Below are 57671 nucleotides of genomic sequence, written 5' to 3'. Positions count from 1 at the left end.
CCAATGTCTGGATCGATGCCCGCGACCTGACGCTGGTGCCGGCCGGCACCGGCGGCTACGCCACCGATCGCTACTATACGGCGGGCGGCCTCTTGGAAGTCTCGGGTTATCTCAACAACACCGGGCACCGGATCGGCGAATGGACCGCGGTCGGCGGCAGCATCACGCTGGCGGCGCCGGAGGTGATCGCGCAGCGGGGCTCGACCTTCAATATCTCCGGCGGCTCGGTGAGCTATGCGCCGGGCTATGTCATGACCAGCAATCTGCTTGGCGCCGATGGCCGCGTCTACAGCATCGGCAATGCGCCGGCGGACGTCCAGTTCGTGGCGCTCGCCGGCAGCTTTAGGCGCCCGCATCGTATCCAGGGCCAGGTCGATGATCGGCTGACCGAGATCTGGACCTCGCCATTCGGCAAGGGCGCCGTCAATCTGCGATGGGAGGACGGCTACACCGCGGGCCGTGACGCCGGCAGTCTGATTCTGTCGACGCCGACCTCGATCTTCGAAGGCGACATCGTCGCCGGCGTGATCGACGGCGAGCGCCAGCGCAACGCGCGCCCGGCCGGCGTCACCGACGGCTACAAATTGACCCAGAACGTGGCGCCGCTCGCCGGGACATTGGCGCTCGGTCAGTACACCGCCCGCGGCCTGGCCGGCGCCTACGGCACCAATGTGGTGTTCGGCAACGTGGCCACCGATCTGACCAGTTCGATGTCGGCGACCAGCTCGGTGCCGACCGAACGCACCAACACCGCCTGGTTCGATGCGCCGACACTCAACGGCGTCGGCCTCGGCGGCCTCAACGTCGCATCGGCGGATGCAATCAAGGTCGACGCGCCGCTGACCTTCGCGCCTGGCGCGCAGGTCAAGCTGGTCGCGCCGACCGTCGACCTCGCCGCCGACATCACCGCCCATTCCGGCGCCGTCACCGTCAGCAACATTCTCACCAGCGCTGCTGTGGGTACCAAGACGCTGACGACTCCAAGCGGAGGCGCCGACCTCACGCTGAGGGGCGGCGTCACGATCGATGCTCGCGGAATGTGGGTCAACGAGACGACCGATCCGGACAGCGCCGCCAATCTCGCCTTCCTCAACGGCGGCAGCGTCACCTTCGATTCGACGCAGAACGTGACGCTGGCGGCGGGCAGCACCATCGATGTGTCGTCGGGCGGCGCCGTCCTTGCCACTGGCAAGACCCAGGGCGGCAAGGGCGGCAATGTCACGATCATGGCCGGCCACGCACAGCAGGACGCCGGAACGCCCGGTGACGGCACTCTCGTCCTGGATGGCACCATCCGCGCCTATGGCGTGACCGGCGGCGGCGCGCTGACGATCTCTTCGCCCGGCAACCTCCTGATCGGCGATAACGCTGGGCTGGCCGGCGGCGTGCTACCAGCCGGCACGCCGGCACCCGTCGCGCTGAAGCTCAAACAGGCGCTGACGATTCCGGCAGGTCAGCCGTTGCCGACGGCGCTGGTGCTGACCTTTACATCAATCGTTTACGACGCGCCGATCCCGGTCGACGTCCGGTCGGCGGGTGTGCCGAGCACGCCGACAGGCGCGGACTGGACTATTCCGAAAGGGATATTGGTGCAGACACGGGTGAACGGCAACATAGAGTATTGGGAAGCGGGTAAGGTGTTGCCGGCGGGGTCGGTCATCTTTAACTTTAACCTGGGCGGAGACGCCGGTGATGTCTTTCCGGCCAGCACCGTCTTCCCTTCGAGCGTTTTTCCCAACGGCATTCCGATCAAGCCCTATCAAATTACCTACGCCGCTGGATCGGTCCAATCCACGCCGATGACCTATCCGGTCGGCGCGATCATCCCGGCCGGCACGCTGTTGCCGCAAACGGTTGCAATCACCCCCGCGCCCGCGCTCAATCCCTCGTTCTTCACCGCAGGATTCTCCAGCTACGACATCAATGGCGGGCAAGGCATTCTCGTTGCGAACAACACTGTCCTTGCGCCCACGATGCCGGTCTACCGGTTTACCGCCGACAGCTATGCGGCGCGCACCGGCAGTGATCCGTCGTCGGCGATGTCGCTATGGCTGCCGCCGCTGTTCACCGAGAACCCGACGGGCGCGACGCTCACGCAGCGCGGCGGCGCCAGCGTGATCTTGCGCTCACTGACCAAATCCAGCGCTGGGGGGCTCGTCGATGGCGGCGCGATTGTCGTGAGCGACGGCGCGTCGATCGCCGTCGATCCCGGGCAGAGCATCAAGCTCGATGCCTTTGGCCAGATCACGGTGCTCGGCAATCTCATCGCGCGCGGCGGCAGCATCAACCTCGTCAACGACGCTGACGGCAGTTCACTCGACAAGGGGCGCAACTTCGATGCGGCGGGTAACGGCCGCGGAGTTTCGATATGGATCGATGCCAATGCCAAGCTTGACGTGTCCGGGCTGGCTTACGGCGCGTCCGATTCCGCCGGGCACCGTTACGGGCAAGCAACTGACGGCGGCGCGATCACCATCAATGGCGGCGGCGCCTTCGTGATCATCCGTCCGGGCGCCGAACTCAATGCCGACGGGACGAAGCTCGCGATCGATCTCGCGGCGGGCGGCAATGCGCAGACAGCCAGCCAGCCGCTGACGCTTGCCAGTGGCGGCGGCTCGATTACGCTGTCCTCGCAGAGCGGGCTTTACCTCGATGGCGACATGCATGCGTTCGCCGGTGGCGCGGGCGCCTCGGGCGGCGGCCTGTCGATCGCGCTCACCACGCCGATCTTCGACCCGCGGTCGTTCCCCTTTGACCTGAGTGCTGGGTCCCACCTTGTTCCAGCGAATGCAGTCCTTCCCAGCGTGATGACCGTGGTGCAGGAGCGCCAGCCGTCGTTGTTGCCGTCCGACATCGCGCCCGGCACCAAGGCCGCCTCGCTCATGTTCGGACGGACCACGGTGAGCGCCGATATGGTCAAGGCCGGCGGGTTCGACAGCCTGACCCTGACCTCCGGCGACTACATGCAGTTCTCCGGCAATGTGTCGCTGGCGCTGGGCCGCAGCCTGACGCTCACCGCAGCGGCCTTCACGTCGGGGACGCCGGTGTCTGGACCCATCGATTCCTCGATGCAGCCGACGACCGGCAATGTAAAGCTATCTGCGCCCTACATCCTCTTCAGTGAACCTGCGTCCGAGGTCAAGGACGGGTTCACCAGCGGCAGCATTCGCAATCCCGGCGGCGCGGCGGTGCCGACCATCGCGACCTTCGAAGCTGACGCAAACCAGATCGACATCCAGGGCCTCGTCCAGTTCTCGGCGCGCGCGCCGAACAACATGTTTGCGCCAGGGTTCCTGACGACGAAGCTGGTCAGCCAGGGCGACATCCGCTTCCTGTCGATGGCTGGGGTCATCACGACGCAGCTTGCCACCAGCGGCAATCTCGATCTCCTCGCCGCACAGCTTTATCCGGCGACCAACACCCTTGCCGCCGTGATCGCGGGCAGCGGCAATTCCGATCCCACCGTGACGCTGACCATCGGGCGCACCACCGATACCATTCCGGACGCGCCGTTGTCCGTGTTCGGCAGCCTCGCATTCCAGGCGCCGATAGTCGAACAGGGCGGCATCGTCCGCGCACCGTTCGGCACCCTGACGTTCGGCATGGGTTACCCGGTCTTCACGCCGCGCGTCGATCTGGTGCCGGGCAGCCTGACCTCGGTCTCGATGGCGGGCCTGACGATTCCGTACGGCGGCACTATCGACGGAGTCAGCTATAGCTATAACGGCGCCACCGTGAACAGCATCACGCTGCCCCTGACCAACTTCCCTAGCAACGGACTTGGGTCCGGCATCATCCTGGACGGGCAGTCGGTCAATGTCGCCAGCGGGGCAGTCCTGGACATGTCCGGCGGCGGCACGCTCAGCGGCGCGGGCTTCGTCTCCGGACGCGGCGGCTCGGTCAACGTGCTCAACACGCCGCTCGTCAACGCCAATCCCGCGGCCCCGCTCAGCAAGGCCGGCGACAAGGTCTACGCCATCGTGCCCGGCTATGCATCCAGCTATGCGCCGGTCGCGCCCGAGAATGGCGCGGGTGATCCGGCGATCGGCCAGCGGGTCACCATTCCGGCGGGCGTTCCGGGGCTGCCGGCCGGCACCTACACCTTGTTGCCGTCCAACTATGCGCTGCTGCCCGGCGCGTATCGCGTCGAACTCGGCGGCAGCAGCACCAACCCGATCACCAGCCCCACGTCGGTCGGCAACGGCACCTACGTCGCCTCGGTGTCGACCGGCGTCGCCAACACCGCGATCCGCAGCAGCCTGCCGGTGACGGCGCTGATCACCGCTGGCACGTCGGTCCGCAAATACTCGCAATACAACGAGCAGAGCTTCAGCGATTTCTTCACTGCGAATGCCGCGCAATTCGGCGGTCTGCGCCCGCTGCTGCCGGCCGACGGCAAGGCGCTGGTGCTGCAGTTCGAGGCGCCGTCATCCCCCGCGACGGGATCGGCGCTGACATTCAACGGCACCGCCTTGTTCCAGGGCGCGCAGGGCGGCTTCCCCGGTCAGGTGTTGTTGAGGAACGTCGGCGAAATCTATGCCGATGAGCCCACGCCGGGGTTCACCGGCGCCTCAGTGCGCGCAGCCGATCTCAATGCCCTCGGTGCGCCACGCCTGATGGTCAATGGCTACGAAGGGATCGTCGACGGCGTGATCCTGTTCCAGGGGGGAAGCGACATCGTCATCCGTGACGGGGTCACGCTCAGAGCAGGTGAGATATTCCTGGTCGGCGGCAACATCAGCCTCGGCAACGATGTGACGTTGAGCACGATCGGGCGGGGCGCCGCGCCGTTCGATTCGGTCTCGACCGGCATGGGTTACAACACCGCCTACGGCGTCTCGGTGCTGGCGCTGTCCAACGGCGACCTCAATTTCCTCGGCTCGCAGGGCAACGGCGCCATTACGATCGGAGCAGGAGCACAGCTTTATTCCGAAGGCACGTTGGCATTCGCGACCAACGGCGCGTCCACAATCGATTCCACGGCCCATTTCGGGTCGCGCAACATCGCGCTCGCGGTCGGCACCATCAATATCGGCGACGCCGCGACCGTCATCGCGTCCGGCGCGCCGGCCGGGTTGCTGTTCGACCAGACGCTGTTCAATACGCTTGTCAACGGCGATCCGCTCCATGGTGCGCCGGCACTCGAGACCTTTACGCTCAGCGCGGCCAATGCCGTCAATCTGTTCGGCAGCGCCGGGCTCGATGCCACCGGCAGCGGCGTCGATCTCGTGCTGAACGCGTCAGCGATCTACGGATATGGTGCGGCAGGCGACCGTAACGTGATCGCCGCCAACAAGATCACCTGGAATGGGATCGCCGGCGCCACGCCGCCGGCCATCGCCGCGGGCGGGCCGGGCACCGGCACGGGCTCGCTCAATCTCGTTGCCGATGAGATCGATTTCGGCCGCTTCGCCTCGCTCGATACCAGCTCGGTGAGCCGCGTCGTCTATGGCTTCGGCAATGTCAACATCACCGGTCGATCGAAGATCGTCTCGGCCGGCAACGGCAAGCTGTACGTCTATCAGTCCCCGAGTTCCGATCCCGCGGCCGTGTTCGGACAGAGTGGAACAGGCGGCAACCTGACGCTGACGACCCCGCTCCTGACCGGGCTGCAGAAATCGATCATGGCCTATGCCGCAGGCGGGGCGCTCAATGTCGTCGCGCCCGCAGGTATCGCGCCGAGCGCGGCGAAGAGCACGGTGTCGGGTGCCGAGATCGATCTGACCGGCGACAGCGTCGCCATCGGCAGCACCATCCTGCTGCCGAGCGGCAAGCTCGTGGTCAACGCGACCAACAACATCGCTCTCAATGACGGTAGCCGCATCGATCTCGGCGGCCAGCCGTCTCAGATCCAGAAGGCGACGGTCTACGGCTTCGGCGGTACGGCGATCTTCAACAGCACGCAGGGCGGCGTCACGCAGACCGCGGGCTCGACAATTGACGTCTCCGCTACCAACGCCAATGCCGGATCGATCAGCATCAACGCGGGTAATGGACCGGTCGCGCTTCGCGGCACGCTGAACGGTACGGCGACGGAGGGAGCCACCAGCGGCGACTTCAGCGTTACTACCGCCACGCTCTCCAACGCCGACTTCGCCGCGCTCAACGCGCTCTTGACCCAGGGCGGCTTCTTCGATGCGCGCAGCTTCGACATCCGGACCGGCGATCTCGTCATCGGTGACGGCGTGAAAGCCCGCAACGTCACGGTTGCCGTCGATGGCGGCAGCCTCACCATCGCCGGCACCATCGATGCCTCCGGCGCGGCGCCGGGCACCATCCGGCTCTCCGCCGGCAACGGTCTGACGCTGGCCTCGAGCGCGGTGCTCGATGCCCATGGCACGGTGCTGCAGACAGATAGCTACGGGCACGCCATCGAGGCCAAGAACCGCGGCCATATCGAGCTGACCGCCGCGGGTGGCACGCTGACGCTGTCTCCTGGCGCCACGCTCGATCTCACCACGCCGAATGGAGTGGCCTATGGCGATGTCCAGCTGAACGCGCAGCGCACCGGCGAGACCTCGGGCGACGTCGCCATCGACGCCACCGGTCCGCTCAACATCAAGGGCGCGTACAGCATCGCGCTCAACGCGTTCTGGACCTATGACCTGCCGGCGGGCAGCGCCATCAGCCAGGCGACGTTGGATGGCTATGACACCGCGAGCACGACCTTCATGAACGCCGCGCTGGGGAACGGCGCGCTGCAGGGCAGGATCGCGGGCCTGTCGTCCTACGGCCGCGCCTTCCACCTGCGCCCGGGCGTTCAGATCACCTCGAGCGGTGATCTCTCGACCTCGGGCGATATCGACCTCGCGAAATATCGTTACGGCGCGACCGCCGATCGCGACCCGAACTCGGCGACTTACGGCGCGGGCGAACCGATGGCGCTGGTAGTGCGCGCGGCAGGTGGCCTGACCGTCAAGGGAAGCATCTCGGACGGATTCAAGTCGTCGGCCGGAATACCGGCGACTGTTACGATCATCGACGTCACGAACATCTCGTTCTTCTCCCAGAGAACATTCAACGGTTACACCTTCTGGCAGGATAACAACACCGACGTTGTTGTCATGAGTGACTGGACCATCCCGAACGACGCTTTTTATAATTGGTGGACCTTTGAGTACTGGGGCAATCTGGTCGATAGCAACAATAACGCTTACAACCCCGGAGACACTATCCCGGCGGGCACGATAATTAGTGCCAGCAACAGTTATGGGTTTGCATTCGAGCCGTCCAACATGCCTATCGTCGGAGTTGTGACGAGCCCTGCAGTCCCAGGCGCGGCTGCTACAGCCCCGGCGGCGTCAATGCTCGCGCCAGGTTCGCTGTCGGCATCGGTTCGCCTCGTGGCGGGCGCAGATCTCGCAGCCGCCGACCAGCGCGCGCTGCAGACGAGACAGGCGCTCAACGGTCGCGGCAATCTCACGCTGAACGACCCTGTTTACAATTCATCGCTGAACGGCACGTTCTTCAGCGTGGTCCGCACCGGCACCGGCAGCCTCGATCTGCTGGCCGGTGGAAGCTTCAGCGAGGCCACGCCTTACGGCGTCTACACCGCCGGCACACAATCCGCGCCGGTCCTCGCGGCTGACGGCAGCAACCCTTACGACGTCGTTGGAGCCGCGAGCAGCGGCACCTCGCATGCGTGGTATCCGGAGCATGGCGGCGACCTCCTGCTCACGGCTCAGCAGGATGTCACCGGCAACATCCAGATCTTCGACAACAATACGCGCTATGTGGACTCTGATCTCACCGGCAATTGGTTCGGTCGGCAGGGAGGCGGAGGGTTGTCCGCCGATCCGGCCGCCTGGTGGGTCAACTTCGGCTCCTATGCAAAGACCTCTCAGTTTAGCGATAGGTCGCAGCTTGTCGGCTTCCAGGGCATCGGCACTCTCGGCGGTGGCAACCTGACCGTGATTGCGGGCGGCAACGCAGGCGTGACGGGCAACGGCTCGACCGGTCTCGATCTCGCGGTGGCTTCGACTGGACGGGTGCTGGCGGACGGCACGCTGCTGCAAACCGGCGGCGGCGACCTCACACTGAAAGTCGGCGGCAAGCTTAACTTCGTAATGCCGATCTTATCTTCGCAAGTGCCCGACTATTACGGCTCTATCACCGATCTGCGCGGCGACATTGTCGTGAAAGCTGGTTCTATCGGTGCGTTCGCGGTGAACAACGGCGGTGCCGCCTTCACCTCGGTCGATCCGCGCGCAACCGATCCCAATATCTTCAAGCGCTCGCTGAAGACGCCCGGCCCGATCTTCACGCCGGGTGACGGCACGGTCAGCATCATGACGCGCGGCGACCTGGTGTTCGGCGGCGCCGGTGATGCCGGCATGGGAGCCTTGGTCGATCTCAAAGGCATTCCCTATACGCTGCCCAATGCGGATGGCACGACCACGCTCGTCGCCGGCGGGCAATCGAGCTTCACGCTATGGAGGCCGGCGACCGCGATCAACCTGTATTCAGCCGGCGGCGACGTCGCGCCGTTGACGGGGACCGCCTTCAACGCCGTTGAAAACAGCAACGGCTTCTATCCAGGAACGTTGATCGTTGCGGCGGCCAACGGCGATATCCGCTTTGCGGAGCCCGTGTCTCGCGATCAGACCTTCACGGTTCTCGAACTGATCCCATCGCCGTCAGGCCAGCTTGAACTCCTCGCCGCAGGCTCGATCTACGGCTCGACCCAGGTGGTCGCAATGTCAGGGGCCGATATGAGCACGCTGGCAACGCCGTTCCGTCCCGTGTTCAATACGTCGGTGGGCGGCGGCGGCAACACCAACGCCAGCCCGACGTCGGCGTACATGCTCAATCAGTTCAATCCGATCGCCTTTGGTGAGGATACGCCCATCTCCAATCTGCATGCGGGCGATGCGCAGCCCGCGCTGGTCTATGCAGGCTTGGACATCGACGACCTGATCCTCGGGCAGCAGCTGAACGCCAGCACCAACTTCCGAACCGCTCCGAACCACGACACCTGGTATCTTGCGGCCAAGCCGTTCGAGGTGATCGCCGGGCGCGATATCGTCGGCACCGGCACGACGCCAAGCGTGTTCCTGAACACGAGCGACAACGATATCTCGCTCATGCGGGCCGGCCGCGACATCATCTACCAATCGGTCACCGTCGCAGGTCTCGGCCTGCTTCAGGTGCAGGCCGGCCGCAACCTGAACCAGGGCTATTACGGATCGCTGCTTAGCGTGGGCGATATCGTCAACCCGTTAAACAAAGCGGGTGGCGCCGGCATCACGGCGCTGGCGGGAGTCGGCGCGAGCGGTCCCGACTATGCCGCTTTCGCCAAGCTGTATTTCGATGCGGCCAACCAGTTGCCAGGCGACGGCACGCCGCTCGCCGGCAGCGGCAAGGTGGTCCACAGCTATGACCAGGAATTGCTGGCGTGGCTGCAGCAGCGCTTTAACTACACCGGCACCGCGGCGGATGCGCTCGCCTTCTTCCTGGCTCTGCCCACGGCGCAGCAGGGCGTCTTCGTCCGTGACGTCTATTACAAGGAGCTCACCCTGAGCGGCCGCGAATACAGCGGTGCGATCACGGGCCCGCGCCCTCGCAGCTATCTGCGCGGCCGCGAGGCGATTGCGACGCTGTTCCCGGATCAGGATGCCGACGGCAAGCCGATCACCTATTCAGGCGCGATCACGATGTTCAGCGGTCTGGTGAAGGACACCTTCAACAATATTAAGGTCGTCGACGCCGGCATCCAGACCCAGTTCGGCGGTGGCATCCAGATCCTCAATCCGGGCGGAAGGACCCTCATCGGCGTGGAAGGCGTGTCGCCGGGCGCCGGCGCGGGTTTGATCACGCAGGGCTCGGGCGACATCGACGTCTATTCGCTCGGCAGCGTGCTGCTCGGCCAGAGCCGCATCATGACCACTTTCGGCGGCAACATCCTGGTGTGGTCGGCCACCGGCGACATCAACGCCGGCCGCGGCTCAAAGACGACGACGATCTTCACGCCGCCCAAACGCACCTACGATGCCTATGGCAACGTCTCGCTGTCGCCGGTCGTGCCGTCGGCCGGCGCCGGCATCGCAACGCTCAACCCGATCCCGCAGGTGCCGGCGGGCGATATCGATCTGATCGCGCCGCTCGGCACCATCGACGCCGGCGAGGCCGGCATCCGCCATTCCGGCAACGTCAACCTTGCCGCGCTGCAGATCGTCAATGCCGCCAACATCTCCGGGCAGGGCACGGTGACGGGCGTGCCGACCGTGCAGGCGCCAAACATCAATGCTGCGCTTGCGGCGAACAGCACCGCCGGGGCGGCGCAAAAGACCACGGCGCCGACGCAGTCCACCAACAGCGACCAGCCATCGATCATCATGGTCGAATTCTTGGGCTTCGGCGGCGGCAATGGCGACCAGGATGAAACCTCACGCAAGGATCGCCGCAGCGACGCTTCCGGTGGACTCCGCTACGATCAAAATAGTTCGGTTCAGTTCGTGGGCCTCGGCAATCTCACCAGCGAGGAAAAGGTCCAGCTAACCGAGAGAGAAAGACATAACCTGAAAGGGCAATCTCGGTAACGCGCCGGAGGTTCTGCCCGCGCAAGCCCGATGACCCGGTTTTCGCCGAAATGCGGGATACGATAAACTCGGCGACCCCCGTCGTCCCGGGCTTGACCCGGGCCCCATAACCACAGGCCTCTGTGGTGCGCTCCGCTGCAACCAATTGCTCCCGCCACAACACCTCTCTGTGGCTATGGGTCTCTGCATTCGCAGGGACGACAGCGGTGCGAGGTTCGACGATAATCGTAGGATGGGTAGAGCGCAGCGAAACCCATCATTCGCGTGGAGAGGTCTGCGCGGATGATCTTCGAGCTATGCTGGCATTGCACTGCGACCTGACGATGAGACATCGCCTTTCGAAAACGCACGAATGAAAGCGGTAGAGGGGCTGACGCAGTCGAGGATTGTTGATCTATGCTGGGTTGACCGCCCTGTTTTCTCTTGTGAGAACGCGGCCCCAACTTACTATTATTATGGGTGTAAGGTTTGTGGCGCGGGTTCGGAGGATGACAATGAATTTGAGTCGTCGCGGATTCATCAAACTCACCGGCACCAGCCTTGCAGCCTCCAGCGTCGGTGCACTCGGCTTTGGCTATACCGGCGAGGCGCTCGCCGCCGCGGTTCGGCCGTACAAATTGGCGGCCGCGACCGAGACCCGCAACACCTGCACCTATTGCTCTGTCGCCTGCGGCATACTGATCTACAGCATGGGCGACCGTGCCAAGAATGCGCGATCCAACATCATCCATATCGAGGGCGATCCGGATCATCCGGTGAACCGCGGGACGCTTTGTCCGAAAGGCGCGGGCCTCTTGGACGTCGTTCATGCGCCGACGCGGCTGAGAGCGCCGCGCTATCGCGCTCCCGGTAGCAACGCGTTCAAGGAAGTCAGCTGGGACTTCGCGCTCGACCGTATCGCGCGGCTGATGAAGGACGACCGCGACAAGAATTTCATCGCCAAGAACGCCGCCGGCACGACCGTGAATCGATGGACCAGCACCGGCATGCTGGCTGCGTCTGCGTCGTCGACCGAGACCTCCTACGCGACATGGAAGGTCGTGCGCGCGCTCGGCATGGTGGTTTTCGACAACCAGGCGCGTGTCTGACACGGACCGACGGTGGCCAGTTTGGCCCCATCATTCGGTCGCGGTGCGATGACCAACACCTGGCAGGACATCAAGAATGCCAATGTGGTGATCGTGATGGGCGGTAACGCCGCTGAAGCGCATCCGTGCGGCTTCAAATGGGTGATCGAAGCCAAGATCGAGAACGGCGCCAAACTGGTGGTTGTCGATCCCCGCTTCACGCGCACCGCTTCGGTCGCTGACATGTATGCGCCGATCCGTCCGGGCACCGACATTGCGTTCCTGAACGGGCTGATCCGTTACTTGCTGGAAAAGAATGCGATCCAGCATGAATATGTGAAGCACTACACCAACGCCGGCCTGATCGTGAAGGAGAGTTTCGGATTCGCGGATGGGCTCTTCAGCGGCTATGACGAGGAGAAGAAGACCTACGATAGATCGAGCTGGGATTTCGAGCTCGACGAACAGGGCTTCGCCAAGGTTGACGACACCTGGCAGAATCCGCGCTGCGTCATCAACTTGATGCGCCAGCATGTCGATCGCTATACGCCGGAGATGGTGTCGCGTATCAGCGGCACGCCGCAGGACAAGCTTCTGCAGGTCTATGAGCTGATCGCCACCACGGCGGCGCCCGATAAGGCACTGACATGCCTGTTCGCGCTCGGCTGGACGCAGCATTCCGTCGGCTCGCAGAATATCCGCACCATGGCGATGGTCCAATTGCTGCTCGGCAATATCGGCGTCGCCGGCGGCGGCATGAACGCGCTGCGCGGCCATTCCAACATTCAGGGCCTGACGGATGTCGGTCTGCTGTCGAACCAGATTCCCGGCTATCTGTATCTGCCGACGGATCAGGAGACGACCTTCGAGGACTACATGAAGACGCGGCAGTACAAGCCGCTGCGTCCCGGTCAGGTCAGTTATTGGCAGAACTACCGAAAATTCATTGTCAGCTTCCAGAAAGCGATGTTCGGCGAGTCCGCGACATCGGACAATGACTGGGCCTATGACTGGTTGCCCAAGCTCGACGTTCCCCTCTACGACATCATCCGCGCGTTCGAAATGATGAACCAGGGCGAGATGAACGGTTACATCTGCCAGGGCTTCAATCCGTTGCAGGCATTCCCGGATCGCGGCAAGATTCGCCGCGGCCTCAGCAAGCTGAAATTCCTGGTGACGATGGATCCGCTGGACACGGAGACCTCGCGGTTCTGGGAAAATTTCGGGCCCCAGAATCCCGTTGATCCGTCCCAGATCCAGACCGAAGTCTTCCAGTTGCCGACGACCTGCTTTGCCGAAGAGAACGGCTCACTGGTCAATTCCGCGCGCTGGCTGCAATGGCACTGGAAGGCTGCCGAGCCGCCGGGCGACGCGAAGTCGGATATCTGGATCATGAGCGGCATCTATCATCGTATGCGCGAGCTGTACCGCAAGGAGGGCGGCGCATTCCCGGATCCGATCCTCAACATGACCTGGAATTATACCGACCCGACCAGCCCCGATCCGGAGGAATTGGCGAAGGACATGAACGGCCGGGCGCTGGTCGATCTCAAGGACGCGACCGGCGCGGTGACGGTGGCTGCGGGCAAGCTGCTCGACGGCTTCGCGCAACTGCGCGACGACGGCACTACGGCAAGCGGCTGCTGGATCTTCACGGGTTGCTACACCGAGAAGGGCAACCAGATGGCGCGGCGCGACGCCAGCGATCCACGGGAGCAGGGTATCGCTCCGAACTGGGCCTGGGCGTGGCCGGCCAATCGGCGAATTCTCTACAATCGCGCCAGCGCCGATCTCAATGGCAAGGCGTGGAATCCGGAGAAGCCCATCATCGAATGGAATGGCAAGCAGTGGGTCGGCATTGATGTTCCCGACTACACGCCGACGACGAAGCCGTCCGATGGCGTCGGTCCGTTCATCATGAATGCCGAAGGCACCGGACGATTGTTCGCGCGCGACCAGATGGTGGATGGTCCGTTCCCTGAGCACTATGAGCTGCTGGAGTCGCCATCTCAAAATGTCCTCCATCCGAAGGTGAGGTCCAATCCGGTGGCGCGCGTGTTTGCCGATGATCGCGCAGATTTCGGCACCTCGTCCGAATTTCCGTATGTCGGCACCACCTATCGGCTCACCGAGCATTTCCATTTCTGGACCAAGCACGCGCTCATCAACGCAATCCTCCAGCCGGAGGAGTTCGTCGAGATTGGCGAAGCGCTGGCCAAGGAAAAGGGCATCGACCAGGGCGGCTGGGTGCGAGTGTCCTCGAAGCGCGGCTTCATCGTCTGCAAGGCTTACGTCACCAAGCGCATCAAGCCTTTAACGGTCGACGGGAAACCGACACATGTGATCGGCGTGCCCCTGCACTGGGGTTTCACGGGGCAGGCGCGAAAGGGATTCGGCGCCAATACGCTGACTCCTTCAGTGGGCGATGCGAACACGCAGACGCCGGAATTCAAGGCGTTCCTGGTGAACGTCGAAAAAGCAACCGGTCCGGCGGCCTGAAGGAGCGATCAATGGCAGACCTACAGTCCCAGGACTACATTCGGCGCTCAGCGACGACCTTGACGCCTCCCGCAGCGCGCAACTACGAGCAACAGGTTGCAAAACTCATCGATGTGACGCGTTGCATTGGCTGCAAGGCCTGCCAGTCGGCATGCATGGAATGGAACAACCTTCGTCCCGAAGTCGGATATTTCGAAGGCTCTTACGAAAATCCGATGGATCTAGGCCCAGAAGTCTGGACGCTGATGCGTTTCAACGAATGGGAGAATGAAAAAGGCGATCTGGAGTGGCTGATCCGCAAGGATGGCTGCATGCACTGCGAAGATCCCGGTTGTCTCAAAGCCTGCCCGGCGCCCGGCGCTATCGTGCAATATGCGAATGGGATCGTGGATTTTGTCAGCGACGCCTGCATCGGCTGCGGCTATTGCGTGAAAGGGTGTCCGTTCAATATTCCGCGCATCAGCCAGACCGATCACAAGTCCTACAAATGCACGCTGTGCTCGGATCGGGTGTCGGTGGGGCTGGAGCCGGCTTGCGTCAAGACCTGCCCGACAGGCGCGATCATGTTCGGGACGAAGAGCGACATGACGGATTGGGCTCAAGAGCGGATCAAGGATCTGAAATCGCGCGGCTTCGAGAATGCCGGGCTTTACGATCCTCCGGGCGTCAGCGGCACGCACGTGATGTATGTTCTGCATCACGCCGATAAGCCATCGATTTATTCGGACTTGCCGGAACAGCCGCATATCAGTGATTTCGTCAGCTTCTGGAAGGGGCTGATCAAGCCCGTCGCGCTCGCCGGTCTTGCGTTCACCGCGCTGGCCGGATTCTTCCACTGGATCACGGTCGGGCCGAATGACGTGCAGCCTGAAGATGAAGCCGAAGCAGAGCGGCTGTTGCGTTCAGCGGAGAAGCCGCGATGACATATCCCAGCGGCACCATCATCCGCTATTCGGCGGCCAGCCGGATCAACCACTGGATCACCGGTGGCTGTTTCGTGCTTCTGGTGTTGTCGGGCCTGGCGATGTTTCATCCAATGCTGTTCTTCTTGTCGAACCTGTTCGGCGGCGGCCAATGGACGCGCGCCGCGCATCCATGGATCGGCGTTGTTCTGTTCATCAGTTACACCGGGTTGATCATTCAGTTCTGGCGCGATGAAATGTGGACGCGCGACGATCTCGCCTGGACTGGGGCCATCACCCGCGTTCTCGTCAATGAGGAAGACGGCGTCCCGGAAGTCGCGCGATTCAATGCCGGCCAGAAGTTCGTGTTCTGGGCCATGGCTCTGCTGGTGCCGGTTCTGTTCTTTAGCGGCCTTGTAATCTGGGAAGTCTATTTTTCGTCGTACACGACGATCGAGCAGCAGCGGATCGCCGTGCTGATCCATAGCCTGGCGGCCATCGGGGCGATCATCGTATGGATCATCCACGTCTATGCCGGCCTCTGGATCAGAGGCTCGATGCGGGCCATGACCCAAGGCTATGTCACGCCAGGCTGGGCATATCGGCACCATCGCAAGTGGTTCACACGTTTGGCAGAAACAGGGTCGAAAGGACCGGTGCCTCGCGTAAGCCATGACACTCCATCGATAAGGAGCGGTTCGTGAGGCAAGGCGAAGTCGCACCGCAGGGAAAATGGGAGGGCGTTCTCGGAGGCGTCAAAGCTCCGGAGGCGATCGTGCTTGCCGATCCGTTGAAAAGATTCGCCAATACATCCACTCGGCTCGCTGCGTTGGCGCCCGGGCATCCGATGGAAGACTGGCTGCGTTTCATGTCGCACCTCGCTCGGGCTCAGCAGGCCGCGGCGATCACCGCGAAGTCTCCCGTGCCCCCCGACCGATTTGCTGTCGAACAGGCGGTCGAAGCCCGCATGCCGCCACTCGCTGCGGATGGACATCGCAGAGATTCTGCCTGGCGCGACGGCTTGACGGCATTACTGGATAATTTCGACAACGCATCTGCGCCGCCACAAGCGCTGGCGGTCATGGCGGAACTGCGCGCAAGCGACGCCGCCACGCTCGAGCGGTTGGCCGATGCATTCCTTCACGGCCACGTCGGAGCTTCGCAGGCCGGCGCGGCGCTCTACATTGCCGCCGCATTGCAGGTCTATTTCACGCGCATGGCGGCGAGCCTGCCCGCATCGTCGCTTCGTTTGTTGGAGCGCCGCGGACTTTGCCCGTGCTGCGGCTCGACACCCAGCGCAGGTCTGGTGACGGCGTCGGGGCAGACGCCGGGCGTGCGTTATCTTTACTGCTCGCTCTGCTCGACGGCGTGGAATCACGTTCGCGCGGTTTGCATTACTTGCGGCGAATCGCGCTCAGTCGCGCTCGAAGGTATCGAAGGTGACAGCGACGCGGTCAAAGCCGAGACCTGCAACGAATGCCATACCTATGCGAAGATGATCTACCAGAAGCAGGACACCAAGGCCGACCCGTTCGCCGACGATCTCGCGACACTCGGGCTCGATGTGCTTGTCGGCGAAGCCGGCTGGTCGCGTCACGCACCCAATCCATTGCTGCTGACGGGAGAAGGTTGATCCATGTTGACACCATCCGTTCGTTTGACTGATCTTGCCCATGGAGGAGGCTGCGGCTGCAAACTGGCCCCGTCCGTTCTCCAGCAACTTCTCGCCAATCAAGCAGCGGCTGCGCCTTACGCACAGCTCCTCGTCGGCACCGAAACCGGGGATGACGCCGCGGTCTGGCAGATCGACGACAAGACCTGCATTATCGCAACCACCGACTTCTTCATGCCGGTCGTAGACGATCCGCATGATTTCGGACGGATCGCGGCGGCGAACGCGATATCCGACGTCTATGCCATGGGCGGAAAGCCGATCATGGCGCTCGCCATTCTCGGCATGCCGCTCGGAAAACTTCCGATCGAAACCGTGCAGGGGATTCTGGGCGGCGGCGCGTCGATCTGCGCTGAGGCCGGCATTCCCATCGCGGGCGGTCATTCGATCGATTCCGTAGAGCCGATCTATGGTCTTGCCGTGATCGGGTTGTGCAGCCCGGATAACGTTCGCAAGAATTCCGGCGCCCGTCCCGGCGACGCGTTGATCCTGACCAAGGGCATTGGCATCGGCATCTATTCGGCCGCCTTCAAGAAGCGCGCGCTCTCCGACGAGGCCTATGCGGAGATGATTGCATCAACGACCTTGCTGAACCGGATCGGTCAGGTGCTGGGTGACAACGCGGATGTCCATGGCATCACCGATGTGACCGGGTTCGGCCTGTTGGGGCATGGCCTTGAAATCGCGCGAGGGGCCCGCGTGCGCCTGACGATAGAGCAGAGCCGCATCCCGTTTCTCGAAGCGGCGCAGCGGCTGGCGCTTTCGGGCTATATTACCGGCGCCTCCGAGCGCAACTGGGCGAGCTACGGTCATCAGGTGATGCTGCCGCCTGAGTTACCGTCATGGCGGCGTGCGCTGTTGACCGATCCGCAAACATCCGGTGGTTTGCTGGTGGCCTGCAAGGCGGATCGAGCTGAGGCGATCTGCGCGATGATCAAAGCCGCCGGTTATCCGCGCGCCAGCATCATTGGATCGGTCGGCGCAGGCGAGCCCGCCATTGAGATCATCTAGGTCATTCAGGAAGTGGCGGAAGAGAGCGGGAGTCGAACCCACCAAAGACAGGCTCGCTGCCTCACTCGGATTTGAAGTCCGAACGCCCCACCGGGGACGATTCTCTTCCCTGTATTGTTTGATCGGTTGAATGCACCAGGGGTCCGAACAAGTCCAGACGATGCCGGTTTATCCGGCGCATGTCATCCTTGTTGACAGTCACGCCATGCCGATCGAAGAAGTCGAGGATCTGGATGGCGACCTTTCGGCCGTTCTCGACACGGTCGCGAAATTGCGCAGCGGTGAAAACGCCGTTTGCGGAACGGCCGGCAAGGTCGGCAACGATGCCCACCATTTCAAGGACCGTGCCGCGCAAGAAGAAATGGTCGTGGGCAATCTCGTCGGCCCAGCCCATCCGGCCGGCCAGCTTCAACAGCCTGCGGATGTCGCGCTCCGGATGCCCCGTTGCGGTCGCGATGTCGCGCACGCGTGGCGGGCGGAAGCGGGCGCCTCCTGCCAGGAGCGGTTGGATCGTGGCCCAGAATTCGTCATCTCTGGGCGAAAGATGCACGGCATGGGTGGGCGAGCGCACAAAGGAGCCGTCGAGGACAACATGACCCATCGACGCCATTTTTTGCAACGCTGCGGAGAATTCCGCCGCCGGCAGCGGCGGCTGGAACATAAGCCGGAGTTTCTCGCGTCCGATCCCTTGCAGATCGGGATTGTCGCGATGGTAGGCGGCGACGTGCTCAGTGAGCTCGGCGAGCACCAATTGCCAACGGTCGGGGGCGAGCGCGAGTCTCGATTCCCGCGTCTCCAGGACAACCAGGTCCAGTGCGTCTTCGATGCGCTTTGCTTCTGTCGCGGACAGCGCGCGGCCTCTTGCAAAGGCGGCGAGGTCCCAGGCGAATGGCGATGTGGCCAGCAGCTTCTTGAAAGCAGTCAGCGGATCGAAAAGCGCAAGGGCGGCACGCTGCGCCCGCCGTTCGGCCGTTCCGCGCCGCCGCTTCGGCGGACGCAGATCGATGAAATAACCGCCGCCCATCGTGCGTTGCGCGGACGCATCGCGGATCACGTAGCGATCCGGAATGGCGGCGGCGATCGGCCGCTCCAGCACGAGTTGAACATCGGCCGTCGCGCCTGGACGAACGGGCTCATCGCCCAGCAGCACGACATGCGCACCCATTTCGGTAGAGCCGTGGTGCAACCGGACCGGAAGCCATTGCTTGAGCGGTTTGGTCTCGCCCGGCAACAGACGCAGCCCGGCATCGATCCGATCCGTTGGCGCGTGCAGGTTGGGATCCAGCAGCACATCGCCTCGATGAATGCTCTCTTTCGTGATGCCTTCGCCGGCGAGATTGAGCGCGCAACGGTCCCCGGCTCGTCCGATCTCCGACGGTCTGTTCTGAGCATGCAGGGATCGCACGCGCGCAGGCAGGCCCGACGGACTAATGAGGATGTGATCCTCGACGCGAACGGAACCGGACAACACCGTGCCGGTAACGACAACGCCTATCCCCTGGAGGGTAAAGACGCGGTCAACCGCGAGCCGAAAACGGCCCGCCGCCGAACGTTTGGAAACATGCTTGGTCGACGCCGCCAGCCTTGCGCGCAGGTCGTCAATTCCCCGCCCCGTCGGCGCGGACACCGGGACAATGTCGGCTCCCTCAATGGAGGTCCCTCCGATTGCTTCGCGGACTTGTGCGGAGAGGTCAACAAGCCGCTGCGGCGAAACCAGATCGGACTTGGTCAGCGCGACGATTCCGTGCCTGATGCCAAGCAGATCGATGATCGCCAGGTGCTCCAGCGTTTGCGGCATGATGCCGTCATCTGCGGCGATCACGAGCAAGGCGAAGTCAATGCCGCTTGCGCCGGCGAGCATGGTATGTACCAGGCGCTCGTGACCTGGAACGTCGATAAAGCCCAGGATCTCCCCGCCATCGACGGGCAGATAGGCGAAGCCGAGATCGATGGTGATGCCCCGCGCCTTTTCTTCCTTCAGCCGGTCGCCATCGACACCGGTCAATGCTTTGACCAGCGCGGTCTTGCCATGATCGATATGGCCGGCCGTTCCGATGATCATTGCTCAGGTCGGCGCATCAGGATTCAATTCGGCAGGATTCAATTCGGAAAGGGTGGATACGAATTCATCTTCCTCCGACAGGCAGCGCAAATCCAGCGTCAGGCCATCATCTGCAATTCGTCCGATCACAGGCCGTCGCAACTCGCGCAAGGCGGCCGCCAGTCGGTCGAGCGCGCCGCTTCCGGAGGCGGAGCGAATCACAAGACCTGCGCTGGCGATGGTGTCGAGCGGCAGCGCGCCCGAGCCGATCTGGCTTTCACAACTGCACAAATCCACCGTGTAAGCCTTGCCAACGGCCTGAACGACGACCGGGCGCAACCGGCTAGCTTGGGCTTCGATATCCGTCTTGGACCGCGCCAGCATTCGCAAAGTCGGCAAACGTTCGGCCAGCCGATCCGGATCGCGATAGAGCTTCAACGTCGCCTCGATGGCGGCAAGTCTGACCTTGTCGACGCGGAGCGCGCGCTTCATCGGATTGCGGTTGATCGCGGCGATCAAGGATGTCTTGCCGACAACGAAACCTGCCTGAGGTCCGCCAAGCAGCTTGTCGCCCGAAAATGTCAGGAGGCCGGCGCCGGCCGCAACCGCCTCCCGCACCGTCGGCTCCTTTTGCAAACCGTACTTCGAAAGATCGACCAGCGTGCCGGACCCGAGATCGTTCAGCAGCGGAACGTTCGCTTCGCCGGCGATGGTCGCAAGTTCCGCGGCGCCGACTTCAGCCGTGAAGCCCTGGATGCGATAGTTCGACGTATGAACTTTCAGGATGACGCCGGTCCGTTCGCTCAGTGCCGCGCGGTAATCCTTCGCGTGCGTTCGGTTGGTGGTTCCCACTTCGACCATGTTTGCACCGGCCCGCGCCATGATATCAGGCATACGGAAGGCGCCGCCAATCTCGATCAGTTCGCCGCGCGAGACGATCGCTTCGCGCCCTTGAGCCAGCGTGTTGAGGCAGAGCAGAACCGCCGCTGCATTGTTGTTGACGATGGTTGCGTCTTCCGCGCCGGTCAGCTCGCAAAGGAGCTGCCGCACGTGATCGTCGCGCTCGCCCCGCTTGCCCGTCGAGAGATCGAATTCGAGTGCTACGGGGCCGCGCATTGCCGCGACGGCTGCCTCGATCGCCTCGTCGGCAAGCGAGGCCCGGCCGAAGTTGGTGTGCAGAATGGTCCCGGTCAGATTGAACAGCGAACGCAGTCCTGACATGTCCCCTTCGTTGAGCAGCGCCAAGGCGCGAAGCGCAACGTCCTCGATGCTGGGAGGCGGGGCACCGCTCCTTATCTCGTTCCGGGCGTCGTCGATCGTGGCGCGAATAGCCTCAGTCGACGCCACGCGCCCAAAGCGCTGCAACAGGGCGACAGCCGAATCCGAATTCAAGATCGCCGAGACAGATGGCAGGCTGCGCAGGCTGGCCGATGTCGAATCTTTCATTCGCATTCCGGACATTAGGTGGGGTTGGGAGCAAATGCAGCATTCGAAGGGGCGGTCGTGTCCGCCTCTCACAAAAATATCTATGAATTGGACGTTTTCAATACCTTGCAAGAACCCCCATCGGCCAGGCAGATCGCGTTCCGCCGGGAGGTGATGCTCAGACCGGACCATCTCGTGCGGAGCCCCGCGCACGAGCTAGCGCGCTCCTACTGGCGTCAGTGATACCGACGCACTAAATACTCCCGACCATGCAAGACGATGCGCTCGAGGACTTCATCAACCGCCACTCACGTCTGTTCGTCCTGACGGGAGCAGGCTGTAGCACAAATTCCGGCATCCCGGACTATCGCGATAGCGACGGCAAGTGGAAGCGGACGCCGCCGGTAACCTACCAGGCTTTTATTCGAGAGCACGCGACCCAGCAGCGCTATTGGGCACGGAGTTTGATCGGGTGGAGGAGGTTTGGCCGTGCATTACCTAACGACGCCCACCATGCGCTGGCCAAGCTGGAAGCGAAGGGGCGAAGCAAGATTCTCCTGACCCAAAATGTGGATGGGCTTCATCAGGCTGCTGGCAGCAAGCAGGTCATCGACCTGCACGGACGGCTTGATATGGTTCGGTGCCTGGGATGCGCGTCGACGACGCCGAGATCGACTTTTCAGGACGAACTGGCTCGCTTGAATGGCGCGTGGCTTGCTTTGGACGCCGTGGACGCTCCCGACGGGGACGCTGATGTTGAGAACGAAGATTTCTCAAGTTTTGTCGTACCGACTTGCCGATTGTGCCGGGGCGTTCTTAAGCCGGATGTCGTCTTCTTCGGCGAAAATGTTTCGCGCGACATCGTTGCCACCGCTAAGAGCCATCTGAACGAAGCCGACGGCATGTTGATCGTCGGTTCCTCGCTTATGGTCTATTCCGGCTTTCGCTTCGCGCAGATGGCGGCTCAAAATGGCCTGCCGATCGCGGCCGTCAATCTCGGTCGGACCCGAGCCGATCACCTGCTCACGCTGAAGGTAGAAGATCGGTGCGAAGCGGCGCTTGCCTTCTTGCTGTGAGAAATCCGGCGAGCGTCAGGAGCGACAAAGTTATGGTGACCTTCCGATAGACCAAAGGATGGCGTTCGTAAGGAGGCGTTGGAATCGAGCGTCGCGCCATACCGAGGCCTCGTGGCCCAGCGCCGTATAGAACACTCGTCCCCGGCCGTAAGACCGGGTCCAGGCGAGGGGCCAGCCATAGGATCGTTGATGCACACCCGGCTTGCCAAGGTCCACTGAGTTTTGGTCGAGGCGTAGCAGCACCTGTGACCCACGATGGTCGAAATCTCTGATCTGGTAGATCTCGTCCTCGAACTGCAAGGTATCGCCGAGATGCGCCACCAGCGGATTGCCGGGATCAACGACATTGATGGTCACGGCCTGATGCCATGGATGACCATCGAAGTAGCCGCCGATCAGATCAAGATAATCCGGCCAGGTGTAGAACGTGTCCGTGGCTGAATGAACGCCAAGGAAACCACCGCCGGAGCGCACAAAATTCAGAAGAGCGGCTTTTTCGGCGTCGTTCATTGGGATCTCTCCGGTGGTGAAGAACAACGCCCCGGCATAGCGTCTGAGGTTGTCGGTCGAAAACTCGGATATGTCTTCTGTGGCAGTGACCTCAAAGGCGCCGGAACTCCGTCCAAGCTGTGTCAGTATTGACTCGGAAAGCGGTATGACTTCGTGCCGATAGCCGGCGGAGAGTGTGAAATAAAGGATGCGTTCCGGCAACCGCTCTGCACGCGCGCCGAACGGCCGGATTGCCGCCGCGCTGCCGAGGAGCGCTATGAACTCGCGTCGCCTCACGGTCCCTCCCGCAGCCTGCGCAATCATAATCACCCTCGCGCAAAGTGGAAGGGTTTCGAGGCGAACAGGGGAGAGCCGATCGTCGCGCGCATGTACGACACTGCGATGGTCTTGGCGCCCAGAAAGACAAACCGCTACTCGATTGCGGCCTTGATGAGGTTCAGCAATTCCTGATACGGCTCACGGCTCGGCGGGTCCGACGGCGCTTGCCGCATCAGATCGTAGATCTTCGGAACGAGTTGGACAGCTTGATCGAGTTCGCCGTCGCGACCCGGCTGATAACCGCCCATCAAGCGAAGATCGCGCGTGTCCTCGAAGCGCGCGATCATGGCGCGCAACTTTCGCAGCAAATTGCGTTCATCCGCGGTCCAGACTTGCTGGGCGAGGCGCGATACCGATGAAAGCACATTGACGGCGGGATAGCGCCCCTGATCTGCGACCTCCCGGTCAAGCACGATGTGCCCATCGAGGGTGCCGCGCACCGTATCCGCTATCGGCTCATTGTGGTCATCGCCATCGACGAGCACGGAATAAATGCCGGTGATTGAGCCCTGCCCGTCGATTCCGGGTCCGGACCGTTCGAGCAGGCGCGGCAGCTCGCTAAAGACGCTTGGGGCGTAGCCGCGCGCAACCGCGGGCTCGCCGGTGGCCAGCGCGATTTCGCGGGCCGCGTGAGCGAAGCGTGTGACCGAATCGACGATCAGCAGCACCGATTCGCCGCGATCCCGAAAATATTCGGCGATCGTGGTGGCGGTCTTTGCCGCCAGGCGGCGCATCATCGGACTCTCGTCGCTCGTGGACACCACCGTGATCGCGCGCGATCGATGGTGAACCAGTGCCTCCTCGAGGAATTCGCGTACCTCGCGGCCGCGCTCGCCGACCAAGGCCGTGACGACAGTGTCGAAGCCCTGGCTTTGCGCGATCATGGACAGCAACGTTGTCTTGCCGACGCCTGACCCGGCAAAAATACCAATGCGCTGCCCGACGCAGAGCGGCGTAAACAGATCCAGCACGCGCACTCCCGTCCGCAACGGCGTGCGCACGCGGGCCCGGCTGATGGCGGGCGGTGGGCTCGCATCCGTTGACATCACCCGGTCGCCGACGTGCAACGTGCCAGCGTCGTCGATCGGCTCGGCGAGGGCGTTGAGCACCCGGCCCTTCCAACTCGGATGCGGCGAGATCGTCTTCGGTGGATGACGATAGGCAACGAGACCCAGGCCCGCCCCGATGTGGGAATCGAACGGCTTGGCAGTGACGCCGTTCCCGTCGATACGAACGACCTCGCCGAGTTGTACCTGGCCATCGATTTCGAGCCCGATCAACTCGCCCAGTCTTACGAATCGCGAGAGGCCCGACACGCGGTAATGCGTCGGCGCGACCTCTGAAACGGTGCCGCCCACCCGGACCGTCGGCACGTCCTTGCGGAGCGACGAAAGCGTCGATTCCAGCCGCTCCAGCGCATTCATCGATTACCAGGCTCCTGTGTTGCTGGCCGCTATGCCTTGGACGGTTCGCCAAGCGAGCGAATCGCGTTCTGCATTGTGCCCTCGGAGCCCTCGACGAGCGAGGTGACGCTCTGGAACGCCCGCGACGCGGTGATCAACTGTGTCAGCTCCGACAGCGGGTCGACGTTGGACTCCTCGACAAAGCCCTGCTGGAAGCCGGTGTACATGAAATCGACGACGGGCGTCGCGGCACGGTCCGGAATGACCCCCGAATTGCCGTAGCGCTCCAGCTTTGCGCCCACAGGAATGTCGAACAGGCCGAGCACCCCGACCTGGTTGTTGTTTTGCGTAATGGTCCCGTCTCGCGAGATCGTCAGCGGTCCGCCCTCGGGATCGACGATGATCGGCGTACCGCCTGCATCGAGCACGGGGAACCCTGAAACGGTCTGCAATTCGCCAGTGCGGTTGATCTGCATCCGGCCGTCCCGTGTGTAAGCCTTGCCGGTGGGACCGGTAAACCCCATCCATGTGTTCCCGATGACGGCGACGTCGAGGCTATTCTCGGTCCGCGTCACACTTCCGGGCCTTCGAGAGATGAAGTTTTCTCCGGGAGTCGAGAAGGCGACGGGCTGGGATGCCGCGCGCGACATTGCCGTTTCGAATTTCACTGCGTCGGCGCGGAAAGCGGTCGTCTTCATGTTCGCCAGATTGTTGGCGATGGTCTCAAGCCTCTTTTCGACGGCGACCTGAGCGGAAAGGCTGACATAGAGCGCTGATTGCATACCGGCTCTCTTCCGATCTTCAGGTTCGTGCGTGCGGCCTGCTCGGAGATCGAGCCGGATTGCCGGAGATCTCCGATAGTTTGCGATCGTGGGACACCATCGCGGAAGCAACTCCTGCGCGCACACAAGGATTAAGACTGGCTGAAAAATCGACCGGCAAGCTTGTGCGAGGCTGTTCGCGGCGGTCCAGTGACAGCTTCGTGCAAGGATCGCTGCCTAAACGAATGTGTCCCAATTCGGAGCGGTGTGCTTGAGCATTCTTTTTGGCGTCATCGTCACGATCGCGAGCCTGCTGGGCGGCTTCGTGGCGATGGGTGGGCATGTCAGCGTGATCTGGCAGCCGTGGGAGTTTGTCATCATCGCCGGCATGGCGATCGGCACCTATATTGTCGCGAACCCCTGGAAGGTCGTCATCGACACGGGTGTCGCGACCGTACAGGCGCTTACCGTGGCTGTGCCGAAGCAGCGCCACTACCTCGACCTGCTCGGACTTCTGCACGCGCTCATGCGCGAAGTGCGCAACAAGGGGCGCAATGAAGTCGAGGCGCATATTGACGACCCGACATCGTCGGAGATCTTCCAAAACTTTCCGACCGTACTTGCCAACGATTCTCTCGTGCATTTCATTTGCGACTATTTTCGCCTGATCGTCATGGGAAGTGCGCGACCGCACGAAATCGAGGCGCTGATGGACGAAGAGATCGAAACGATCGTTCGCAGCAAACTGAAGCCGTACCATTCTCTGATGATGGTTGCGGAAGGCCTGCCGGCGCTCGGGATCGTGGCTGCGGTCCTGGGCGTCATCAAGGCGATGGGGGCGCTCGATCAGTCGCCCAAGCTTCTCGGTGGCCTGATCGGTGCGGCGCTGGTCGGAACATTTGCTGGAATTTTTCTCTCGTACGGTCTTGTTGCGCCTTTGGCCCACAAGGTCAAAATGGTGCGCGAGCAGCAATGCCGGATGTACATCATCGTCAAACAGACGCTGCTCGCCTTCATGAACGGCGCGCTGCCGCAGATCGCAATCGAGCATGGCCGCAAGATGATCGGACCTGGCGATCGTCCCTCGATCGACGTGGTCGAAAACGAAACCATCGCCGGCGCCGCAAAGGGCGGCGGTGGTGAACAGGGGGCGAAAGTGGCGGGAGCAAAGGCCTAATGTCGGAAAGCAAGCCGCTGCGGCACGAGCCGGCGCCGGATCAACTGCTCGGGGCTGCCGGAATCTCGGTCGATCGCATGCCGATGCTGCATGTGATCTTCGATCAGATGACCAACCTCTGCGCCGAGAGTCTCCGGTCGATGTCGCCATCGCAGTCGTATTTTTCGCTGACCGGCGTCGGTAGCGACCGTCTTTCCGAGATTCTCGACGGCCGCGAATCAGAGGCGATCGTGGCGGTGTTCTACGCTCAGGCGTGGGACGGCCGAATCCTCATCGGCTTCGATCGCGACTTCGTATATACAATGGTGGAGCTGTTGTTCGGCTCCGACGGGGCGGAGCCGCCGCTGGACATGCCGCGCGTTTTCTCGAACGTGGAGCTGCATGTTGCCGAAGCGCTGTTCGAACGCTTCGGCAAGGCATTGCAATCGTCGTTCTCGCGCGCTTCGGATGTCCAGTTCAATCTGGAACGCGTCGAGACGCGGATGGATTATCTGGCAATCGGCCGGCTCAACAACATGGCGGTATATGCCAAGATTCTGGTCCAGGGATTGGACCGCGGTGGCGAGATGTTCATCGTCATTCCGCACTCGGTCCTCAATCCTCTCCGCCAGGCGCTCTCGCAGATCGTGTCCGGAGAGTCCGTATCCACGGACCCGAACTGGAGCAAGCAGCTCCACAACGAGATACAGCGCACCGAGGTGGTGCTGAAAGCAGTGCTCGAGGAGCGCTCGCTCACTCTCGGCGAAGTCGCGGGATTCCAGGTGGGTCAGGTGATCGAGCTGAATGCCACACCGAGCACCCTCGTGAGGCTCGAGTGCAACAATCAGCGGCTGTTCTGGTGCCAAATGGGACAGCTAAACGGGGCCTATTCACTGCAAGTCAAGGAATCGGCGGATCAAAAGCGGGAGTTCATCGATGGCATCCTATCTCGTTGACCTTATTCTCCTGGCGGCGCTGCTTGTCACCACCATCCGTGTGACGAGGATGCACCGGGAGCTCGTTCACCTGCGCGCCAGTCAGGGAGACTTCGCTTTCATTCTGGGCAAGACCACTGAAACCATGGACGACATGGTGCTCATGGTGCGGGAGTTCAGCGCCGATGGAAAGCAGCTCGTCAACATCCTCGGGAGCAAGATCGAAGAGGCGCGCAAGGCAATCATCGATATCGAAACTCGCGCCGATGTGTCCCGCAGGTAGTTATAATTGGCGTGGTCGCCAGAAAACGAAATTGCCGAGAAAGCACGTGAAATGAAGCAGCCATTCGAAGCCGAATCAGCTACCGCGCCGACGCAGAATCCGTCGGAGACGGCCAAGCTGGGAGGAGCCGCGTTCGGGAAACTGGCGGATCTTGCTGCGCGCGCGGCGGAGGAAACCAGCCGACTTACAAACCTCGAGCCGATCCTGCGCATTCCGGTCACTGTCCAGGTTCTTCTTGGCTCGGCGACGATGCCGGTCGCCGATCTGATGAAGCTGGGGCGAGGCGCCGTCATTCCGCTTGATCATCGCGTTGGCGAGCCGGTGGAGGTGGTTGTCAACGGTCGAATCGTGGCGCGCGGCGCGGTCGTCGTCGTGGAGGATGAGAACTCGCGATTCGGCGTGTCGCTCACCGAAATCGTCGGAGGATCCCCAGGCGATGCAGAGGCGTAAGGGATCTCCGAATGGCGTTCAATGCACCTGCAAAGCGTAGCTCCGAAGCCAGGCCGCTGAGCGGTACCGAGAAGGTTGCCGCGCTCCTTCTGGCCATGGGCCGGGAGCTCTCCGGCGGCGTTCTAAAGGAATTCGATCCGGAAGAGATCAAGCTCGTCACGCGCGCAGCGGCGGAATTGAAGCCTATTTCAGGTCCCGAGCTCGAGGCGATCATCGAGGAGTTCGCCCAGCACTTCACGACCGGGCCAAACATCTTCGGAACGGTCGGCGAGCTGGAAAAACTGCTCACCGGCGTTCTTCCTCCCGAGCAGGTCACGGACATCATATCGGAGGTGCTCGGCAACAAGACCAAGTCGGTGTGGGAACGGGTCTCTTCCGTGTCCGAAAGCCTGCTGGCCAACTATCTGCTCAAGGAGCATCCGCAAACGGCCGCCTTGATCCTTTCCAGGGTGAAGCCCGCGTGCGCCGCGCGCGTGATGAGCCTGCTGCCGGCGGATTTGCGGCACAATCTGATGCGCCGCATGCTGAGCCTGAAACCCGTTGTCGAGGAGGCGATGGGGGTCATCGAGAAGACCATGCACGAAGACTTCATGATCAACTTCGGGCGCAACCTCGCATCCGACACCTATCCTCGCATGGCCGACATCATCAACAAGATGGAGCGGACGCAGATGGAGGAATCGCTGAAGAATCTCTCCGAATCGCGACCGAAGTCGGCGGAGATACTGAAGGGGATGCTGTTCACGTTTGACGATATCGTCAATCTCACCGCCAAGGCGCGCATGCTGATCTTCGACCAGGTCCCGACCGATCGCACGGTGACGGCGCTGAAGGGAACGGATACGAGCTTTCGCGAACTCATTCTGTCGTCGCTGGCGTCGCGGACGCGCCGGCTGGTCGAGCACGAGCTTGCCAGCAGCGTCCCTTCGAACCAGCGCGAAATCCTGGAGGCGCGCCGCACGATCACGGACCTTGCGCTCGACATGGCCGGGCGAGGAGAGATCGAGCTCAATCCGGATCAGGAAGATCAGCCGGTATTCACGTAAAGACTGACCGTTATGGCCGAGGGACCCGACAAGGAGAGCAAGACCGAAGAGCCGACGGAAAAGAAGATAAGAGACTCCGTCGAGAAGGGCAAAATTCCGGTCTCGCGTGAAGCGTCGGTCTTCTCGTCCATGATCGCGCTCCTCATCATCCTGAGCTTCCTTACGGTCGACAGTGTCCGGAAACTGGCATCGACGCTGAGCCGGTTGATCGATGATCCCTCCGGGATTCGCATCCGTAACGGTGCGGATGCGGTGGAATTCATGGTCGTCATCGGGGGCAGTTCGGCCGCGCTATTGCTTCCAATCGTGATCGTCTTGGCGATTGCCGGGTTGGCGGCTTCGTTTCTGCAGAACGCTCCGCGTCTGGTGTTCGAGAGGATAACGCCCGACAGCTCACGTATTTCGATTTCCCAAGGATGGGAAAGATTGTTCGGCGGTCAGGGACGCGTCGAGTTCCTGAAGGCCGCTTTTAAGTTTTTTGCCGTAGGCATGGTGGTGAGCATCGTATTGAGGGCCGAGGAGGCTGTGGCCGTGAATTCCTTGTTTAGCGACCCGACCGGCGTTCCGGAACTTATCTTGACGACTGCGATGCGGCTCGTATCGGCAATCAGCATTGCTACTATCGTGCTGGTGGCACTCGATCTCGTCTGGGCACGATTCCACTGGCGGCGTGACCTGCGCATGACACGGCAGGAGCTCAAGGACGAATTCAAGCAGGCCGAGGGTGATCCTCTGGTCAAGTCGCGGCTGCGGTCGTTGGCCCGCGATCGGGCACGAAAGTCGATGCTGGCTGCGGTCCCCCGCGCGACGTTGGTCGTGGCCAATCCCACTCATTATGCGATCGCCCTGAAGTATCGACATGGCGAAGATGCAGCTCCGACCGTGCTTGCGAAGGGACAGGATCTCATCGCTCTCAAGATCAGGGAAATCGCCGAGCAGAACAATGTGCCGGTCGTGGAGGACAAGATGCTTGCGAGATCCATGTACGGTGCCGCCCAGGTCGACCGCGTGATTCCGCAAGAGTTCTTTCGTCCGGTGGCCGAAATCATCTATTTCCTGCATTCACGCAAGCAGAAGGCGGGTGCGTGAAAAACGCTCCGCATCAACGGCGGAGATTTCAACAGCCTCGGACAAGTTTGGGTTCGTATACGATCGTCATAGGATGACTGTGACGAGGACGTTGTGGGACCCGTTTATCTCTTCGATCTTGCCTCATCTCACGCACGCTGGCTGTCGCTTCGGCAGTCCACGATTTCGTCGAACGTAGCCAATGCAAATACGCCCGGCTACCGAGCGCAGGATATCGAGCCGTTCGACAAGATACTCGATACCAAAGTCGTGCCGCTCGCAGTCACATCTCCGAACCATATGACCACCGGCTCGCTCGTGCGTCCGCAGGGCACGCGCAAGGAGAATAGCTGGGAAGTCGTTCACTCCGGAAACTCGGTGAGCCTCGAGCAGGAAATGCTCAAGGCGGGCGATATCAACAAGGACTATTCGTTGAATGTCGCAATCGTCAAATCGTTTCACCGCATGTTCATGACCGGTGCAAAGAGCTAACGCGAGGCTTGATGATCGATCCGCTGCAGGCATCAGTTCAAATCGCCAGTTCCGGACTTGAGGCGCAGTCGACCAGAATGCGCGTCGTATCCGAGAACATGGCAAACGCCAACTCCACTGGCCGTACGCCCGGTGCCGAGCCCTACCGACGCAAGACCACGACGTTCTCTGCGGAGGTCGATCGCGCGGCGGGTGTGCGGGTCGTGAAAATCAAGGACATCGGTGTCGACCGTGCTCCGTTTCGGGTCGACTACGAGCCAACTCATCCGGCGGCCGGCCAGGACGGCTATGTCAAGCTGCCGAACGTGAACATGCTGATCGAAATGGCCGACATGCGGGAAACCAACCGGTCGTATGAGGCCAATCTGCAGGTGATCAAGCAGGCGAGGTCGATGGTTGCCATGACGATCGATCTGTTGAAGGGGGCATAGTCCATGATGATGGAAGCGGTTTCTTCGGTTCTGAAAGACGTTGCCGGCGTCGTTCAATCAAGCAGCGTTGCGACGTCCGCGCCGGCCGCGCCGCAGGCGGCTCGACCCTCGCTCGGTTTTGACGGAGTCCTGGAGCAGGTTGCCGCCGATGCGATCGGTAGCCTCAAGGGCGGAGAGGCCGCGTCGGTGTCGTATATCCAGGGCAAGGTGTCGGCCCAGAGCGTGGTGGAGGCCGTCATGTCCGCCGAGCAGACGCTGCAGATGGCGGTCGCCGTGCGCGACAAGGTCGTGCAGGCGTACCAAGAAGTCAGCCGAATGGCGATCTGAGGGATAGCAAATGAGAGCGCTTGCCATCGCGGCGACCGGAATGAGCGCGCAGCAGCTCAATGTCGAGGTCATCGCCAACAACATTGCGAACATCAATACGACATCGTACAAGCGTTCGCGAGCCGAATTCACCGACCTGTTCTACCAGGTCGATCGCATGCAGGGCGTTCCGAACCGCTCCGGCGAAGCTGCGGTCCCCGAAGGGGCCAAGCTGGGGCTGGGCGTCCGGTCGGTGGCCGTGCGCAAGTTGCACCTGCAGGGCGCGTTGGCGCAAACCGGCAATACCTACGATCTCGCCGTCAACGGCAGAGGGTGGTTCCAGGTCGTGGGGCCGAACGGCGAAACGCTCTACACCCGCGCCGGGGCGTTCAATACCAACGCGGACAGGCAGTTGGTGACGGCGGATGGTTACAACGTCGATCCCGCGATTATCATCCCGCAAGGGACGGTCGATGTCACGGTCAATGAATCGGGCCAGGTGTACGCCAAGCTGGACAACGAGGTTAATCCGCGCCTGCTCGGCCAGCTGAATCTCGCGAATTTCGCCAACGAGGCCGGCCTCGATCCACTTGGTGGCAATCTCTACAAGGAGACGTTGGCGTCCGGCGTTCCGGTCGTTGGCGTTCCCGGCGATATCGGCTTCGGCAAGATCCATCAGCACTATCTGGAGAGTTCGAACGTCGATCCGGTCAAGGAGATCACCGAATTGATCTCGGCGCAGCGGTCTTACGAAATGAACTCGAAGGTGATCCAGGCGGCCGACGAGATGGCGTCGACGGTCTCCAAGGGCCTTCGATAGGATTGCAAGCGGAGAAGCGTCTTGAAGCTCGTCCAGTTCGCCCTGGTTTCCATGCTCGCAGCGCTCTTGCTCGCTGCGGGCGGTGCAGGTGGTGGCGCGATCGCGGAAGAATCCGTGCGCTTGCTCGTGCCGGCAACGGTGATCTATCCGGGCGATCTGATCAAGGACGAGTTGATCATCGATCGCGCCTTCGCGCCGAACATGCCCGGTGCAGCGGCCTTTGCCGCCGAGCGGGCATCGCTCGTTGGCCGGGTCGCGCGAAGGACGCTGGTGGCGGGCCAGCCGATCCCGATCAACGCCCTCGAAGAGCAGAAACTCGTGGCGCGAGGCAATGTCGTCAAGGTGATCGTCGAGGATGGATCGCTTACCATCGTCACCTACGCCTCATCGCTGCAGTCCGGCAGTCCGGGCACCATGATCCAGCTTCGGAACCTCGATACGGGCGTGATTATCAGGGGCGTCATCCAGTCGGACGGATCGGTGCGGATTCAAAACGGATGATATTGCGACTTTTATCATTCATCGTCCTGCTGCTTTCCTGCACCGTCGCCGATGCGGCGGTGCGGATCAAGGATATCGCCAACCTCAAGGGTGTGCGGGAAAACCAGCTTATCGGTTACGGTCTGGTGATCGGTCTTAAAGGGACCGGTGATACGTTACGCAACGCCCCTTTCACCGAGCAGTCGCTGCAATCGATGCTCGATAACATGGGGATCAATATTCGGGGAACATTGCTCCGGACGCGGAACGTTGCCGCTGTCGTGGTGACGGCCGATCTGCCGCCGTACGCTACCGGTGGTTCGCGGATGGATGTCGCGCTCTCCTCGCTCGGTGATGCCTCTTCGCTGTTGGGGGGCACTCTCCTCATGACCCAACTCCGCGGCGCCGACGGTGAGGTCTACGCCGTGGCCCAGGGCGCCATTGCAGTCGGCGGATACTCGGTCGAAGGTGCCGCGCAGACGGTCAGTCAGGGCGTTCCGACCTCAGGCCGCATTCCGAACGGCGCGCTGATCGAGCGCGAGGTGCAAGGCAAATTCTACCAGATGGAATCGCTCATTCTCGAGCTGAAAAATCCGGATTATGTCACCGCGACGCGAATCATCGACGCCATCAACCACTACGGTCAGGGACGATACAGCGCCAGCATGGCCTTCGAGCGCGACTTCCGGTCGATCGTATTGTCGCGGCCGCGCTCGGTCGCGCCGGTTCGTTTCATCGCCGAGATTGGCGAACTGCTGGTCGAGCCTGATACACCCGCGCGTGTCGTCATCGACGAACGGACCGGCACCGTCGTGATCGGCCGAAACGTCCAGGTCTCGACCGTCGCCGTCACCCACGGCAATCTCTCGGTTCGGATCACCGAGATGCCGGTCGTTTCCCAGCCTGGGCCATTCTCGCGCCGCGGCGAAACGGTCGTGGTGCCGCAAACGTTCATCGAAGCCGGTGAGAATGGCGCGCAAGTGGCGATCTTGCGCGGAACGGACTTGCAGCGTCTTGTACGCGGCTTGAACCAGATCGGATTGAAGCCGCAGGGCATCATCGCGATCCTGCAAGCGATCAAGGCGGCGGGCGCACTGCAGGCCGATCTTGTCATCCAGTAGAACGTCGCGTCAGCGTGGCACAAGCTTGAACGTGCAACGCTTCGGACAGATGCTGTGCGGAGAGCGGATGGTGAGGCGCGCGACGTTGCTGGGAAGAAGCATGCTCCTTGCGGGGTGTCTTGCGCTCTCCGCGCAGGCGTCGGCATGGGAGCAGCCTGAGCAGAAATTGTCGAAGCCGCTGAACCTGGCCAACTTCGCCAAGACATCGCGCGCGGTGCCGTCCCGCCCTGCTGCCAAGCCGGAGGCGCCGTCCGGCAATTCCCAGCCCGAACTGCCGCTGACGACCGCAACCGTTGCAAAAAATGCAGCGTCGCCATCGGCGCCTGGAGAGCCGGCGACAACCGATCAGCGCGGATCCGACGCCACCGACTTCTGCAAGAACATCACGGATTCGGCGCTGGATGCGCGCGTGGCGTGGCAGCAAAAGCAGCTTGAAGCGTCCGAGGCCAAGCTTCGGGAGCGGATCGCCGAGCTGGAGGCGAAGCGCGCCGAGTACGAGAAATGGCTGAAGCTGCGCGAAGACTTCCTGAAGAAGGCGGAAGACAACGTCGTCGAGATTTACTCCGGCATGGACCCGGATGCCGCCGCACGGCAGATCGCCAGCATGGCGGATGAAACCGCGGCTGCCGTGCTCGCCAAGCTTCGCGTGCGGACCGCAAGCGCGATCCTCAACGAGATGGAGACCGGGCGCGCGGCCCACCTGGCCGATACCCTGGCGGGCATGCGGCGCCCCGACGACGGGAAGACGAACAAATGAAGGTTCTTCGCTTACTTTCTCTGTTTCCGGTTCTCGCTCTGGGGGGCTGCATGAGCAGCCTCGCCGAGATCAACCAGGCGCCCTATATGTCGCCGATCGGCCAAGGCCTGCACGCCGAAGCGCGCGCGGTTCCCGTCGAGCCGCGCAGCCGATACGCTGCAGGCTATCACTCGCTGTGGGACGAGCGGAGGGATCTTTACCGCGATCCGCGCGCAGCACGCATCGGTGATCTCATCACCGTCACCATCTCCATGAACGACAAGGCGACCTTCGACAACAAGACCGACCGGTCACGGGATTCGAAGACGAAGTTCAGCGCCGACTACCTCGTCGACATATTTGGCTGGTCGCCCAAGGGACAGGCCAATGGCAACGTCGACTCGCAAACGTCGACCAAGGGAGCGGGCAAGATCGACCGCACCGATGAGGTCAAGTTCTCGGTCGGGGCGGTCGTGGTCGACGTGCTGCCGAACGGTAACCTGCTGATCAGCGGATCGCAGGAAATGCGCGTCAATTACGAACTGCGCATCGTGAACGTTGCCGGTATCGTCCGGCCGCGGGACATCGGCCGCAACAACACCATTCCCTACGACAAGATCGGAGAGGCGCGAATTTCCTATGGTGGCCGCGGCCGGCTCATGGAGGTGCAGCAGCCGGCGTGGGGGCAACAGATCTACGACCAGGTCGGGCCGTTCTAGCCGATGGTGCGGCCAGAAGTGGCGAAGCTCGTCAGGCGGCGGATCGGAGCATGGGAAACGTGATGCAATGGTTGGCCGCATTGTTGCTGATTACAATGCTGTCTGCTGGGGCGGGCGGCCTTGCCAGCCTGTATCTCCTGTCCGCCGGGCAGCGGATCGCGGATAGCCAGAAGGATCCCGTGGAGCGGCCGGTCGCCAGCGCATTCAGTCCGACGGCGCGCCTGCGGAAGATCTCACCGGTAGTGACCAACCTGGCGGCGCCGACCGGCACCTGGGTCCGCATGGAGGGATCGGTCGTCACCGATCAGATGAACGAGGAGGAGGCGAACCTTCTCGCGGCCCGGCTGGGCGAAGACATCGTGTCCTACCTGCGAACGGTGTCGGCGGCGCAAATCGAGGGCGCGCGCGGGCTGCAGTATCTTCGCGAGGATCTCAACGAGCGGGCGGCGATCCGTTCGGGCGGGAAGGTGCGCGAACTGATCATCGAAACACTGGTCGTCCAATGAAGCGCTTCTGCCTCGTCCTGCTCCTGGCTCTTCTCCCCACCGCGGCGGCGGCCCAGATTCCGGATCTGTCCACGCTGATCCCGCAAGGCGGCGGAAGCGCCAGTGGCCGGATCATCCAGCTCGTGGCGCTGCTCACGGTCTTGTCGCTGGCTCCCGGACTTCTGATCATGGTGACGAGTTTCACGAGGTTCGTCGTCGCGCTTTCGTTCCTGCGCGCAGGCCTCGGACTGCAGACGACGCCGTCAAATATCGTCATGATCAGCCTCGCGCTTTTCATGACCTTCTATGTCATGGCCCCGACGTTTGATCGCGCCTGGAAGGACGGCGTTCAGCCCTTGATGCAGAACGAAATTTCCGAGCAGGAAGCATATACCCGTGTGACCGATCCGTTCCGCGATTTCATGATGGCGCATGTTCGCGAGAAGGATCTGCAAAGCTTTGAAAGCCTGGCGGCCGAAGGCTTCAAGACGCGGCCTGACGGCCAGCGGATCGATCTGCGCGTGATCATACCCGCCTTCATGATTTCCGAGCTGCGAAGGGCCTTCGAGATTGGCTTCCTGGTCATCATGCCGTTTCTGGTGATCGACATGGTTGTCGCCACGCTTACCATGTCCATGGGCATGATGATGATGCCGCCGACCGTGTTCGCGCTTCCTTTCAAGGTGCTGTTCTTCGTGCTGATCGATGGGTGGAATCTCCTCGCCATCGGCCTGGTACGATCGTTTCAGTAGAGCATGATCCGGAAAAACCGGTTTTCCCTCGCGATAAATGCACAGCGTTTGCGCGGAGATCATGCTTAACAAAGAGATGAGATCATGATCCGATTTCGTCTGATCGGATCATGATCTGGCATCGGGTGCCTCGCATGGCATCCGGACCGCAAATCTTCGAGCTGCTGTTCAGCTCTGGGTAAGGTTCGGATGCTAGCAAGGATGAACGGCAGGTTGGGTGTTCCTTCAACCCCAAAGGCATGATGCCGCCCTGCCGTACCGGTGAAAGCCCGGTATGTCCCCCCAGATAAACACCTCACACTAAGGGACATAATCAATGTCAAGCTTGATGACCAACTCCTCCGCCATGACCGCTCTGCAGACCCTGCGGACGGTTAGCGCGGGTCTTGCGACCACCCAGAACCGCATCTCCACCGGCTACCGGGTGTCGACGGCGTCCGATAACGCCGCTTATTGGTCGATCGCCACCACGATGCGTTCGGACAACATGGCTCTGAGCGCCGTGCAGGACGCCCTCGGCCTCGGCGCCGCGACCATCGACACGATGTATACGGGCCTGAACGGCACCGTCAGCGTCGTCTCGCAGATCAACGCGAAGCTGGTTGCCGCCCGTACGCCTGGCGTCGATCGCGCCAAGATCCAGAGCGAAATTACCGAACTGCAGAAGCAGTTGAAGAACACCGCCGACAGCGCGGTTTTCAACGGTGAAAACTGGATCTCGGTCGATTCGACCTCGGCGAGCTACAACTCCTCGAAGACCGTCGTTTCGTCCTTCTCTCGTGCCGGCGGCACCGTCAAGATCGACACGCTTTCGGTCAATCTTGACTCGATCAAGCTCTACGACGCGAACCTGGACACCACCTACGCCGCGCAGGCCTTCCCGACGGCCACCACGGGTGCCTACGATGCCACCAACGACGTTGGCGGCAACATCGTGGTGACCGTCGGCGGCACGGCCACCAACATCGCTGTGGCGAAGAACACCTCCCTCAAGGACATCGCGACGGCGATCAACAAGCTCGGCATCGAGGGTCTGTCGGTCGGCGTCTCGGCGGCCGGTGACGCGCTGTCGTTCAAGAGCCGCAACGACGCGGACATCTCGATCGACGCCAGCGTCTCCGGTCTCGGTGCCGCGGTCTCGATGACCGCGATCACCCCGCCGGTCGCCACCAAGAAGGGCATCCTCGACCAGACCTACGATGCCTATAACGGTACGGCCTGGGAAACCTTCAGCGTCGCGACGCTGGACATCTCGAAGCTCACCGACAGCGCTGCTGACCTCAACAAGCTCGAGACCTACATCCAGGGCACTCAGGATGCTTTCGCCAAGATCACCGACTCGGCGACCAACCTCGGTGCCATCAAGAACCGCATCGGCCTGCAGCAGGACTTCGTCAAGACCCTGACTGACTCGCTCGATCGCGGTATCGGCCAGCTCGTCGACGCCGACATGAACGCTGAATCGACCCGTCTGCAGGCCCTTCAGACCCAGCAGCAGCTCGGCATTCAGGCGCTGTCGATCGCGAACGCGGGCAGCCAGAGCATCCTGTCGCTGTTCCGCGGCTAGTAAACTTGATCTCTTGACTACGACGGCCGCGACCGACCTGGTCGCGGCCGTTTTGCATGGTTCGCGCCGCGCAACCCTCGGACAAGCTTCACGATCGAGAATCGATTCGGAAGTATGGCAGAGGGTTTGATGGTTAACCGCGAACATGCGCAACGGCTCTGGAACAATCTGCTCGAGCTTGGCCCCAGGCGCCTCACCGTGCTCGCGCTTGTCGGCCTTGCCGTTTTCTTGGGTGTGGGCGGCGGCGCCTATTACTTGAGTCGGCCGGAATTCGATGTGCTCTACACCGGTCTTAGCCGGGAAGACGTCTCGCGCGTCGGTTCGGTCCTGCGCGACGCTAGCATTGCCTTTGATGTGAATGCCTCAGGCGACACCATCTTCGTGCGACCAGGGCAGACCGCCCAGGCAAGAACGTTACTGGCCGAGAAAGGTTTGCCGAACAGCAGCAGCGGAGGCTACGAGCTGTTCGACAAGATCGGCTCCCTCGGTCTCACTTCCTTCATGCAGGAAGTCACCCGCGTCCGCGCACTCGAAGGCGAGATCGCCCGTACGATCCAGGTCCTCAAAGGCGTGAAGGCCGCGCGCGTCCACATTGTCATGCCGGCGCGTGGATCGTTCCGGCGCGAGCAGCAGCCGCCTTCGGCATCTGTTGTGATCCGGACCGACGGGGCTGCCGATGCCAAAACGGCGCGATCGATTCGTCACCTCGTCGCCGCGGCCGTCCCGGGGATGGCGGCCGACAAGGTGACTGTCCTCGACAGCGATGGATCGCTGCTTTCATCAGACGACGAGGGTGCGGCGCCGACAAGCATGGCGAACCTGCAACGCGTCGTCAGCCGGCTGATCCAGGAGAATGTCAGCAAGGCGCTCGCGCCCTATCTGGGGCTCGACAATTTTGAAGTCAGCGTCGCCACTCAGCTCAGCACGGACAAGCGGCAGACCAACGAGACCGTCTACGATCCGGAGTCCCGCGTCCAGAGATCGGTTCGCGCCGTTCGTGAGAAGGAATCGTCGCAGAGCCTGGATCGGCAGACGCCGACGACGGTGCAGCAGAACCTGCCGGATCAACAGATCAACGCGTCCGGTAACAAGAATACCAACGATGAGAAGCAGCGGCGCGAGGACGTCACCAACTTTGAGGTGTCGTCGAAAACGACGACGACCGTGAGCGATGGCTACGTCGTCAACAAGCTGTTCCTTGCGGTGCTGGTCAATCGTCCGCGCCTCCAGGCCAGCCTTGGCGACAAGGCCAGCGATGCGGCCTTGGAGGCAAAGGTCGCCGAGATCAGCCAGCTCGCCGCAACCGCGGCAGGTATTGACCGTCAGCGTGGAGACCAGATCCAGGTGTCGGCGGTCGAGTTCATGGAAGGCGCGCGCGACTTCCCGCCGGTTCCTGCAATCACCTTCACCGATGTGTTGATGCGGCAGTCGGGCGCCTTCGTCAGCGCGGTCGCGATCGTCGCCGTCGCGGCAATGCTGATCTGGTTCGGCCTGCGGCCCGCGATCAACGCGATCCTCGACTCCCGCTCGGCCGAGACTGCCCAGCTCGAGACGAGCGAGACCGCCGCGCTACTCGGCCGCGAGGGCGGCTCGATGGAGCAGTTCGGGGAAGAGCCGCCAAATCTCGTCCAGGATATATCGAAAAGAGTTCTGCACGCTCCACAGAGGCGGTTGGAGCAAATCGTTCAGCTTGATGAGAAGCAGGCGGCAGCGATTCTCAAGCAATGGATTAGGCAGGAGGAGTCGGCATGAGTTCGGACAAGGTCGCGCGTTTGCTGGCAAGCTTCGATCAGCCGGAGCCGCAGAAGGCTCGTAGCCGCGTCATTCCGTTCGACTACACCCAGCATTCCACTCCCAAGGCGCAGCCGAGGTCGGCGGCCCCGCCGCCTCCGTCCGCCGAGGACGAGGCGTATGAGCGTGGAAGGTCCAGCGGCTATGCGGCGGCCTTGGCCGAGTTCGAGCAGAAGCTTGCCGACGAGAGACACAGGCTGAGCATGCAGCTCGCCGAGGAAAAGCACAATCTGCTGGATGAAATGGCTGTCAAGATTGCCAGCGAGATCGCCGAAGCGGGCGCGCAGCTTGAAGCCAAGATCGCCGGAGTGACGGCACGCATCCTCGAGCCGTTCATTTCGAACGCGGTGCAGAAGCAGGCGGTTAGCACCTTCGTCGAGCAGCTCGCGTCGGTCGCCTCCGATGTTCGCCGGCCGGCTTTGCGGGTCACATGCCCTGCCGAACTGGTGGAGGTGCTGCGCGGCAAGCTTGCGGTACGCGCGATTGCGGTGGAGCTTCGGGCCGCTCCGGTGGCGGAGGCTTCCGTCACCGTCGATCAGGTCTTCCTTGAAACCCAGATCAAGCTCTGGGCGGAGCGACTGAAGTTCGCGATCCTGAACTGACATGGCCGATCAAGACAGGGCAGAGCTGATCATCGTTCGACGCCGGAGCAGTCTCGACGGCGAGGAATCACACAACAGTGTCTGGAAAATCGCCTATGCCGATTTCATGACGGCGATGATGGCGTTCTTCCTGGTGATGTGGCTCATCAGCGCCACCAACCAGGAAACGCGCGAAAGCGTCGCCAACTACTTCAATCCGATCAAGCTGACCGACTCGACCCCTGACCGCAAGGGTATCAACGATGCCCGGCGCGTCGATCCCGGCAAGGCCGAGGAGGAAGACAGCCTGCGGCCGAAACCCGAACCGGGCAAGTCGGCGCAGTATACGCAGCGCCCGGAGCAGGCGCAGCCAGCGCAGCCGCCGCGTTTCGGTGAGGCGACGCTGTTCCGCGATCCTTACGCGGTGCTGTCGGAAATTGCCGGCGGTCCCCCGCGGATCGCGGAAGTGGGCACTGCGCTGGATTCGACCCGCAAAGAGGGTTGGAAGGGCGGCGAGGCCTTCAAAGACCCGTTTGATCCCGTCTATTGGCCCATGGGGTCTTCAGCACCGCTGGAAAAGAAGGCGTCAGGCAGCAAGGAGCTTGGCAATCTGCCGTTCGACAATGACGCCACGGCGCTCAGCGAGGGAAAAGGTCCACGCCCGTCGGAAGGCAAGCCGGACGCCACGGCGGCCCCCATTCAGGGATCGGATTCAGCCAAGGGATATCCGGTACCGACCGAAAAGCAGAATACGGCAAAGGCGATTGGCCTGTTCGCCGATGATGACTCCATGAACGATCCGGCCGCCAATCGTTCATCTGCGGCGCAAGGAGAGAAGGGCTCGACTCCGCCCGCAGGAGACAAGGGCTCAACCGCTCCTCCAGGAGATAAAGGCTCAGCCGCTCCGCTAGCCGAAAGGAAGCCTGTGCAGACCGAGGCGGCCAAATTGCAGGCTGCCATCTCCGCCGCTCTTGCGCCGCTCGGATCGGCGCGTCCTGTTGCTGAGGTCCGCGAGAGCAATGAGGGCCTCCTCATCAGCCTCACCGACGATGTCAACTACGGCATGTTCGCCACCGGGTCGGCCGAACCAACCGCTGGCCTCGTGCGGGCCCTCGACAAGATCACGCCCTTGATATCGCAAAGCCAGGGTCCGGTGATTGTACGCGGCCATACCGATAATCGCCCCTATCGATCGTCGGAATACGATAATTGGAGATTGTCGACCGCGCGCGCTCACATGGCTTATCACATGCTGATACGCGGCGGACTCGATGCCCGGCGCGTCGACCATATCGAAGGTTTTGCCGATCGCCGGCCGAAAAACCAGAACGATCCGTCGGCCGCCGAGAATCGGCGGATCGAGCTTTTGATTCGTACTCCTTTGCCATGAACCGCGCGGGAACCATCGCTGTCGCGCTGGTCGTTCTGGTCGGCGCAGCCCGAGCGGAAGAGGCTGAAGCGCCGTCGCGCGAACCCTATCAACTGGTCCGGACGCTTCACGCTTTGCAGGATGACATCGCGCGCGGAAGCCTGGAGGCGCACAATGCGCAGCCGGCCCTGCTCAAGCGATTGGGCGAAGAGTTTCAGAAAGTTGATCCGTCCGTCTGGAAGGAGCCGAAAAACTCGCGCGCGGTGGTGACCTTCCTGCTGAGCGGAGGATCGCCCCAGGTGGTGGAAGCGCTGCGCTCCCGGAAACTGCTCGTCCTCGATGAGGCGATCCTGGATGGCGCGATCGCCTATGTGGAAGGCCGGGCGGAGGACGCCAAGGCGCGGCTTGGGAGCATCCATGCGCGCGACTTGCCGCCGACCATCGCGGCCGAAATTGCGCTGGTGCAGTCCGCGCTCGTCGCGCAGACCGACCCGAAAGCCGCGATCGAACGGCTCGATGACGCGAGACTACTGATGCCGGGAACGCTGGTCGAGGAGGCCGCGCTGCGTCGGGAGATCTTCGTCGCCGGCCAGGTTGACGATTTCGACAGGTTCGAAGCGCTGGCTCAAAGATATTTTCGACGCTTCAGGCATTCGATCTATGCGGGGAATTTCCGCCAACGCCTCGCAGTGGCTGTCGCGCGCTTCAGCTTCGTGCAGCAATCGGATCGGTTTCCCCGCCTTGTCGCCTTGCTCGATCAACTCGACGACGCCGGCCAGCGCGCCCTGTATCTGCTGATCGCGCGCACCGCGCTGGTGCGCGGCAAGGTCGAAATGGCGGATCTGGCGGCAGAGCGCGTGCTGGGGCTCACGGAAGAGGGGAGTTCCGAGCGAGAGCGCGCGCGCTTTTATCGCGCGGCCGCGCGCGTGGTGACAAACGCGCATGAACAAGCGCTGTTGGATCTGCAGAAGATCGAGGTTGGCCGGCTTCCCGAACGAGATGCCGAGTTGCTGAAGGCAGCGCTCGCGGTCGGACGCAACGTCAAAAAGGCGCTCCCCGCAGCCCCGGCACAGCAGGACCAGTCAGGCGAGGCGCAGACGTCGATGCGCCCGCGGATCGACTTCGGCCGCTCGCTTGCGGCCGTCAATCGGGCGCAAGTCCTTCTCGACGAATCGAAAGAGCAATTGAAGGAGCGAGCTCGATGAACAAGACCGACCCTTTGATGGCAATGATCCGCCAGCTCACCGGTGGCAAGGCGGCTTCGCGCCTCGCTCCCCAGAACGCGATGCTCGCCAAGGACCACAAGGGGAAGGTCGAGGACAGCAAGGGTGACGCCGGGCATTTCCGTGAGCAGCTCCGGGTGCTCGCGCAGGGAACGAAGCAAAAGCCGCTCGATATAAAGCCGCAGCTCGATGCCAAGAGTGTCGATATGGAGTCTCCGCAGGACCCTGAGCCGTCCAATCCCCTCGCGGAAGTGCTGGACCACGTCGCCGGTCGGCCCAAGGATCGGACCCGCCAGCAGCCGCGTGAGACTTCCTCGCACCAACCGGGCGGAGAAATCACCTCGCCTGCTCCGGAATGGCGCACGCCCGAGGCTGCACTCAGTTCCATGATCTCCAGGCTCGATCAGCCACTCTCTCCGCGGGATGATGGCGATGCTCCGCTCCCAGCCCGGTCGCAAGCCCGGGTCGATCACCGAGCGGACCTGCTCACGCCGGGTGAGCCAAAATCTCCAAAGGTAGATGTCCCCGAGCAGCGCTTTGCATCGTCAGTCAGTGCAATCGAGACGCGGCCCATGCCGACGGTGAAGGTGGCGGTGCGCGAACAGGAGACGCATTTCCAGCCCGTCGGCCAGCCGACGCTACTGCAGAAGATCGTCGATCGCATCGCTCCTGATCTGTCAACGGCGCCGGCCGCAGCCCCCGCGACCGCGGCCGATTTCACACCTCCGGATATGCGTCGGGGGCCGGACGCGCCGATCAGGATGCTGACGCTGCAACTCGATCCGCCCAGCATGGGTACGGTGACCGTGAGGATGCGCCTGGCCGGCGATGCCGTCGAGGTGAGGATGCTGGCGGACCAGCCAGAGACAACGGAGCTGCTGCGCAAGGATCGCGGCGCCCTGATGGATGCGATGCGGTCCGCCGGCTACACGTTCGAAATTGCGTCGATTGACCATAGCAGTGTGCGCCATCCGACGTCAGGCGGCGGCCAATCGCACGCGCAATCGGACCAGCAATCGTCGCAGCAGCCCCAGGGCGGATCGCAGTTCAGCAACGGCGCCTCGGAGCGTCAGTCGAGCGATGCGCAAGCCGGGACGCGTCACAACAGGCAGCAGGGCCATGACCAGTTCATCAAGCCAACCGAGCGTCGCCAGGATGAAGAGGTTGCGGTCGATCGCAATGGCGGTGCTGTCTATCTGTAGCCTGTCCACCGTCGCACGTGCCGACGGGCTCTGCGAGCGTGAGATGGCGCGTGCGGCACGTGCTCACGGCGTGCCGCTTGGGGTGTTGTATGCAGTGGGCCTGAGCGAGACGGGACGCAAGGGTGTCTTGCACCCTTACGCGCTCAATATCGATGGCCGGACAGCCATGGCTAGCGACCTCCCAGATGCCGTTGCTCAGTTCCGTGAGGCCAAGAGCAAGGGCGCCAAGCTAGTCGATCTCGGTTGCATGCAGATCAACCATCATTATCACGGGCGCGAGTTCGCCAGCGTCGAGGCGATGTTCGATCCGGTGAAAAACGTCGACTATGCGGCGCGCTTTCTCAAGGAATTGCGCGCGCGGGAGGGGAGCTGGACCATGGCGGTCGCCCGCTACAACGCAGGTCCGAACAATACGGTCGCGCAACGGCGCTACATTTGCAGCGTGATCGGAAGCTTGGTGGCGAGCGGCTTTGGAGCGTGGACCACCGGCGCACGCGCATACTGCGCGGAGCGCACGACCTGAGCTAGAGGAATGCGCCGCAGACAGCCTCGCACAAGGAAGAACGGCTCTAATGATATTCACTCACGATGGAGGTGATTGATGAGTCTGTATGGTGTCATGCGCACTGGTGGCTCCGGCATGAATGCGCAATCCAACAAGCTGTCGACGGTGGCCGACAACATCGCGAACGTCAACACCACAGGCTACAAGCGCGCCTCCACCGAATTCTCTTCGCTTATTCTGAGGAGCGGGTCCGGCAACTACAATTCGGGCAGCGTGGAGACGAATGTCCGCTACGCCATCTCCGATCCCGGAGCGCCGCAATACACGACATCAGCGACGGATCTCATGATCCAGGGCAACGGATTCTTTGTCGTGACCGATGCCGGCGGCACGCCGTTCCTGACCCGCGCCGGTTCCTTCGTGCCGGATGGCGAAGGCAATCTGGTCAATGCCGCGGGCTTCTATTTGATGGGCTATAACGTCAAGAACGGTCCGCCCAACGTTGTCGCGAATGGTCTGACCGGCCTGGACGTCGTCAACATCGCGCAAACGGCACTTCAGGGTAATCCCTCGACGAGGGCGACCTTGGAGAGTGCCAATCTCGACGCCAATGCAGCGATTACCGCGGGTCCGCCCGCCTATACGTCCAAGACCTCGATCGTCACCTACGACAATATCGGGAACAAGGTGACCCTCGACGTGTACATGTTCAAGACGGCGGCCAACACTTGGGACGTGCAAGCGTATGACAATGCTGCATCGACGAACGGCGGTTTCCCCTATTCAAGCGGACCACTGGATTCCGATACGTTTACCTTCGACGTCAGTGCGACCGGAAAAGGCAAGCTGGACGCGGCCAGCCCCACCACTCTCACGTTTACAATTCCGGGCGGCTCGCCGTTCACGCTCGACCTTTCGGCGATGACACAGGTCGCCGACGACTTCGCCTTCAAGCCGAACGTCAACGGCAATGCTCCGAGTTCGATCGACAAGGTGGAGGTCGATGCCGACGGCACGCTGTACTCGATCTATGCCGACGGCACGCGGCTCGCCTCCTATAAAATTCCGCTCGCGACAGTGCCGAGCCCGGACAATCTCGTGCCGGAAGCTGGGAATGTCTATTCGGTCGGGATCGACCCCGGAAACGTGCAGCTCGACTTCGCCGGGCGGAGCGGCCTGGGCACCGTTAGATCGGAGGCGCTCGAACAGTCCAACGTCGATCTTGCGGCCGAGCTGACATCGATGATCGAGTCGCAGCGCGGATATACCGCCAATTCAAAGGTCTTCCAGACCGGCGCCGACCTGCTCGACGTACTGGTCAATCTGAAGCGCTAAGCGGCGTCAGCGCATCATCGGGGCGGGGGGTCTCATGTCACTCACGGTCGCACTCAGCTCGGCGCGTACGTCGCTCATGACGACCAGTGCGCAGGCTTCCGTGATATCGCGCAATATCGCCGGCTCCATGCAGGACGGCTATTCGCGAAAGAATGTGCTGGTCGCGTCGCTGCCAGGAAACGGGGTCTATGTTGCTGGCATCCAGCGCGCCACCAGCCAGGGACTGTTCTACAATGTGCTGAAGGCAGCCTCTTCCACTGCCAAGCAGGATTCGATCTATAACGGCCTGCAGAAGATCGCGGCGACAACCGTTGACGACCCGCAGCAGGACCAGTCGCCGGCCGCGCAACTTGCCAAACTGAAGAGCGCCCTGCAGCAATATGCGACGGCGCCGGACAATATCACGCTCGCACAAGCGGCAGTAACGGCGGCCAAAGGCGTCGCCTCAGCACTCAATGATGCGACGAAGACGGTTCAGTCGGTACGCGCCGATGCCGACGCCGACATGGTGACATCGGTCTCGACCATCAACCAACTGCTGGCCCAGTTCGAGACGGTCAATACATCGATCGTCAAGGGGACCATCAGCGGAAGCGATGTCACAGACTACCTCGATATGCGGGACAACATCCTCTCCAAGCTCTCGCAGGAGGTCGGCATAACGGTCGCGACCCGTGCCAACAACGATATGGTCATCTACACGGATTCCGGCGTTACGCTCTTCGAGACCAAGGCACGGTCGGTCAGCCTCGCCCCGACCTTTGCTTACACGGCGGGCAGCACCGGAAATGCGGTCTATATTGACGGCGTGCCCGTCACCGGCGCGTCTGCTGTGATGCCGATTCATGGCGGAAAGCTCGCGGGCCTTGCCGCGCTGCGCGACGATTCCACGGTCACCTATCAAAACCAGCTCGACGAAATCGCGCGCGGCCTGATCGAGACGTTCGCGGAGAGCGACCAGACTGGCGCGGCGCTGCCCGATGTGCCCGGACTTTTCACCTACCCGGGCGCGCCGGCCATGCCGCCGGCGGGTGTGATCTCCTCGGGGCTCGCCGGCGCCATCTTCGTCAACCCGTCAGTCGATCAGGGGGCAGGTGGCAATCCGCTGCTGCTGAGAGACGGTGCCATCTCCGGCAACGTGGCTTATCGGTACAACACGAGCGGCGCCGCCGGTTACTCGGTTCGGGTGCAGGGCCTTGTGGATGAGATGGCCAAGAGCCGTCCGTTCAACCCGGCGGCTCTTGGCAAGCCGAATGCGAGCCTGATCGACTTCGCCGGCTCGTCGGTGAGTTGGCTGGAGGCTCAGCGCAAGAGCACGAACGATGAAGCGACCTATAGTCAAACGCTGCTTGAGCGCAGCGCGGAAGCGCTGTCCAACGTCAGCGGCGTCAATATGGACGACGAAATGTCGTTCATGTTGCAGGTCGAGCGCACATTTTCTGCGTCGTCGAAGCTGATCGCGACGATCGACGAGATGTTGAAAGACCTTCTGGCGGCGGTGAGGTAACGGTATGGCTACGACGTTCATTTCCTCCAACTCGATCTCGACGACGTTGCGCATCGCGGCCATGAAGAGCCAGACCGCAATCGCGCAAGCGACGAAGGAGGCGACGACCGGCCGCTTCGCCGATGTGGGCCGCGAGCTCGGCGCTCTCACCGGCCGTGATGTGACGCTCAGGGCCGAGCTGCTCGACGTCGACAAGCTGGTGGACACCAACGCCCTTGTCGGCGGACGGCTCGACGTCTCGCAGCAGCGGGTGGGCGAGTTGATCAGCACGGCGCAATCCTTCCAGAAGGATTTGTTTGCGGCGCGCAATTCCGCCAACGGCGGCAACGTCATCCTGACGCCGTCGCGCGCCAACCTCGAGAGTCTGATCGGCGCGCTGAACGTCACGACGGATGGCCAATATCTGTTCGGCGGCATCAATACCGGCGTGCAGCCGGTGACTGACTACAAGGCCGGCTCGACCAGCAAGAGTGCCGTCGATGCCGCGTTCCTGGCAAATTTCGGTTTCACGCAAACAGATACCGCGGTCTCGAACATCAGCGCCGCGGCGATGACGAACTTCCTGGATACGACGTTCAAGGCGCAGTTCGACGATCCCGCCTGGGGCGCAAACTGGTCGACCGCTTCCGATCAGGTGATGCGGAGCCGCATCTCGACGACCGAAACCATCGACTCGTCAGCCAGCGCCAACGAACCTGCATTTCGCAAACTGGCGATGGCCTACACGATGCTGAGCGACCTCGGCACGCAAAACCTCAACCAGAACGCGTTCCAGGTGGTGGTCGACAAGGCGACCGAAATCATCGGTGATGCGATCAACGACTTGGCCGGTGTCGGCGCCAAATTGGGAACCGCCCAGGAGCAGACAAACAACGCCACGAGCCGCCTGAAGATCCAGAGCGATCTGATCACGAAGCAGGTCACGGCGATGGAGGAGGTCGATACGGCGGAAGCGTCTGTTCGCGTCACAAACTTGAAAAACCAGCTGGACATGTCGCTGGCGCTCACGGCGCGCATTCAGCAGCTCAGCATCCTCAACTATCTCTGATCGGCGATCCCGTCAGTAACCAGCCGGCTGCGAGTTAGATGACATTATCCAGTTACGATGCGGTGATCGAGGACAGCGGGCGGGAGGCACGTGCCCGCGAGCAACAGGCCCTGAGCCACGGGATTGACCTGCTGAGGCGTCTGCAGAGCGGGGATCTTGCGCCCCCAGAGGACGCCGAGGCGTTGCTGTTCATTCGAAGAATCTGGGCGTTCTTCGTGGAGGACCTTTCGAACGTCCGCAACGGGCTTCCGGAAAAGTTGCGCGCCGACCTTATCTCGATCGGCCTGTGGATCATCAAGGAAGCGGATCGGCTTCGGCAAGAGGAATCCAGCGACGTCGCGGAGCTCGTCGCGATCAACGTCATCATCCGAGACGCCCTCGCATGAAGAAGCCGATCTGTATTTCGTTGCGCGGCGGCGAGCGGATCTATGTGAATGGAGCGGTATTGAGGGCCGACCGCAAGGTGACCCTCGAGCTGATCAATGACGTGACTTTTCTGCTCGAGAGCCAGGTCATGCAGGTCACGGACGCGACGACCCCGCTGCGCCAGCTCTATTTCGTCGTCCAGCTCATGCTCATGAGCCCGCACGACGTCGAAGAGGCGAAAGCTGTCTATCGGCAGCAGCGGTCGGGGCTGCTCGCAGCCACCGAAAACACAGAGATTCTGGACGGCCTGGAGCAGATCGAGAAGCTGGTCGAATCGAAGCGATACTATGAGGCTTTGCGCAGAACTCGCGCACTGTTCGAGATTGAGCAGATGATTCTGGCCGGCGGCGATTTGCCGAGGCCTGTCGAAGTCGCGTGAAGCATCAGGAGGACAATATGAACGTTGACAGCGTGGCTTCTCCAAATTCGACGGCGAACAAGAACTCAGAATCCTCGTCCGCGCCGACAACGGTGACCTACAATCAGTTCCTGCAGCTCCTGATCGCGCAGATGAAGAATCAGGATCCGACCAATCCGACGGACATGTCGCAATACATGAGCCAGTTTGCGCAGCTCTCCGCCGTCGAACAGGCAATGCAGACGAATACCAGGCTCGACACGCTGCTGTCCTCCAGCGCGCTCGCCCAGGCCGAAAGCCTGGTCGGACACACGGCGGCATTTACGAGCTCCGATGGCGAGGATGTCAAAGGCAAGATCATGTCGGTGCGAATCATCCAGGGCGGAGCCGTCGCGAAACTCGACAATGGCGTCGAGGTGCAGCTCGGGCCGGGCATCACGATCAGCTAAGCCATGAACGAACGCGACGCTCTCGACATTGTTCAGCAGGCGATCTGGACCATCATCGTCGTATCAGGCCCCGCGGTCGGGGCTGCGATGATCGTCGGTATCCTGATTGCGCTGCTGCAGGCGCTGACCCAGGTGCAAGAGATGACGCTGACCTTCATTCCCAAGATCGTGGTCATGCTGATCGTGGTAGCGGTCTCGGGCTCGTTCATCGGCGCGCATATCTACGCCTTCACCGAACTGCTCTACTCGCGGATCGAGCACGGATTCTAGAGCATTTTCGGTTCTGATGGGATCAGAACCGAAGCTCTAGGTTCTTGTTCTGACGCGTTTTCTTCACGCGAACCGGTGTCCACTTCGAAAACGCTCTGAAGCCGGGCGCGGTCGCCACCACCTTCGCGCAAGCTAGGCGCTGCAATGTGCTGACATGACGGTGTCCCAGGAATCCCCATGGCCCAAGCACTAAGCCCAGCTCTGCCGAGCGAGCGTCGGATGGGTGCCGACGTTGCCTTTGCGGTCGGCATCGTCGCCATCCTGACGATGCTGGTCCTGCCGGTTCCGTCGGTCCTGATTGACGTCGGCCTCGCCTTCTCGATTGCGCTCTCTGCCCTGATTCTGATGGTGTCGCTGTGGATTCAGCGCCCGCTTGATTTCTCGGCCTTCCCGACGGTGCTGCTGATTGCGACCATTCTTCGCCTTGCGCTGAATGTGGCGACGACGCGGGTGATCCTGTCGCGCGGGGCCGAAGGCGAGCACGCGGCCGGTTATGTGGTCGCCGGATTCTCGAAGTTCGTGATGGGCGGGGACTTCGTCATCGGACTGATCATCTTCGCCATTCTCGTCACGGTCAATTTCGTCGTGATCACCAAGGGCGCCACGCGTATCGCGGAAGTCGGCGCCCGCTTTACGCTCGATGCGATCCCGGGCAAGCAAATGGCGATCGATGCCGATCTGTCCGCGGGGCTGATCGACGACAAGGAGGCGCAGCGTCGGCGCAGGGAGCTGGAGGAGGAGAGCGCCTTCTTCGGCGCAATGGATGGTGCTTCGAAATTCGTGCGCGGCGATGCCATCGCCGGGCTGATCATCACTGCGATCAACATATTCGGCGGCATCGTCATCGGCGTGGTCCACCACGGCCTCCCACTGGCGCGGGCGGCCGACGTTTTCACCAAGCTTTCCGTCGGTGACGGTCTGGTCTCGCAGATCCCGGCGCTCATCGTCTCCCTTTCGGCTGGCCTGCTCGTTTCGAAGGGTGGCACCAGGGGATCGGCCGAGGAGACGGTGCTCAAGCAGCTCGGCGGATATCCGCGCGCGCAGTCGGTGGCTGCGCTCATGATGTTCGTTCTTGGAATGTTGCCGGGCCTGCCACTGCTGCCTTTTGCCTTCCTGGGCGGCGTGATGGCGTTCATGAGCTACGCGCTTCCGCGTCGGCAGGCGGCAAGACGGCAGCATGAGGCGACGCTTGCGGCGCAGGAGCGCGAACGATCGCAGGCAGAGTCGAAAGAATCGATCAAGGAATATCTGAAGACGGCGGACGTCGAGCTCTGCGTGGGCAGCCAGCTAGCGGTTCAAATGCTGCATGTGCACGGGGAACTTGCGCATCGCGTCAGCAAGATACGCCGCCGCTTTGCGACCCAATACGGGTTTGTGATTCCCGAGATCAAACTGACGGACGACATGTCCGTCGGGCCGAAGAGCTACCGCATCAAGATACATGGCACTATCGTGGCGCAGCATGAGCTTCGCATCGGCGAGGTTCTGGTGCTCTTCGACGGTGTTCGCAAACCGGACGTGCCGGGCGATGAGACGGTGGAGCCGGCCTTCGGCATGAAGGCGATGTGGATTCCGGAGACGTTCCTCGAAGAAGTCAAACGGGATGGCTTCAAGGTTGCGGACAACATTTCCGTCCTTCTCACCCATTTGAGTGAAATCATCCGCGGCAACCTGGCGCAGCTTCTTTCCTACAAGGACATGCGAGCCCTGCTGGATCGGCTCGATCCCGAGTACAAGCGGCTCATTGAGGATATCTGCCCGTCGCAAATTTCCTATTCGGGCTTGCAAGCGGTCCTCAAGCTGCTGCTTGCCGAGCGCATCTCGATCAGGAACCTGCACCTAATCCTCGAAGCCGTTGCGGAAATCGCGCCTTACGTCCGCCGCGCCGAACATATCGCTGAGCACGTTCGCACGCGCATCGCGCAGCAGATCTGCGGTGACTTTGCCGACAACGGGGTCCTGAAAGTCCTGCGGCTTGGAAATCGCTGGGATCTCGCATTCCATCAAAGCCTCAAACGCGATGCCAAGGGCGAGATCGTGGAATTCGACGCCGATCCCCGCCTTGTCGAGCAGTTTGCGGCGGATGTCTCTACCGCGGTTCGAAAGGCAATGGGCCAGGGCGAAAGCGTCGTGCTCGTCGCACCCCCCGAGGTGCGTCAGTATGTTCGCATGATCACGGAACGGATGTTCCCCACCCTGCCGGTGCTGTCGCACGTCGAGATCGCTCGTGGTGTCGAAGTGAAGTCGCTCGGAGCCATTTCTTGATCGCGAGCGCATCAGGCTCCGTGCTGGCCACCTTCCTGATCTTCTGCCGGGTCGGCACGTGCCTGATGATTGCGCCTGGATTCTCTCGTTCCAACATTCCAGTGCAGGTCCGGCTGTTCCTGGCCATCAACGTCACGCTGATGCTGGCGCCCCTGCTCGAAGCCACCGTACGCCCGGTCGTCGAGACGGCTGCGACGGCGGCCATCGTCCGTGCGATCATGTCGGAATTGGTGATCGGTCTCCTGATTGGCCTGACCGCCCGGGTGTTCTTCCTCGCGCTGGAAACAATGGCGACGATGGCGGCATCCGCGATCGGGCTCAGCGGAATAGCCGGAACGATGGAAGACACCGAACACATGCCGGCCCTCGTGCCATTCATCACATTGCCGGCGATCGTCCTGTTCTTCATGACCGATCAACATTGGGAGCTGCTTCGCGGCCTCATCGGCTCCTATCGGACCTGGACGCCGGCGGTCGGCATCAGCGGCGAGACCGGCCTCTCCGAGCTTGCCGATCATCTTTCACAAGCGTTCGTCCTGGCGCTCAGGGTGGCCAGCCCGTTCGTCATTTACGGGGTCATCGTCAACCTCGCGCTCGGGCTCGCCAACAAGCTGACGCCAAGCATTCCCGTCTATTTCATTTCGCTGCCCTTCGTGCTGTTCGGCGGCCTCATGCTGGTCTATCTCACCAGTCGCGAACTCGTGCTGCAGTTCACTATCGCATTTTCATCGTGGCTGGCCGGTTGATCGACGCATGAAATCAAGAGATCGCAAAATCCGTCGCATCGCCGCCGTCCAGGCGAAGATGCACCGCCTTGCGGAATGGGAGCTGATCGAGTGCCGTGCGAAGGAGCATGAACTGCAGGAGCGGCAGCGTCGGATCATCGAGGGTTTCAACGACGGGAACGGAGTGCCTCCGTTGGCGGCGCAAAATGCGGGCCAGAATCTGAGGACGGCGAGCGTCGAACAGGGAGTGCTTGCCAAGGCGAAGGAGCGTCTCGCCTCGCAGGCCATGACCGAGGCGCGCAAGCTGAAGCAGGTGCTCCGGATGGCCGGCACGGTCGCGCGGCAGGCATTTCGGGAGCAGGAGCGGCGCGTCCTCGAGGAAGTAACTGAAACAGCGGCAAAACGGCCGGCCGAGAGAATGCAGGCCAACGAAACCAGTTCGGATCGCTAGAGCATGATCCGGAAAAGTGGAAACCGGCTTTCCGAAAAGATCATGCTCAAACAAGGAGATGAGATCATGATCCGATTCCCTCTAATCGGATCATGATCTAGTGAGGCACAGCATGACGGTCACCCCCGTACCGGATCTTATCTTGGATGTGATGGAGGCCGCAGATCCGGTCTCCCAGCGCGCGGCCGCTGGCAAGCTTGAGCGCGCCTCATCGGCAGGCGGCGAAGACTTCGCTGCGGCGATGGACCGGAAGATCGAGGCAGGCGCGCTTGAACGAACCGTAGCGTCTGCGCAAGGCACGGGCGCTGCGCGCGGCGGTGCGATCGACGGCAGCGGGCACGCCACGATCATCAGGAAGGCAGATACCGATCGCGCTGTGTATCGAAAGTTCGAAGCGTTCGTCCTGCAAACGTTCGTCGAGTCGATGCTGCCGCAGAACGCAAGCGAGGTTTTCGGCAAGGGAACCGCCGGCACGATCTGGCGGTCGATGCTGGCTGAGCAGATCGGCAATGAGATGGCCAAGGGTGACGGAATCGGAATTGCCAAGCAGCTCGCGAAAGCGCGCTCCGTTGCCAATTCCGCGACTGGTAAGGGCTAATTTGCAGCAAGATGAGCGCAACGATGAATCAGAATAACGAGCAGCAACAAACGCTTGAAATCCTCGAGGCGCAGGCGACGACTGTTTCCGAGGGAGGCGGTTTGCCGGCGCTGTCACAACAAGCCTTGCCCGAGCTAACGGATGCGCAGGATATCGCGGCTCAATGGCTCGGAACCAACTCCAACGCGTTGAATGCGATCGAGCGGCTCACGGCAACCATTGACGAGGAGACGGACAAGCTTGAGAGCCGGACGCAAGTCGATTTTGATTCCTTTAGTCAGCGCAAGAATCGTGGCCTGCTTGAACTGACAAGGGCGATGCGCGTGACACAGGGAATCGAGTTCGACCCGCGGGTGGTTGCGCACCTGACGCGCCTGCGGGCAGGCCTTGTAAGAAATCAAGCCGCACTACAAATGCACCTCGATGCCGTTCGCGAGGTCTCGGCGATTATCGCGAGGTCGATCCAGGAAGTTGAATCGGATGGCACATACTCATTGATGGGGCAGGGTGGATGCAAATAGTCAGGCTGCTCGTGGCAGGAGTCTGGGCCTGCATCGTCACCGTCGGTGCAAGCTTGGCTCTGTCTTATTGGAAGGAAGGACATGCCGCGCCTGCGGCCAAGCAGGAATACGCGGGCGGCCTCCTCTATGAGAAGACCAGGGTAATCAACGTGCCGATGATCGCGGAAGGCAGCGTCCAAGGCTACATCGTTGCACAGTTCGTCTTCACGGCCGATGCTACAGTGCTTCGTCAGTTGCCGGTGCCGCCTGAAGCCTTTGTTGTGGACGAGGCATTTCGGAAAATCTATTCCGACGAGAATCTCGACTTCAAGAACCTCGCTCGATTCGATCTCGCCCACTTTGCACGTACGGTCAGAGAGCACGTCAACAAGCGCCTTCAGGCTGAGGTCTTGCAGGACGTGCTCGTCCAGGATTTCAATTATGTTTCGAAGGATCAAATTCGCCGTTAGACCGCCTTCTCAAGTCGTCGAGCCGGTATCCCATATAGCGTTTTGACTCGATCGGATCGTAGCCGAGATGGTTGCGGAGCTTCTTGCGAAGCTTGCTCACGTGCCCCTCGATTACGTTTTCGTCGAAGCTCGAGTCGAAAAGACCGTAGGTCGCATTGAAGAGCTGGGTCTTTGTAAGCCACTTTCCCTGGTGCGCGACCAGATGCTCGAGAATGCGCAGCTCGCGACGCGGCAGGGCCAGCGTTCTGCCGCCGATTTCCGGATCCCGGCCGTCAAGAAAAACGTGGATCAGGCTCGTTGGCGTTTCGGCTGATTGACCGCCGGTTCGTCGTCGGATGACGGCCGTGCGAACGAGTATCTCGCGAACATGGATCGGAATATGAACAACGTCGTCGACGCCGGCTTCGAACAACTCGATCGTATCCCGGAGCTGCTTCAGGTTGTTCAGGGCGATGATCGGTGCGTGAGACTTGTTGCGGATGCTCTTGGGAATGCTCGTTCGGTCCGAGCAGTCTCCCAGGATAAACGCCCCGATTGCCATTACGTCATTGCCTACGGCGGATTGTAGCCATTCGCGAAAATCTTTCGATGAGAAGCCGATCGAAACGACGCCTTCGCGATCGAATCCAGCCGCATAGCCCCGTGTAACGGTCTCCCGATCATCGATGACGATGAACATGTGGATGCCCCTGTTTGCCCTAGATAGTTGTTGTGGAGTCGAGCAGGCGTGCTCGCTCCGCTTGGTTACGCAACACAACAGGTACTGACACGATACAAGTTACTGAGACCGAAACACGCGCGTCTGGTTCGCTCGAAAGCTTGATCAGGTGCGGGTGATGCCGCCGTTTGAGGCGATGAGGAACGTTGCCGTGGTGATGCTGCTCGGCAATCTTTTTGGGTTCCTCAGCACTGTTCGTGCAATTGCAGTCTGGTCTCGATACAGCCGATCGAAATTGCGACGAGAAGCGAACGGCGTCTTGTTGTTGAAGGTCACATCAAGAAGGAACATCAGCTCGCGCACTGTCGAATCGGAACGTCTCCATTACGTCGAAGTGGAGTATGATCGTCAAGCAATTGAACTAGGCATCTACTGCGAGACAACTCATCAGCGAGTAGATGTTGCTTTATTGAAACGCTTACTCAACCGATCTGCTCGGAATACTTGGCAATGTGCTCCTCTAAGTTGAGACAAAGGGAGAGAATTCTTCTGCCGACCGCAGCGCCACGAGTGGCGATCATCGTCATGAAACCGTCGCGGAACATATCCGTGTTTCGATGAGATCATTTTCCGCGCGCGTGAGTCAGATTCTTCGTCGGTTGGGCAACTGTGACGTTGTCGAATAGCTGCGAAGGCACTCCACAATCATCAGCCCAATCGCGCCGCGGCGTTGAAGTGGCGTTGCTGGCACGAGATCATCATGCGGCGACAAGAGACCATCGCTTGACGTGATGGAAATTGGCCGAAGTGCGGCCTTGCCTTGGTGAGCGCTCGACTACGATGAGTGGCAAAACGTCGCACACGCCGGAGATGCGATAGATGGACTGCCGTTCGTCGCGCGTTGCACGAACAGGTGTGTGTCTGACGATCGACATGCAGATAGCGCGTCGCACGGCACGATCACGGCGCGAGTGGAACCTGCGGAAAGTTGGAGCACGTCGTACCTGCATTGCAACGCTATGCACGCTAGCGGTCATATCGGTGATGCACGCTAGCGTGCATATCGCGCGAATTGACTGCGTCATACGATCGGTCGTGCAGCAGCCACATCAACGCGCGGAAGGAACGACGCCCTTGCTGGTCCATACTTGCCAGCCGCCGTTCTCGTTTTTGATTTCCTCGATGCGACCCAGGTTCGGCACATCCTGGCCCCGAGCAACCTCGATCACACCTGCTGGTCCTTCAAGTATGGCGACGTCCTCATAAGCGCGCCGCACGCGCCAGCCCTGGATGATCTCTCGTCGCGCACTGGTTGGCCGCGGCTGCGGCTGAATGGTGCCAGTGATTTCGGGGGATGAGGCTGCCGCCACGGTTCGCGCAACCGGCGGCTTTGCTTCGGCCATGCGCTCGACTCTGGTGGCCGATATCGACTGATCTCTTTCGACGCGCTCGACGCTTTGGACCAGGCGGCCAAATCGGTCGCTCGAGGCTCTGTTTGCGGTGTCGAATGCCGCGCGGTTCGCCGCGACGTCACTTGATAGCGTTGCAACGTTGCGCCGCAGTTGCGACATCGCCTCACGGAGGTTGCGAAGCTCGGTATCGGATGCGGTGTTGATGGCAATGGGCCGCAAGACCAGGAAGGCGACGCCGCCTATGGAGATGAAAGAGGAGATCGCGACGATCACTGCGAGGGTGACGAACGGCGCCATCCATGTCCGCGGCTGCGGCTTCTTGACGACGAGTGTGGCGGCCGGGATGGGCGTACGCGCCTTGGGCCTGACAGGCTCTGGCCGCGGCATTGTGCGGGTGCGCTTCATGGTGGCGAGCGCCTCCTGGGCGAGCAGCTCGTCAACGGTAGCTGCGGCCACGC

Annotated in this window: 51 protein-coding genes and 1 tRNA gene (1 of these 52 running past the window's edge); 43 read left to right on the top strand and 9 right to left on the bottom strand. The window is 61.8% G+C overall.

What is annotated here, in order from left to right; translation table 11 throughout:
• From CWO89_RS04070 to selD, 6 genes are all read left to right on the top strand, one after another.
• On the top strand, positions 1–10538 hold the 3' portion of the coding sequence (locus CWO89_RS04070) for a filamentous hemagglutinin family protein (protein WP_165420984.1). The gene continues 1600 nt to the left of window position 1, outside the view; only the last 10538 of its 12138 coding nucleotides appear in the window; the start codon falls outside the window, past its left edge; it ends in the stop codon at positions 10536–10538.
• Between the two features lie 488 nt (positions 10539–11026).
• Positions 11027–14104, top strand: coding sequence for a formate dehydrogenase-N subunit alpha (gene fdnG / locus CWO89_RS04060; protein WP_207234391.1), 3078 nt, complete (start codon positions 11027–11029; stop codon positions 14102–14104).
• 11 nt (positions 14105–14115) lie between these two features.
• Positions 14116–15027 (top strand): formate dehydrogenase subunit beta, encoded by a 912-nt coding sequence (fdxH, locus tag CWO89_RS04055; RefSeq protein WP_130577375.1) that lies wholly within the window; start codon positions 14116–14118, stop codon positions 15025–15027.
• A complete protein-coding gene (locus CWO89_RS04050) occupies positions 15024–15710 on the top strand; it encodes a formate dehydrogenase subunit gamma (protein ID WP_130577374.1) in 687 nt (228 codons plus the stop codon). The genes fdxH and CWO89_RS04050 overlap by 4 nt, the downstream gene beginning before the upstream one ends.
• 71 nt (positions 15711–15781) lie before the next feature.
• The gene (gene fdhE, locus CWO89_RS04045) at positions 15782–16639 is read left to right on the top strand and encodes a formate dehydrogenase accessory protein FdhE (protein ID WP_245475703.1); all 858 of its coding nucleotides are present in this window, start codon (positions 15782–15784) and stop codon (positions 16637–16639) included.
• Between the two features lie 3 nt (positions 16640–16642).
• A complete protein-coding gene (selD, locus tag CWO89_RS04040) occupies positions 16643–17689 on the top strand; it encodes a selenide, water dikinase SelD (protein ID WP_130577372.1) in 1047 nt (348 codons plus the stop codon).
• A 13-nt stretch (positions 17690–17702) separates the two neighbouring features.
• Here the strand turns inward: selD and CWO89_RS45680 are convergent.
• From CWO89_RS45680 to selA, 3 genes are all read right to left on the bottom strand, one after another.
• Positions 17703–17798: transfer RNA gene (locus CWO89_RS45680), tRNA-Sec, on the bottom strand.
• Complete coding sequence (gene selB / locus CWO89_RS04035) at positions 17751–19751, bottom strand: selenocysteine-specific translation elongation factor (protein ID WP_130577371.1); 2001 nt, start codon at positions 19749–19751, stop codon at positions 17751–17753. Before selB ends, CWO89_RS45680 begins: the two co-directional genes overlap by 48 nt.
• Before the next feature lie 3 nt (positions 19752–19754).
• A complete protein-coding gene (gene selA, locus CWO89_RS04030) occupies positions 19755–21176 on the bottom strand; it encodes an L-seryl-tRNA(Sec) selenium transferase (RefSeq protein WP_130577370.1) in 1422 nt (473 codons plus the stop codon).
• A gap of 248 nt (positions 21177–21424) precedes the next feature.
• On the opposite strand from selA, the gene CWO89_RS04025 reads away from it, so the two are divergent.
• Complete coding sequence (locus CWO89_RS04025) at positions 21425–22231, top strand: NAD-dependent protein deacetylase (RefSeq protein WP_130577369.1); 807 nt, start codon at positions 21425–21427, stop codon at positions 22229–22231.
• A gap of 30 nt (positions 22232–22261) precedes the next feature.
• Here CWO89_RS04025 and CWO89_RS04020 read toward each other — a convergent pair whose 3' ends face one another.
• The 3 genes from CWO89_RS04020 to flgF form a co-directional block, all read right to left on the bottom strand.
• Positions 22262–23017 carry a ThuA domain-containing protein gene (locus CWO89_RS04020; protein ID WP_245475702.1) on the bottom strand — a complete coding sequence of 252 codons (756 nt, stop codon included), beginning with the start codon at positions 23015–23017 and terminating at the stop codon, positions 22262–22264.
• A gap of 134 nt (positions 23018–23151) precedes the next feature.
• A complete protein-coding gene (gene fliI, locus CWO89_RS04015; protein ID WP_130577367.1) occupies positions 23152–24483 on the bottom strand; it encodes a flagellar protein export ATPase FliI in 1332 nt (443 codons plus the stop codon).
• 29 nt (positions 24484–24512) lie between these two features.
• Positions 24513–25244 (bottom strand): flagellar basal-body rod protein FlgF, encoded by a 732-nt coding sequence (flgF, locus tag CWO89_RS04010; protein ID WP_130577366.1) that lies wholly within the window; start codon positions 25242–25244, stop codon positions 24513–24515.
• A 310-nt stretch (positions 25245–25554) separates the two neighbouring features.
• On the opposite strand from flgF, the gene motA reads away from it, so the two are divergent.
• The 36 genes from motA (at position 25555) to CWO89_RS03830 (ending at position 55143) form a co-directional block, all read left to right on the top strand.
• Positions 25555–26400 (top strand): flagellar motor stator protein MotA, encoded by an 846-nt coding sequence (gene motA, locus CWO89_RS04005; protein ID WP_245475706.1) that lies wholly within the window; start codon positions 25555–25557, stop codon positions 26398–26400.
• A complete protein-coding gene (locus CWO89_RS04000; RefSeq protein WP_130577364.1) occupies positions 26400–27335 on the top strand; it encodes a flagellar motor switch protein FliM in 936 nt (311 codons plus the stop codon). Before motA ends, CWO89_RS04000 begins: the two co-directional genes overlap by 1 nt.
• Complete coding sequence (locus tag CWO89_RS03995) at positions 27316–27597, top strand: hypothetical protein (protein WP_130577363.1); 282 nt, start codon at positions 27316–27318, stop codon at positions 27595–27597. Before CWO89_RS04000 ends, CWO89_RS03995 begins: the two co-directional genes overlap by 20 nt.
• Before the next feature lie 51 nt (positions 27598–27648).
• Positions 27649–28047 carry a flagellar motor switch protein FliN gene (gene fliN / locus CWO89_RS03990; protein ID WP_130577389.1) on the top strand — a complete coding sequence of 133 codons (399 nt, stop codon included), beginning with the start codon at positions 27649–27651 and terminating at the stop codon, positions 28045–28047.
• 11 nt (positions 28048–28058) lie between these two features.
• The gene (locus tag CWO89_RS03985) at positions 28059–29093 is read left to right on the top strand and encodes a flagellar motor switch protein FliG (protein ID WP_130577362.1); all 1035 of its coding nucleotides are present in this window, start codon (positions 28059–28061) and stop codon (positions 29091–29093) included.
• A 12-nt stretch (positions 29094–29105) separates the two neighbouring features.
• A complete protein-coding gene (gene flhB / locus CWO89_RS03980; protein ID WP_130577361.1) occupies positions 29106–30182 on the top strand; it encodes a flagellar biosynthesis protein FlhB in 1077 nt (358 codons plus the stop codon).
• Between the two features lie 93 nt (positions 30183–30275).
• Positions 30276–30653, top strand: a complete 378-nt coding sequence (gene flgB / locus CWO89_RS03975) for a flagellar basal body rod protein FlgB (protein ID WP_130577360.1) — start codon at positions 30276–30278, stop codon at positions 30651–30653.
• 11 nt (positions 30654–30664) lie between these two features.
• On the top strand, positions 30665–31084 hold the full coding sequence (flgC, locus tag CWO89_RS03970; RefSeq protein ID WP_028161567.1) for a flagellar basal body rod protein FlgC: 420 nt from the start codon (positions 30665–30667) through the stop codon (positions 31082–31084).
• A 6-nt stretch (positions 31085–31090) separates the two neighbouring features.
• A complete protein-coding gene (gene fliE / locus CWO89_RS03965; RefSeq protein WP_130577388.1) occupies positions 31091–31411 on the top strand; it encodes a flagellar hook-basal body complex protein FliE in 321 nt (106 codons plus the stop codon).
• A gap of 10 nt (positions 31412–31421) precedes the next feature.
• Entirely contained in the window at positions 31422–32210 is a 789-nt protein-coding gene (flgG, locus tag CWO89_RS03960) for a flagellar basal-body rod protein FlgG (RefSeq protein WP_130577359.1), read from the top strand.
• A 21-nt stretch (positions 32211–32231) separates the two neighbouring features.
• The gene (flgA, locus tag CWO89_RS03955; protein ID WP_245475700.1) at positions 32232–32711 is read left to right on the top strand and encodes a flagellar basal body P-ring formation chaperone FlgA; all 480 of its coding nucleotides are present in this window, start codon (positions 32232–32234) and stop codon (positions 32709–32711) included.
• Entirely contained in the window at positions 32708–33811 is a 1104-nt protein-coding gene (gene flgI / locus CWO89_RS03950; RefSeq protein ID WP_207234390.1) for a flagellar basal body P-ring protein FlgI, read from the top strand. Before flgA ends, flgI begins: the two co-directional genes overlap by 4 nt.
• Positions 33812–33911: 100 nt before the next feature.
• Positions 33912–34568 (top strand): MotE family protein, encoded by a 657-nt coding sequence (locus CWO89_RS03945; RefSeq protein WP_245475699.1) that lies wholly within the window; start codon positions 33912–33914, stop codon positions 34566–34568.
• The gene (flgH, locus tag CWO89_RS03940) at positions 34565–35266 is read left to right on the top strand and encodes a flagellar basal body L-ring protein FlgH (RefSeq protein ID WP_130577358.1); all 702 of its coding nucleotides are present in this window, start codon (positions 34565–34567) and stop codon (positions 35264–35266) included. The genes CWO89_RS03945 and flgH overlap by 4 nt, the downstream gene beginning before the upstream one ends.
• Before the next feature lie 50 nt (positions 35267–35316).
• Positions 35317–35772: a flagellar basal body-associated FliL family protein gene (locus CWO89_RS03935; protein WP_245475695.1), complete on the top strand. Its 456-nt coding sequence runs from the start codon at positions 35317–35319 to the stop codon at positions 35770–35772.
• On the top strand, positions 35769–36503 hold the full coding sequence (gene fliP / locus CWO89_RS03930; RefSeq protein WP_130577357.1) for a flagellar type III secretion system pore protein FliP: 735 nt from the start codon (positions 35769–35771) through the stop codon (positions 36501–36503). The genes CWO89_RS03935 and fliP overlap by 4 nt, the downstream gene beginning before the upstream one ends.
• A 316-nt stretch (positions 36504–36819) precedes the next feature.
• Positions 36820–38070 carry a flagellin N-terminal helical domain-containing protein gene (locus tag CWO89_RS03925; protein ID WP_130577356.1) on the top strand — a complete coding sequence of 417 codons (1251 nt, stop codon included), beginning with the start codon at positions 36820–36822 and terminating at the stop codon, positions 38068–38070.
• A gap of 129 nt (positions 38071–38199) precedes the next feature.
• Positions 38200–39822: a flagellar basal-body MS-ring/collar protein FliF gene (gene fliF / locus CWO89_RS03920; RefSeq protein ID WP_130577355.1), complete on the top strand. Its 1623-nt coding sequence runs from the start codon at positions 38200–38202 to the stop codon at positions 39820–39822.
• Positions 39819–40463, top strand: a complete 645-nt coding sequence (locus CWO89_RS03915; RefSeq protein WP_130577354.1) for a hypothetical protein — start codon at positions 39819–39821, stop codon at positions 40461–40463. Before fliF ends, CWO89_RS03915 begins: the two co-directional genes overlap by 4 nt.
• Position 40464: 1 nt before the next feature.
• A complete protein-coding gene (locus tag CWO89_RS03910; protein WP_130577353.1) occupies positions 40465–41832 on the top strand; it encodes a MotB family protein in 1368 nt (455 codons plus the stop codon).
• Complete coding sequence (locus tag CWO89_RS03905; RefSeq protein WP_130577352.1) at positions 41829–43016, top strand: chemotaxis protein; 1188 nt, start codon at positions 41829–41831, stop codon at positions 43014–43016. The genes CWO89_RS03910 and CWO89_RS03905 overlap by 4 nt, the downstream gene beginning before the upstream one ends.
• Entirely contained in the window at positions 43013–44236 is a 1224-nt protein-coding gene (gene fliK, locus CWO89_RS03900) for a flagellar hook-length control protein FliK (protein WP_245475693.1), read from the top strand. The genes CWO89_RS03905 and fliK overlap by 4 nt, the downstream gene beginning before the upstream one ends.
• Positions 44190–44759, top strand: coding sequence for a transglycosylase SLT domain-containing protein (locus tag CWO89_RS03895; RefSeq protein ID WP_394565299.1), 570 nt, complete (start codon positions 44190–44192; stop codon positions 44757–44759). Before fliK ends, CWO89_RS03895 begins: the two co-directional genes overlap by 47 nt.
• 78 nt (positions 44760–44837) lie before the next feature.
• The gene (locus tag CWO89_RS03890; RefSeq protein ID WP_130577351.1) at positions 44838–46076 is read left to right on the top strand and encodes a flagellar hook protein FlgE; all 1239 of its coding nucleotides are present in this window, start codon (positions 44838–44840) and stop codon (positions 46074–46076) included.
• Positions 46077–46110: 34 nt separating this feature from the next.
• On the top strand, positions 46111–47583 hold the full coding sequence (flgK, locus tag CWO89_RS03885) for a flagellar hook-associated protein FlgK (RefSeq protein WP_130577350.1): 1473 nt from the start codon (positions 46111–46113) through the stop codon (positions 47581–47583).
• A gap of 4 nt (positions 47584–47587) precedes the next feature.
• Entirely contained in the window at positions 47588–48631 is a 1044-nt protein-coding gene (locus CWO89_RS03880) for a flagellar hook-associated family protein (protein WP_130577349.1), read from the top strand.
• A 38-nt stretch (positions 48632–48669) separates the two neighbouring features.
• Positions 48670–49017: a flagellar biosynthesis regulator FlaF gene (gene flaF, locus CWO89_RS03875; RefSeq protein WP_130577348.1), complete on the top strand. Its 348-nt coding sequence runs from the start codon at positions 48670–48672 to the stop codon at positions 49015–49017.
• Between the two features lie 8 nt (positions 49018–49025).
• A complete protein-coding gene (gene flbT / locus CWO89_RS03870) occupies positions 49026–49436 on the top strand; it encodes a flagellar biosynthesis repressor FlbT (RefSeq protein WP_165420987.1) in 411 nt (136 codons plus the stop codon).
• A gap of 17 nt (positions 49437–49453) precedes the next feature.
• The gene (gene flgD / locus CWO89_RS03865) at positions 49454–49864 is read left to right on the top strand and encodes a flagellar hook assembly protein FlgD (RefSeq protein WP_130577346.1); all 411 of its coding nucleotides are present in this window, start codon (positions 49454–49456) and stop codon (positions 49862–49864) included.
• 3 nt (positions 49865–49867) lie between these two features.
• The gene (gene fliQ, locus CWO89_RS03860; protein WP_027581587.1) at positions 49868–50134 is read left to right on the top strand and encodes a flagellar biosynthesis protein FliQ; all 267 of its coding nucleotides are present in this window, start codon (positions 49868–49870) and stop codon (positions 50132–50134) included.
• A 177-nt stretch (positions 50135–50311) separates the two neighbouring features.
• The gene (gene flhA, locus CWO89_RS03855; protein WP_130577345.1) at positions 50312–52399 is read left to right on the top strand and encodes a flagellar biosynthesis protein FlhA; all 2088 of its coding nucleotides are present in this window, start codon (positions 50312–50314) and stop codon (positions 52397–52399) included.
• The gene (fliR, locus tag CWO89_RS03850; RefSeq protein WP_130577344.1) at positions 52396–53145 is read left to right on the top strand and encodes a flagellar biosynthesis protein FliR; all 750 of its coding nucleotides are present in this window, start codon (positions 52396–52398) and stop codon (positions 53143–53145) included. The genes flhA and fliR overlap by 4 nt, the downstream gene beginning before the upstream one ends.
• A gap of 7 nt (positions 53146–53152) precedes the next feature.
• Positions 53153–53575 (top strand): hypothetical protein, encoded by a 423-nt coding sequence (locus CWO89_RS03845; protein ID WP_130577343.1) that lies wholly within the window; start codon positions 53153–53155, stop codon positions 53573–53575.
• Positions 53576–53687: 112 nt separating this feature from the next.
• Positions 53688–54173: a rod-binding protein gene (locus CWO89_RS03840; protein WP_130577342.1), complete on the top strand. Its 486-nt coding sequence runs from the start codon at positions 53688–53690 to the stop codon at positions 54171–54173.
• Positions 54174–54196: 23 nt separating this feature from the next.
• Positions 54197–54694: a hypothetical protein gene (locus CWO89_RS03835; RefSeq protein WP_245475691.1), complete on the top strand. Its 498-nt coding sequence runs from the start codon at positions 54197–54199 to the stop codon at positions 54692–54694.
• Positions 54685–55143 (top strand): hypothetical protein, encoded by a 459-nt coding sequence (locus CWO89_RS03830; protein WP_130577341.1) that lies wholly within the window; start codon positions 54685–54687, stop codon positions 55141–55143. Before CWO89_RS03835 ends, CWO89_RS03830 begins: the two co-directional genes overlap by 10 nt.
• On the opposite strand, the gene CWO89_RS03825 is transcribed toward CWO89_RS03830, so the two are convergent.
• The 3 genes from CWO89_RS03825 to CWO89_RS03815 form a co-directional block, all read right to left on the bottom strand.
• Positions 55109–55822 carry a response regulator transcription factor gene (locus tag CWO89_RS03825; RefSeq protein ID WP_130577340.1) on the bottom strand — a complete coding sequence of 238 codons (714 nt, stop codon included), beginning with the start codon at positions 55820–55822 and terminating at the stop codon, positions 55109–55111. The two genes, CWO89_RS03830 and CWO89_RS03825, sit on opposite strands and share 35 nt — an antisense overlap.
• Positions 55823–55966: 144 nt before the next feature.
• A complete protein-coding gene (locus CWO89_RS03820; RefSeq protein WP_130577339.1) occupies positions 55967–56164 on the bottom strand; it encodes a hypothetical protein in 198 nt (65 codons plus the stop codon).
• 746 nt (positions 56165–56910) lie between these two features.
• On the bottom strand, positions 56911–57510 hold the full coding sequence (locus tag CWO89_RS03815) for a hypothetical protein (RefSeq protein ID WP_130577338.1): 600 nt from the start codon (positions 57508–57510) through the stop codon (positions 56911–56913).
• Between the last annotated feature and the right edge of the window lie 161 nt (positions 57511–57671).

Origin of the sequence: Bradyrhizobium sp. Leo170 (assembly GCF_004296405.1) — a bacterium.
GTDB lineage: Bacteria > Pseudomonadota > Alphaproteobacteria > Rhizobiales > Xanthobacteraceae > Bradyrhizobium.
The sequence above is the reverse complement of the archived record's forward strand: the minus strand, read 5'-3'. Positions and strand labels throughout refer to the sequence as shown.

Excerpts from the sequence above, each read along its gene's own strand:
- fdxH (WP_130577375.1), top strand. The coding sequence starts at position 14,116 with ATGGCAGACCTACAGTCCCAGGACTACATTCGGCGCTCAGCGACGACC.
- CWO89_RS04050 (WP_130577374.1), top strand. The coding sequence starts at position 15,024 with ATGACATATCCCAGCGGCACCATCATCCGCTATTCGGCGGCCAGCCGG.
- selD (WP_130577372.1), top strand. The coding sequence starts at position 16,643 with ATGTTGACACCATCCGTTCGTTTGACTGATCTTGCCCATGGAGGAGGC.
- selB (WP_130577371.1), bottom strand. The coding sequence starts at position 19,751 with ATGATCATCGGAACGGCCGGCCATATCGATCATGGCAAGACCGCGCTG.
- selA (WP_130577370.1), bottom strand. The coding sequence starts at position 21,176 with ATGAAAGATTCGACATCGGCCAGCCTGCGCAGCCTGCCATCTGTCTCG.
- CWO89_RS04025 (WP_130577369.1), top strand. The coding sequence starts at position 21,425 with ATGCAAGACGATGCGCTCGAGGACTTCATCAACCGCCACTCACGTCTG.
- fliI (WP_130577367.1), bottom strand. The coding sequence starts at position 24,483 with ATGAATGCGCTGGAGCGGCTGGAATCGACGCTTTCGTCGCTCCGCAAG.
- flgF (WP_130577366.1), bottom strand. The coding sequence starts at position 25,244 with ATGCAATCAGCGCTCTATGTCAGCCTTTCCGCTCAGGTCGCCGTCGAA.
- motA (WP_245475706.1), top strand. The coding sequence starts at position 25,555 with ATGGGTGGGCATGTCAGCGTGATCTGGCAGCCGTGGGAGTTTGTCATC.
- CWO89_RS04000 (WP_130577364.1), top strand. The coding sequence starts at position 26,400 with ATGTCGGAAAGCAAGCCGCTGCGGCACGAGCCGGCGCCGGATCAACTG.
- CWO89_RS03995 (WP_130577363.1), top strand. The coding sequence starts at position 27,316 with ATGGCATCCTATCTCGTTGACCTTATTCTCCTGGCGGCGCTGCTTGTC.
- fliN (WP_130577389.1), top strand. The coding sequence starts at position 27,649 with ATGAAGCAGCCATTCGAAGCCGAATCAGCTACCGCGCCGACGCAGAAT.
- CWO89_RS03985 (WP_130577362.1), top strand. The coding sequence starts at position 28,059 with ATGGCGTTCAATGCACCTGCAAAGCGTAGCTCCGAAGCCAGGCCGCTG.
- flhB (WP_130577361.1), top strand. The coding sequence starts at position 29,106 with ATGGCCGAGGGACCCGACAAGGAGAGCAAGACCGAAGAGCCGACGGAA.
- flgC (WP_028161567.1), top strand. The coding sequence starts at position 30,665 with ATGATCGATCCGCTGCAGGCATCAGTTCAAATCGCCAGTTCCGGACTT.
- fliE (WP_130577388.1), top strand. The coding sequence starts at position 31,091 with ATGATGGAAGCGGTTTCTTCGGTTCTGAAAGACGTTGCCGGCGTCGTT.
- flgG (WP_130577359.1), top strand. The coding sequence starts at position 31,422 with ATGAGAGCGCTTGCCATCGCGGCGACCGGAATGAGCGCGCAGCAGCTC.
- flgI (WP_207234390.1), top strand. The coding sequence starts at position 32,708 with ATGATATTGCGACTTTTATCATTCATCGTCCTGCTGCTTTCCTGCACC.
- CWO89_RS03945 (WP_245475699.1), top strand. The coding sequence starts at position 33,912 with ATGCTCCTTGCGGGGTGTCTTGCGCTCTCCGCGCAGGCGTCGGCATGG.
- flgH (WP_130577358.1), top strand. The coding sequence starts at position 34,565 with ATGAAGGTTCTTCGCTTACTTTCTCTGTTTCCGGTTCTCGCTCTGGGG.
- CWO89_RS03935 (WP_245475695.1), top strand. The coding sequence starts at position 35,317 with ATGGGAAACGTGATGCAATGGTTGGCCGCATTGTTGCTGATTACAATG.
- fliP (WP_130577357.1), top strand. The coding sequence starts at position 35,769 with ATGAAGCGCTTCTGCCTCGTCCTGCTCCTGGCTCTTCTCCCCACCGCG.
- CWO89_RS03925 (WP_130577356.1), top strand. The coding sequence starts at position 36,820 with ATGTCAAGCTTGATGACCAACTCCTCCGCCATGACCGCTCTGCAGACC.
- fliF (WP_130577355.1), top strand. The coding sequence starts at position 38,200 with ATGGTTAACCGCGAACATGCGCAACGGCTCTGGAACAATCTGCTCGAG.
- CWO89_RS03915 (WP_130577354.1), top strand. The coding sequence starts at position 39,819 with ATGAGTTCGGACAAGGTCGCGCGTTTGCTGGCAAGCTTCGATCAGCCG.
- CWO89_RS03910 (WP_130577353.1), top strand. The coding sequence starts at position 40,465 with ATGGCCGATCAAGACAGGGCAGAGCTGATCATCGTTCGACGCCGGAGC.
- CWO89_RS03905 (WP_130577352.1), top strand. The coding sequence starts at position 41,829 with ATGAACCGCGCGGGAACCATCGCTGTCGCGCTGGTCGTTCTGGTCGGC.
- fliK (WP_245475693.1), top strand. The coding sequence starts at position 43,013 with ATGAACAAGACCGACCCTTTGATGGCAATGATCCGCCAGCTCACCGGT.
- CWO89_RS03895 (WP_394565299.1), top strand. The coding sequence starts at position 44,190 with ATGAAGAGGTTGCGGTCGATCGCAATGGCGGTGCTGTCTATCTGTAGC.
- CWO89_RS03890 (WP_130577351.1), top strand. The coding sequence starts at position 44,838 with ATGAGTCTGTATGGTGTCATGCGCACTGGTGGCTCCGGCATGAATGCG.
- flgK (WP_130577350.1), top strand. The coding sequence starts at position 46,111 with ATGTCACTCACGGTCGCACTCAGCTCGGCGCGTACGTCGCTCATGACG.
- CWO89_RS03880 (WP_130577349.1), top strand. The coding sequence starts at position 47,588 with ATGGCTACGACGTTCATTTCCTCCAACTCGATCTCGACGACGTTGCGC.
- flaF (WP_130577348.1), top strand. The coding sequence starts at position 48,670 with ATGACATTATCCAGTTACGATGCGGTGATCGAGGACAGCGGGCGGGAG.
- flgD (WP_130577346.1), top strand. The coding sequence starts at position 49,454 with ATGAACGTTGACAGCGTGGCTTCTCCAAATTCGACGGCGAACAAGAAC.
- fliQ (WP_027581587.1), top strand. The coding sequence starts at position 49,868 with ATGAACGAACGCGACGCTCTCGACATTGTTCAGCAGGCGATCTGGACC.
- flhA (WP_130577345.1), top strand. The coding sequence starts at position 50,312 with ATGGCCCAAGCACTAAGCCCAGCTCTGCCGAGCGAGCGTCGGATGGGT.
- CWO89_RS03845 (WP_130577343.1), top strand. The coding sequence starts at position 53,153 with ATGAAATCAAGAGATCGCAAAATCCGTCGCATCGCCGCCGTCCAGGCG.
- CWO89_RS03840 (WP_130577342.1), top strand. The coding sequence starts at position 53,688 with ATGACGGTCACCCCCGTACCGGATCTTATCTTGGATGTGATGGAGGCC.
- CWO89_RS03835 (WP_245475691.1), top strand. The coding sequence starts at position 54,197 with ATGAATCAGAATAACGAGCAGCAACAAACGCTTGAAATCCTCGAGGCG.
- CWO89_RS03830 (WP_130577341.1), top strand. The coding sequence starts at position 54,685 with ATGCAAATAGTCAGGCTGCTCGTGGCAGGAGTCTGGGCCTGCATCGTC.
- CWO89_RS03825 (WP_130577340.1), bottom strand. The coding sequence starts at position 55,822 with ATGTTCATCGTCATCGATGATCGGGAGACCGTTACACGGGGCTATGCG.
- CWO89_RS03815 (WP_130577338.1), bottom strand. The coding sequence starts at position 57,510 with ATGGCGCCGTTCGTCACCCTCGCAGTGATCGTCGCGATCTCCTCTTTC.